The sequence below is a fragment of the Rhodoferax sp. MLSD5-FHT05B10 genome (assembly GCF_058793415.1).
Map to the genome: position 1 here is coordinate 165607 of NZ_JBXAFT010000002.1, position 56164 is coordinate 221770.

At 62.4% G+C, this 56164-nt stretch carries 50 protein-coding genes, 1 tRNA gene, 3 pseudogenes and 1 riboswitch (1 of these 55 cut by a window edge); of the genes and pseudogenes, 19 read left to right on the forward strand and 35 right to left on the reverse strand.

The window, feature by feature from the left end; all coding sequences use genetic code 11:
- Window positions 1–78: 78 nt before the first annotated feature.
- Both apbC and AC1Q5W_RS03445 read left to right on the forward strand, forming a co-directional pair.
- A complete protein-coding gene (apbC, locus tag AC1Q5W_RS03440) occupies window positions 79–1170 on the forward strand; it encodes an iron-sulfur cluster carrier protein ApbC (protein WP_492643843.1) in 1092 nt (363 codons plus the stop codon).
- A 23-nt stretch (window positions 1171–1193) separates the two neighbouring features.
- On the forward strand, window positions 1194–3713 hold the full coding sequence (locus AC1Q5W_RS03445) for an ABC transporter permease (RefSeq protein ID WP_492643842.1): 2520 nt from the start codon (window positions 1194–1196) through the stop codon (window positions 3711–3713).
- A gap of 34 nt (window positions 3714–3747) precedes the next feature.
- Here the strand turns inward: AC1Q5W_RS03445 and AC1Q5W_RS03450 are convergent, their stop codons facing one another.
- The 4 genes and pseudogenes from AC1Q5W_RS03450 to AC1Q5W_RS03465 all read right to left on the reverse strand — a co-directional run bounded on the left by AC1Q5W_RS03450 (window position 3748) and on the right by AC1Q5W_RS03465 (window position 8171).
- Complete coding sequence (locus tag AC1Q5W_RS03450; protein ID WP_492643841.1) at window positions 3748–6330, reverse strand: PAS domain S-box protein; 2583 nt, start codon at window positions 6328–6330, stop codon at window positions 3748–3750.
- A gap of 234 nt (window positions 6331–6564) precedes the next feature.
- A complete protein-coding gene (locus AC1Q5W_RS03455) occupies window positions 6565–7266 on the reverse strand; it encodes a Smr/MutS family protein (RefSeq protein ID WP_492643840.1) in 702 nt (233 codons plus the stop codon).
- A pseudogene (locus tag AC1Q5W_RS03460) lies at window positions 7263–7520 on the reverse strand (JAB domain-containing protein); the annotation flags it as partial. The gene AC1Q5W_RS03455 and the pseudogene AC1Q5W_RS03460, both read right to left, overlap by 4 nt.
- 183 nt (window positions 7521–7703) lie before the next feature.
- Window positions 7704–8171 carry a hypothetical protein gene (locus AC1Q5W_RS03465; RefSeq protein ID WP_492643839.1) on the reverse strand — a complete coding sequence of 156 codons (468 nt, stop codon included), beginning with the start codon at window positions 8169–8171 and terminating at the stop codon, window positions 7704–7706.
- Between the two features lie 195 nt (window positions 8172–8366).
- Window positions 8367–8452: riboswitch (cyclic di-GMP riboswitch) on the reverse strand.
- 579 nt (window positions 8453–9031) lie between these two features.
- On the opposite strand from AC1Q5W_RS03465, the gene AC1Q5W_RS03470 reads away from it, so the two are divergent.
- Window positions 9032–9931 (forward strand): site-specific integrase, encoded by a 900-nt coding sequence (locus AC1Q5W_RS03470; protein WP_492643838.1) that lies wholly within the window; start codon window positions 9032–9034, stop codon window positions 9929–9931.
- A 51-nt stretch (window positions 9932–9982) separates the two neighbouring features.
- On the opposite strand, the gene AC1Q5W_RS03475 is transcribed toward AC1Q5W_RS03470, so the two are convergent.
- From AC1Q5W_RS03475 to AC1Q5W_RS03495, 5 genes are all read right to left on the reverse strand, one after another.
- On the reverse strand, window positions 9983–10693 hold the full coding sequence (locus AC1Q5W_RS03475; protein WP_492643837.1) for a YgjP family zinc-dependent metalloprotease: 711 nt from the start codon (window positions 10691–10693) through the stop codon (window positions 9983–9985).
- Window positions 10694–10695: 2 nt separating this feature from the next.
- Window positions 10696–13980, reverse strand: a complete 3285-nt coding sequence (locus tag AC1Q5W_RS03480) for a type I restriction endonuclease subunit R (protein ID WP_492704046.1) — start codon at window positions 13978–13980, stop codon at window positions 10696–10698.
- Entirely contained in the window at window positions 13977–14870 is an 894-nt protein-coding gene (locus tag AC1Q5W_RS03485; protein WP_492704048.1) for an OST-HTH/LOTUS domain-containing protein, read from the reverse strand. The genes AC1Q5W_RS03480 and AC1Q5W_RS03485 overlap by 4 nt, the downstream gene beginning before the upstream one ends.
- Before the next feature lie 9 nt (window positions 14871–14879).
- The gene (locus AC1Q5W_RS03490) at window positions 14880–15326 is read right to left on the reverse strand and encodes a restriction endonuclease subunit S (RefSeq protein WP_492704050.1); all 447 of its coding nucleotides are present in this window, start codon (window positions 15324–15326) and stop codon (window positions 14880–14882) included.
- 327 nt (window positions 15327–15653) lie between these two features.
- Window positions 15654–17267 carry a type I restriction-modification system subunit M gene (locus AC1Q5W_RS03495; protein WP_492704052.1) on the reverse strand — a complete coding sequence of 538 codons (1614 nt, stop codon included), beginning with the start codon at window positions 17265–17267 and terminating at the stop codon, window positions 15654–15656.
- Between the two features lie 144 nt (window positions 17268–17411).
- On the opposite strand from AC1Q5W_RS03495, the gene AC1Q5W_RS03500 reads away from it, so the two are divergent.
- Both AC1Q5W_RS03500 and AC1Q5W_RS03505 read left to right on the forward strand, forming a co-directional pair.
- Window positions 17412–17678 (forward strand): helix-turn-helix domain-containing protein, encoded by a 267-nt coding sequence (locus tag AC1Q5W_RS03500; RefSeq protein WP_492704054.1) that lies wholly within the window; start codon window positions 17412–17414, stop codon window positions 17676–17678.
- Complete coding sequence (locus AC1Q5W_RS03505) at window positions 17675–18064, forward strand: lecithin retinol acyltransferase family protein (protein WP_492704056.1); 390 nt, start codon at window positions 17675–17677, stop codon at window positions 18062–18064. Before AC1Q5W_RS03500 ends, AC1Q5W_RS03505 begins: the two co-directional genes overlap by 4 nt.
- 90 nt (window positions 18065–18154) lie before the next feature.
- On the opposite strand, the gene AC1Q5W_RS03510 is transcribed toward AC1Q5W_RS03505, so the two are convergent.
- Genes AC1Q5W_RS03510 through AC1Q5W_RS03520 form a run of 3 tightly spaced genes read right to left on the reverse strand, consistent with a single transcriptional unit; the run spans window position 18155 to window position 19814 of the window.
- The gene (locus AC1Q5W_RS03510; RefSeq protein WP_492704058.1) at window positions 18155–18943 is read right to left on the reverse strand and encodes a DinB/UmuC family translesion DNA polymerase; all 789 of its coding nucleotides are present in this window, start codon (window positions 18941–18943) and stop codon (window positions 18155–18157) included.
- A gap of 2 nt (window positions 18944–18945) precedes the next feature.
- A complete protein-coding gene (locus AC1Q5W_RS03515; RefSeq protein ID WP_492704060.1) occupies window positions 18946–19359 on the reverse strand; it encodes a DUF1810 domain-containing protein in 414 nt (137 codons plus the stop codon).
- Between the two features lie 11 nt (window positions 19360–19370).
- Window positions 19371–19814: a LexA family protein gene (locus tag AC1Q5W_RS03520; protein ID WP_492704062.1), complete on the reverse strand. Its 444-nt coding sequence runs from the start codon at window positions 19812–19814 to the stop codon at window positions 19371–19373.
- Window positions 19815–19863: 49 nt separating this feature from the next.
- Here AC1Q5W_RS03520 and AC1Q5W_RS03525 point away from each other — a divergent pair, with 49 nt between their 5' ends.
- Window positions 19864–20394: a S1/P1 nuclease gene (locus tag AC1Q5W_RS03525; protein ID WP_492704064.1), complete on the forward strand. Its 531-nt coding sequence runs from the start codon at window positions 19864–19866 to the stop codon at window positions 20392–20394.
- Between the two features lie 86 nt (window positions 20395–20480).
- On the opposite strand, the gene AC1Q5W_RS03530 is transcribed toward AC1Q5W_RS03525, so the two are convergent.
- The 3 genes and pseudogenes from AC1Q5W_RS03530 to AC1Q5W_RS03540 all read right to left on the reverse strand — a co-directional run.
- Window positions 20481–21899 (reverse strand): UvrD-helicase domain-containing protein, encoded by a 1419-nt coding sequence (locus tag AC1Q5W_RS03530; protein WP_492704066.1) that lies wholly within the window; start codon window positions 21897–21899, stop codon window positions 20481–20483.
- Window positions 21889–24138 carry a recombinase family protein gene (locus AC1Q5W_RS03535; protein ID WP_492643835.1) on the reverse strand — a complete coding sequence of 750 codons (2250 nt, stop codon included), beginning with the start codon at window positions 24136–24138 and terminating at the stop codon, window positions 21889–21891. The genes AC1Q5W_RS03530 and AC1Q5W_RS03535 overlap by 11 nt, the downstream gene beginning before the upstream one ends.
- Window positions 24139–24262: 124 nt before the next feature.
- Window positions 24263–24754 (reverse strand): annotated as a pseudogene (locus tag AC1Q5W_RS03540) (UPF0758 domain-containing protein); the annotation flags it as partial.
- A gap of 64 nt (window positions 24755–24818) precedes the next feature.
- Between AC1Q5W_RS03540 and AC1Q5W_RS03545 the strand changes: the two are divergent.
- The 7 genes and pseudogenes from AC1Q5W_RS03545 (at window position 24819) to AC1Q5W_RS03575 (ending at window position 29179) form a co-directional block, all read left to right on the forward strand.
- Window positions 24819–25274 carry an FKBP-type peptidyl-prolyl cis-trans isomerase gene (locus tag AC1Q5W_RS03545; protein ID WP_492643834.1) on the forward strand — a complete coding sequence of 152 codons (456 nt, stop codon included), beginning with the start codon at window positions 24819–24821 and terminating at the stop codon, window positions 25272–25274.
- The gene (gene ispH / locus AC1Q5W_RS03550) at window positions 25271–26212 is read left to right on the forward strand and encodes a 4-hydroxy-3-methylbut-2-enyl diphosphate reductase (RefSeq protein ID WP_492643833.1); all 942 of its coding nucleotides are present in this window, start codon (window positions 25271–25273) and stop codon (window positions 26210–26212) included. The genes AC1Q5W_RS03545 and ispH overlap by 4 nt, the downstream gene beginning before the upstream one ends.
- Before the next feature lie 90 nt (window positions 26213–26302).
- Window positions 26303–27619 carry a serine--tRNA ligase gene (serS, locus tag AC1Q5W_RS03555; protein WP_492643832.1) on the forward strand — a complete coding sequence of 439 codons (1317 nt, stop codon included), beginning with the start codon at window positions 26303–26305 and terminating at the stop codon, window positions 27617–27619.
- 35 nt (window positions 27620–27654) lie between these two features.
- Window positions 27655–27742: transfer RNA gene (locus tag AC1Q5W_RS03560), tRNA-Ser, on the forward strand.
- Between the two features lie 231 nt (window positions 27743–27973).
- Window positions 27974–28096: pseudogene (locus AC1Q5W_RS03565) on the forward strand (MarR family transcriptional regulator); the annotation flags it as partial.
- A gap of 39 nt (window positions 28097–28135) precedes the next feature.
- On the forward strand, window positions 28136–28672 hold the full coding sequence (locus AC1Q5W_RS03570) for a DUF1697 domain-containing protein (RefSeq protein WP_492643831.1): 537 nt from the start codon (window positions 28136–28138) through the stop codon (window positions 28670–28672).
- 90 nt (window positions 28673–28762) lie between these two features.
- Entirely contained in the window at window positions 28763–29179 is a 417-nt protein-coding gene (locus AC1Q5W_RS03575; protein WP_492643830.1) for a DUF1801 domain-containing protein, read from the forward strand.
- A gap of 99 nt (window positions 29180–29278) precedes the next feature.
- Here AC1Q5W_RS03575 and AC1Q5W_RS03580 read toward each other — a convergent pair whose 3' ends face one another.
- The 10 genes from AC1Q5W_RS03580 to AC1Q5W_RS03625 form a co-directional block, all read right to left on the reverse strand.
- A complete protein-coding gene (locus AC1Q5W_RS03580; RefSeq protein WP_492643829.1) occupies window positions 29279–29503 on the reverse strand; it encodes an HP1242/YdcH family protein in 225 nt (74 codons plus the stop codon).
- Between the two features lie 113 nt (window positions 29504–29616).
- Window positions 29617–30018: a GreA/GreB family elongation factor gene (locus tag AC1Q5W_RS03585; RefSeq protein WP_492643828.1), complete on the reverse strand. Its 402-nt coding sequence runs from the start codon at window positions 30016–30018 to the stop codon at window positions 29617–29619.
- A gap of 122 nt (window positions 30019–30140) precedes the next feature.
- Entirely contained in the window at window positions 30141–30266 is a 126-nt protein-coding gene (locus tag AC1Q5W_RS03590; RefSeq protein ID WP_492643827.1) for a hypothetical protein, read from the reverse strand.
- Between the two features lie 59 nt (window positions 30267–30325).
- Window positions 30326–30634 (reverse strand): c-type cytochrome, encoded by a 309-nt coding sequence (locus tag AC1Q5W_RS03595; RefSeq protein ID WP_492643826.1) that lies wholly within the window; start codon window positions 30632–30634, stop codon window positions 30326–30328.
- Between the two features lie 162 nt (window positions 30635–30796).
- The gene (locus AC1Q5W_RS03600; protein ID WP_492643825.1) at window positions 30797–33493 is read right to left on the reverse strand and encodes a carboxypeptidase-like regulatory domain-containing protein; all 2697 of its coding nucleotides are present in this window, start codon (window positions 33491–33493) and stop codon (window positions 30797–30799) included.
- A 31-nt stretch (window positions 33494–33524) separates the two neighbouring features.
- Complete coding sequence (locus AC1Q5W_RS03605) at window positions 33525–34376, reverse strand: fimbrial biogenesis chaperone (protein WP_492643824.1); 852 nt, start codon at window positions 34374–34376, stop codon at window positions 33525–33527.
- Between the two features lie 41 nt (window positions 34377–34417).
- Window positions 34418–34903 (reverse strand): DUF4402 domain-containing protein, encoded by a 486-nt coding sequence (locus tag AC1Q5W_RS03610; protein ID WP_492643823.1) that lies wholly within the window; start codon window positions 34901–34903, stop codon window positions 34418–34420.
- The gene (locus AC1Q5W_RS03615) at window positions 34900–35391 is read right to left on the reverse strand and encodes a hypothetical protein (protein ID WP_492643822.1); all 492 of its coding nucleotides are present in this window, start codon (window positions 35389–35391) and stop codon (window positions 34900–34902) included. The genes AC1Q5W_RS03610 and AC1Q5W_RS03615 overlap by 4 nt, the downstream gene beginning before the upstream one ends.
- Window positions 35392–35426: 35 nt before the next feature.
- Window positions 35427–35972 carry a DUF4402 domain-containing protein gene (locus tag AC1Q5W_RS03620; protein WP_492643821.1) on the reverse strand — a complete coding sequence of 182 codons (546 nt, stop codon included), beginning with the start codon at window positions 35970–35972 and terminating at the stop codon, window positions 35427–35429.
- A gap of 278 nt (window positions 35973–36250) precedes the next feature.
- The gene (locus tag AC1Q5W_RS03625; protein ID WP_492643820.1) at window positions 36251–36883 is read right to left on the reverse strand and encodes an FABP family protein; all 633 of its coding nucleotides are present in this window, start codon (window positions 36881–36883) and stop codon (window positions 36251–36253) included.
- A gap of 90 nt (window positions 36884–36973) precedes the next feature.
- Here AC1Q5W_RS03625 and AC1Q5W_RS03630 point away from each other — a divergent pair, with 90 nt between their 5' ends.
- Window positions 36974–38131 (forward strand): HD-GYP domain-containing protein, encoded by a 1158-nt coding sequence (locus AC1Q5W_RS03630; protein WP_492643819.1) that lies wholly within the window; start codon window positions 36974–36976, stop codon window positions 38129–38131.
- 15 nt (window positions 38132–38146) lie between these two features.
- On the opposite strand, the gene AC1Q5W_RS03635 is transcribed toward AC1Q5W_RS03630, so the two are convergent.
- The 8 genes from AC1Q5W_RS03635 to AC1Q5W_RS03670 form a co-directional block, all read right to left on the reverse strand.
- Entirely contained in the window at window positions 38147–39439 is a 1293-nt protein-coding gene (locus AC1Q5W_RS03635; protein ID WP_492643818.1) for a tryptophan--tRNA ligase, read from the reverse strand.
- A gap of 38 nt (window positions 39440–39477) precedes the next feature.
- Window positions 39478–40146, reverse strand: a complete 669-nt coding sequence (locus AC1Q5W_RS03640) for a site-2 protease family protein (protein WP_492643817.1) — start codon at window positions 40144–40146, stop codon at window positions 39478–39480.
- A 59-nt stretch (window positions 40147–40205) separates the two neighbouring features.
- Entirely contained in the window at window positions 40206–40829 is a 624-nt protein-coding gene (locus tag AC1Q5W_RS03645; RefSeq protein ID WP_492643816.1) for an L-threonylcarbamoyladenylate synthase, read from the reverse strand.
- 35 nt (window positions 40830–40864) lie between these two features.
- Entirely contained in the window at window positions 40865–41719 is an 855-nt protein-coding gene (locus tag AC1Q5W_RS03650) for a 3',5'-nucleoside bisphosphate phosphatase (protein WP_492643815.1), read from the reverse strand.
- A 61-nt stretch (window positions 41720–41780) separates the two neighbouring features.
- The gene (locus AC1Q5W_RS03655) at window positions 41781–42446 is read right to left on the reverse strand and encodes a pseudouridine synthase (RefSeq protein ID WP_492643814.1); all 666 of its coding nucleotides are present in this window, start codon (window positions 42444–42446) and stop codon (window positions 41781–41783) included.
- Window positions 42436–44643 carry a hybrid sensor histidine kinase/response regulator gene (locus AC1Q5W_RS03660; protein WP_492643813.1) on the reverse strand — a complete coding sequence of 736 codons (2208 nt, stop codon included), beginning with the start codon at window positions 44641–44643 and terminating at the stop codon, window positions 42436–42438. The genes AC1Q5W_RS03655 and AC1Q5W_RS03660 overlap by 11 nt, the downstream gene beginning before the upstream one ends.
- Window positions 44644–44655: 12 nt before the next feature.
- Window positions 44656–46293, reverse strand: coding sequence for a bifunctional UDP-sugar hydrolase/5'-nucleotidase UshA (gene ushA, locus AC1Q5W_RS03665; protein ID WP_492643812.1), 1638 nt, complete (start codon window positions 46291–46293; stop codon window positions 44656–44658).
- Between the two features lie 91 nt (window positions 46294–46384).
- A complete protein-coding gene (locus tag AC1Q5W_RS03670) occupies window positions 46385–48079 on the reverse strand; it encodes an AMP-binding protein (RefSeq protein ID WP_492643811.1) in 1695 nt (564 codons plus the stop codon).
- 183 nt (window positions 48080–48262) lie between these two features.
- On the opposite strand from AC1Q5W_RS03670, the gene AC1Q5W_RS03675 reads away from it, so the two are divergent.
- On the forward strand, window positions 48263–48790 hold the full coding sequence (locus AC1Q5W_RS03675; RefSeq protein WP_492643810.1) for a GNAT family N-acetyltransferase: 528 nt from the start codon (window positions 48263–48265) through the stop codon (window positions 48788–48790).
- A gap of 28 nt (window positions 48791–48818) precedes the next feature.
- Here AC1Q5W_RS03675 and AC1Q5W_RS03680 read toward each other — a convergent pair whose 3' ends face one another.
- Window positions 48819–49937 carry a beta-ketoacyl-ACP synthase III gene (locus AC1Q5W_RS03680; protein WP_492643809.1) on the reverse strand — a complete coding sequence of 373 codons (1119 nt, stop codon included), beginning with the start codon at window positions 49935–49937 and terminating at the stop codon, window positions 48819–48821.
- A gap of 147 nt (window positions 49938–50084) precedes the next feature.
- Between AC1Q5W_RS03680 and ahr the strand changes: the two genes are divergently transcribed.
- Window positions 50085–51101 (forward strand): NADPH-dependent aldehyde reductase Ahr, encoded by a 1017-nt coding sequence (gene ahr, locus AC1Q5W_RS03685; protein ID WP_492643808.1) that lies wholly within the window; start codon window positions 50085–50087, stop codon window positions 51099–51101.
- 5 nt (window positions 51102–51106) lie between these two features.
- On the opposite strand, the gene AC1Q5W_RS03690 is transcribed toward ahr, so the two are convergent.
- Window positions 51107–51577, reverse strand: a complete 471-nt coding sequence (locus AC1Q5W_RS03690) for an SRPBCC family protein (RefSeq protein WP_492643807.1) — start codon at window positions 51575–51577, stop codon at window positions 51107–51109.
- Between the two features lie 102 nt (window positions 51578–51679).
- Between AC1Q5W_RS03690 and AC1Q5W_RS03695 the strand changes: the two genes are divergently transcribed.
- From AC1Q5W_RS03695 to AC1Q5W_RS03705, 3 genes are all read left to right on the forward strand, one after another.
- A complete protein-coding gene (locus tag AC1Q5W_RS03695; RefSeq protein ID WP_492643806.1) occupies window positions 51680–52627 on the forward strand; it encodes a DUF808 domain-containing protein in 948 nt (315 codons plus the stop codon).
- Between the two features lie 2 nt (window positions 52628–52629).
- A complete protein-coding gene (locus AC1Q5W_RS03700; RefSeq protein WP_492643805.1) occupies window positions 52630–53565 on the forward strand; it encodes a DMT family transporter in 936 nt (311 codons plus the stop codon).
- A 171-nt stretch (window positions 53566–53736) separates the two neighbouring features.
- On the forward strand, window positions 53737–56164 hold the 5' portion of the coding sequence (locus AC1Q5W_RS03705) for an RHS repeat-associated core domain-containing protein (RefSeq protein WP_492704068.1). It continues 2381 nt past the right edge of the window; only the first 2428 of its 4809 coding nucleotides appear in the window; it begins with the start codon at window positions 53737–53739; the stop codon falls past the right edge of the window.

A 56164-nucleotide genomic window follows, 5' to 3' on the forward strand; every position in this document is an offset into this window, starting at 1 on the left:
GGGGTTATCCCTTATGGACCCACGGCGACCGCGGGAATACCCGGGTTCGCTAGACTCCCCACTCCACAGGAGTTTTCAATGGCATTGACCAACCAGGCAATCATGGACGCGCTGCAGGGCGTCATCGATCCCAACACCGGCCACGATTTCGTCGGCAGCAAGTGCATCAAGAACCTGTCCATCCAGGGGGCGGACGTCCGCTTTGACCTGGAGCTGGGCTACCCGGCGCAAAGCCAGATGCCGCAATTCGTGCAGGCCCTGACGGCCGCCGCCCAAACCGTGCCCGGCGTGGGCAGCGTGGCCGTGCAGGCGCGCCTGCAGGTGCAGGCGCATGCCGTGCAGCGCGGCGTGCAGCTGTTGCCGGGCGTCAAGAACATCGTGGCCGTGGCCTCGGGCAAGGGCGGCGTGGGCAAGAGCACCACGGCGGCCAACCTGGCGCTGGCGCTGGCCGCCGAAGGCGCCCGGGTGGGCCTGCTCGACGCCGACATCTACGGCCCCAGCATGCCCATGATGATGGGCATCACCGGCCGGCCGGAATCGGCCGACGGCAAGACCATGGAGCCCCTGCAGAACTACGGCGTGCAGGTCATGTCCATCGGCTTTTTGGTGGCGCCCGACGAGGCCACGGTCTGGCGCGGCCCCATGGCTACCCAGGCGCTGGACCAGCTGCTGCGCCAGACGAACTGGAAGGACCTGGACTACCTGGTGGTGGACATGCCCCCGGGCACCGGCGACATCCAGCTCAGCCTGAGCCAGCGCGTGCCCATGACCGGCGCCGTAATTGTCACCACGCCGCAGGACATTGCCCTGCTGGACGCCAGGAAGGGCATCAAGATGTTCGAGAAGGTGGGCGTGCCCATCCTGGGCATCGTCGAGAACATGGCGGTGCATGTGTGCAGCAACTGCGGCCATGTGGAGCACATCTTCGGCGCCGACGGCGGCAAGAAGATGGCTGCCGAGTACGGCATGGACTACCTGGGGGCGCTGCCCCTGGCGCTGCAGATCCGTGTACAGGCCGACGGCGGCAAGCCCACCGTGGTGGCCGACCCCGATGGCGAGGTGGCCGGCATCTACAAGGCGGTGGCGCGCAAGGTGGCCGTGGCCATTGCGGCCAAGAACCGGGATTTTTCCTCCAAGTTTCCGTCCATCACCATCAGCAAGAACACGTGAACCCGGTTGCAAGGGGGCAGGCCATGACGATTTCCTTCTGGCGTTTGGGCTGGCGTACCTTGTGGCGCGATGTGCGTTCGGGCGACCTGCGCCTGCTGATCGTGGCCGTGACGCTGGCCGTGGCGGCGCTCACTGCCGTTGGCTTCTTTGCGGACCGGCTCAAGGGCGGGCTGCAGCGCGACGCGCGCCAGCTGCTGGGTGGCGATGCCGTGGTGTCCAGCGACAACCCCACGCCTGCGGTCTTTGCGGAGAAGGCGCGGGCGCTGGGCCTGTCGGTGGTGAGCACCGCGGGATTCCCCACCATGGCGCGCGCCAGCGACGCGCAGGGCGGCGGCGCCAAGCTGGTGGCGCTGAAAGTGGTGGAGCCCGGCTACCCCCTGCGCGGCGCGCTGCGCATCGCACCGGACCCCGATGCGCCCGATGCAGTCACCCGCGACATTCCCGCCCCCGGCCAGGCCTGGGTGGACGCGGCACTGCTGGAGGCGCTGGGGCTGAAGATGGGCGACCCGCTGCTGCTGGGCGACGCCCAGCTGCGGATTGACCGCATCATCGTGATCGAGCCGGACCGGGGCGCGGGCTTCATGAACTTTGCGCCGCGCGTGATGATCAATACGCAGGACATTGCCGCCACCAAACTCATCCAGCCCGCCAGCCGCCTGACCTACCGCATGGCCGTGGCGGGCGACGACGCCCCGGTGAAGAAGTTCGTGGCCTGGGCCGACACCCAGGTCAAGCAACCCGGGGTGCGCGGCGTGCGCGTGGAGTCGCTGCAGGGCGGGCGCCCCGAGATGAGCCAGACGCTGGACCGGGCCGACAAGTTCCTGAGCCTGGTGGCCCTGCTGGCCGCCTTGCTCAGCGCCGTGGCGGTGGCCCTGTCGGCGCGCGCCTTTGCTGCCAGCCACCTGGACGACTGCGCCATGCTGCGCGTGCTGGGTCTGAGCCAGCGCACCATTGCCGCCAGCTACACCTTCGAGTTCGCCCTGGTGGGGCTGTTTGCCAGCGCGCTGGGCGTGCTGCTGGGCTACGGCGTGCACTACCTGTTTGTGCTGCTGCTTGCCGGCCTGGTGGACGCCGCCCTGCCTGCGGCCACCGTATGGCCGGTGCTGCTGGGCCTGGGCATGGGGTTGACGCTGCTGCTGGCCTTTGGCCTGCCGCCGGTGCTGCAGCTGGCCCAGGTGCCGCCGCTGCGCGTGATCCGCCGCGAGGTGGGCAACCTGCGGCCTGCCTCGCTGGGGGTGCTGGGCGTGGGCGTGACCGGCTTTGCCGCCCTGCTGCTCACCGCCAGCAGCGATGTGACGCTGGGCCTGATTGCCGTGGGCGGCTTTGCCGGCGCGGTGGCGGTGTTTGCCGTCTTCAGCTGGCTGGCCATCAAGCTCCTGCGCAGAAGCGTGAACGAGACCACCGCGCCGCGCTGGCTGGTGCTGGCCACGCGGCAGATGTCGGCGCGGCCTGCCTACACCGTGGTGCAAGTCAGCGCGCTGGCCGTGGGCCTGCTGGCCCTGGTGCTGCTGGTGCTGCTGCGCACCGACCTCATCAGCAGCTGGCGCCGGGCCACGCCGCCGGACGCGCCCAACCGCTTTGTCATCAACGTCATGCCCGAGCAGGCATCGGCCTTCCAGCAGGCGCTGAAGACCGCCGGGGTCGCCCACTTCGACTGGTACCCCATGGTCCGCGGGCGCCTGGTGGCCGTGAACGGCCGCACCGTGACGCCGGATGACTATGCCGAGGAACGCGCCAAGCGCCTGCTGGACCGCGAGTTCAATGTGTCTTTCCGCGCCACCCTGCCGCCGAAGAACGACGTGGTGGCCGGCCGCTGGACCGATGAGGAGCCGGGCGCCATCAGCGTGGAGCAGGGCATTGCCAAGACGCTCAATCTGCAGCTGGGCGACACGCTGCGCTTTGACGTGGCCGGCACCCAGACCGAGTCGCGGGTGACCTCGCTGCGCAAGGTGGACTGGGGTTCCATGCGGGCCAACTTCTTCGTCATCTACCCGGTGAGCCGCCTGGACAATGTGCCCACCACCTACATGAGCGCCTTCAAGGCCCCGGCCCTTAAGGGTTTTGACAACGCCCTGGTGCGCCAGTTTCCCAATGTGACCAATGTGGACATGACGACCACCATCGCACAGGTGCAGCGCGTGCTTGACCAGGTGATCGGCGCGGTGGAGTTCCTGTTCGGCTTCACGCTGGCGGCCGGTCTGGTGGTGCTGTTTGCCGCCGTGACGGCCACGCGCGAGGAGCGCGCGCGCGAGTTCGCCATCATGCGGGCCGTGGGTGCGCGGGGCAGCCTGCTGCGCCAGGTGCAGCGGGCCGAGCTGGCGGGCGTGGGCCTGCTGGCCGGCTTCCTGGCATCCATCGTGGCGGCCGCGGTGGGCTGGGCGCTGGCGCGCTACGTGTTCGAGTTCGAGTGGACGGTGTCGCTGTGGGTGCCGCTGCTGGGCGCCTTGGCCGGCGCCGTGCTGGCGCTGGCGGCCGGCTGGTGGGGGTTGCGCGACGTGTTGCGCCGCCCGGTGGTGGAGACGCTGCGCCGGGCGCCGACCTGAGGCATCCGTCTATTGCTATGTATTTGATAGCTGTCTACGCAGCATTTGCGGGATCAGCGGGTCTAATGGCTGCGTAATCGCACACGCGGTTGCGCCCCCCGTTCTTGGCAACGTACATGGCCTTGTCGGCCCAGCCCAGCAGGGTATCGAGGTTGGTGTCGGCGCGCGTGAGCGTCGCCACGCCGATCGACACGGTGAAACGCAGCGGCAGGCCATGTTCCTGCGCCACCTCGGTGCCGGCCACGGCCTGGCGCAGCCGCTCGGCGGCATCCAGCGCGCGGGTGGAGTCGGTCTGCGGCAGGACGATTGCGAACTCCTCGCCGCCGATGCGGCCAATGATGTCGATGTCGCGCAGCGCCTCCCGGCACACCTGTCCGAGTGCGCGGATGACCATGTCCCCCGTCTGGTGTCCGTGGGTGTCGTTGACGGTCTTGAAGTGGTCGATATCCATCATCAGGACGGAGAGCGGCCCGCCGTACCGCCGGGTGCGCGACAACTCCTGGTTCGCCGTCGTCATGAACTGGCGGCGGTTGAGCAGGCCCGTGAGCGCGTCGGTTTGCGCCAGGCGACGCAGTTCGCGGTCGGCGTTCTTGCGTTGCGTGATGTCGCGCGCAATGATGGAGGCGCCCAAGACCTGGCCCCGGCTGTCGCGCAGGAGTGAAATGGTGGCGCTGACATCGATCTGCACGCCGTCCTTGCGCACCCGCACGGTCTCAAAGCGTGGAACCGTCTGGCCGGTGCGGATCTGCTCCAGGACCTGCATCTCTTCGTGCTGCCGGTCCGCGGGGTAGAGCGCCAGCATGCGCTGGCCGATCATCTCGTGGTCGGTGTAGCCGAACATGGCCGTGGCGCCGGCGTTCCAGCTCGTCACCATGCCGTCGAGGTTCTTGCTGATGATGGCGTCCTGCGACGACTCGATGATGGCCTCGAAATGCTTGAGGGTGTTTTCCAGCGCCTTGCGCTGCGTCACGTCGCGGGTCACGCCCAGCACGGCATACACCTGCCCCTGGGCGTCGTACAGGGGCACGGCGTGGGTGTCCAGCCAGCGCCGGGTGCCCTTGAGGCCGACGATCTCAAACTCCAGCGTGCCTTCTGCACCCCGGGCCACTCGGTCGTGCAGGTCCTTGAAGGCGCGTTGGTGCTCGGACTGCACCAGGTCGACCACCGGCTGGCCCACGACCTGGGCTTCGGAGTCGGCCTCGATCATGGCCAAACCGGCACGGTTCATTTGCAGCAGGGTGCCGTCGAGGGCCAGGATCTTCACGCACTCCGGTTCGGCGGCGATGATGGCCCTGAGTTGCGCTTCGCTCTGGGTGAGCGCGATTTGCGCCTGCTTGAGCGGGTCGATGTCGGAGATGAGGACAAAGAACCCCTTGACCTGCTCGCCGTCCCGGTCCGGAATGTAGTGCGCGTAGGCGTGGCGTGTGCTGCCGTCGGCCTTGACCAGCTTGCGCTCGAAACTCTGGGGCTCGCCCCGCAGCACGGCCTGGATGCGGGGCGCGTACTGCTGGAGCAGCTCAGCGCCCAGCAAGTCGCGCAGGGGCATGTCGCGCATGTCCTGTGCTGTCTTGCCAAACCACTCGCGGTACTGGTTGTTGGCGAACTTGCAGCGCAGGTCCTGACTCCAGTAGCTGATCATCCCGGGCACGCTGTCGGTGATCGTGGCCAGAAACTGCTCGTTGGCCTGCAGCGCCCGGTGGGCGTCGGCTTCCCGCTGCGCCGACTGCGAAGTCTTGCGCTGGAGGTTGTGCAGGCCCAATGCCAGCAGCAGCACGAGGACGCAAAAGTTGATCAATCGTATCCAGGCGTTGTGCCACCAGGGGGCATAGACGGCATCGAGCTTGCGCGTCACCAGAACGCCCAGGGGCTGGTCCATGTGCAAGGCAGCGGGCTGGATGTTCAGCTGGACCCGCATCAGCGGATGCGGGTCGGTACCCGGCATGCTGCCTGAGCGCGCGTCCGCTTCCTTTGGCGCAACCAGGAATATCTGACCTGCGCCGTGAAAGAGGGCGACCTGCATGTCGGGCGCGTGGCGCCCGGAGCTCAGCAAGGGGTAGAAGTACTGCGGGTCCAGCGTGGCCACAATGACGCCGGCAAACTGTCCCCGGGCATTGGTGAGCCGGCGCGAAACGGTGATGGTGTAGATGCCGGCCTTGGTCAGAAACGGAGGCGAGACGAACAGCATGTCGCTGCGGGTGCTTTCCTGGGGCCGTCGGAAATAGTCGCGTTGGGCGAAGTTGTCATGCGGGTTCAAAATCTCCGGCCGGCTGCTGGCCCGGATGGTTCCGCGGGCGTCCAGCAGCGCGATGGTGCGTACCGTTGGCATGGCGTCGGCCAGCGTGCCGAGCCGGGTGTTCAGCAGGGCGCTGGGGGTGGAACCCAAAAGGGGCTCCCGGCTCAGCCCGGTCAGCACGGCGTCAATGGAGAGCAGGTTCTGCTCGATATCGGTCTGGATGACGTGCGTGATTGCCAGCAAGCGGTCGTGCTCGCGCAGCCCGGTGTCGGTGTATTGCTTGTGGGCGTTGAGGCCGCCAAAAAGACCGAGCAGGAGCAGGGTGGCCGCCAGAACCAGCCATTGATCCCGCAAGGACTGCAGAGGGTAGTTGGACCGTTTCATGTCGCAAATTACGGTGTACCCAGGAACGGACCGGCAGGCCCGGTTTCCGGGGTGTCGTGGGGTCGAACTCCCTTGTCAGCGCGTTTTACTTGTTGTTGTCCAAGACCGGCAGGCACACACGTCCGCGCCAAGCTGGCTGGCTGGCACGGCGAAGCATGTAAATGCTATCTTTTTAATAGCTGCATGCGCATATTTTATGGGAATCAGGAGGCTGCTGCATCCAAAAAAATCACACTATTCGCGTCTTTGTCGCGCGCCGGCGGTGGCCGGCTGCAGCAGCACAATCAGTGCGCCGGCGCCGCCCTGCATGGGGGGCGCCTGGACAAAGGCCACCACTTCGTTCTTCTGCACCAGCCAGCGGTGCACCTTGTCCTTGAGCACCGGGGTCTTGCCCGGCGAGCCCAACCCCTTGCCATGCACCACGCGCACGCAGCGCAGGCCCTGGCGGCAGGCCTCGCGGATGAAGGCGCCCAGCGTGTCGCGCGCCTCGTCGCTACGCAGGCCGTGCAGATCCACCTGGCGCTGGATCGCCCATTTGCCGCGGCGCAGGTTCTGAGTGACATCCACGCCGACGCCGGAGCGGCGAAAGCTGAGCTGGTCGTCGGTGTCGAGCAGGCTGCTGACGTCGACCTCGTCACTCAGGGCTTCGCGCAGCGCCGCGGCCTCGTCCAGCTGGCGTTGCTTAGGGGTGGGCGCCGGCGGCGCGGGTTTGAGGCTGGTGGTGCGGGGCTCGGGCAGGCGCTGGACGGCCCCCACGGCCGCCTGGAACAGGTTGTTCTGGGCGGCCAGGCGCCGGGCTTCCTGCGCGCGCTGGGCGGCGGCCTGGGCTTCGCGTTCGGCCTGCGCCGCAATGGCCTTGCGGACCTGCTGGAGGTCGGCCAGGGAGCTGACCTTGAGCGTCCGGGCCTTGGCGGACGGAGGCTTGGCCGCGCTCACAGCAGCCCCTTCTCGGCCATGGACAGGGCCTGGCCGGGGCCGACGATGAGGTGGTCGAGCACACGCACGTCCACCAGGGCCAGCGCGGCCCGGAGGGTTTGTGTCAGCGCCTCGTCGGCGCGCGAGGGCTGCACCGTGCCGCTGGGGTGGTTGTGGGCCAGCACCACGGCGCTGGCCTGGTGGTGCAGGGCGCGCAGCACCACCTCGCGCGGGTAGACGCTGGTTTGGATTGGAGTTGACCAACTGCGAAACAACATTCTGTCACTAATTTCTATGAATTTTGATGAATTCTGCGCCTAACAATACCTCACTACAGCTTGGAAAAGAGTCGTTCGCAGGTTCTGAACCAGCACCGCGCACCATTCCCTTCCTTCCAGTTTAGAACCCGGCCAGGAGTCTGGCTTCTTTTTTGCTATCAATCTAGCTGAGTTGATAGATTAATTGTTCATATCTTGGGCCGTCATGCCCGCGCCTAAACCATATACATCTCTAGGCGTCCATGTGGATGTCTCCGGATACCCGCGCTGTGGGTTTGCTCTCCCATCCCCTTGGAGAGTACGAGGTAGATACGATTGTTGAGGTATGGAACACCGGTCATGGGCTAGCTCACCAGCAAATCTTGCTTTTTGATGTTCAAACTCGATTGCCGAGAGAACGTTCTGGACAGTGTCTGCCAAATCTCCGCCTTTCGCCGCAGCCGAAAGCTGGAGGTAGAGACCTTCGAGTATCGCTTTTCTTGCCGCAATTTGAGACTTTTCACTTACTGCGCGCATGTTGTCAGAAAGCCTCGACATTGCATCTTCATTCGAAGCAAGCTGAGAGAGGCTTAGCAAATTCTTCAGGCCGTCAATTTCGCCTTGGGTGGATTGAGGCGCAGAAATCATTTCGAGAAAAGTCGTCGTCATAGAGTAAGGAGTCCAAGCAAGTAATTGCGTCTAGATGCCACGACCGCATCAGTTGTGCACGTGTATCAGACGTCAGAGACGTTCGTGGTGCGGGTCCGCAGCACGACCGAGCTTGAGCAGCGCCCTTGAAGCCGGACACAAAAAAGCCCTCTTGCCGCATGAAGCGGAGAGGGCAGTGCACCGCATCGAATTGATGCTAGCAACCCCGCTACCACAGTCGAAAGACCTTTAGGCCGGAGGCTTTGCGTCCCTAGCTTTCGCGAGGTTTGCCCGTAACTAATGGGATATTTTACGTTACCGGAGAGCCTGCTTCGGCTTGTACCGCCAATACTTTCAGCTGTGTTTGCGTACTCAAGTGAGTATCGCCACACAACCCAATGCAAACCGAAACAGTCATATCAGTTCATATCCACCAGACATGCAATCAGTCAATTCTGCTGAATCGGTCGGCTCATTGGTCGATTAAGTCGGGTTAGTTTGACCACGCCCTTGAATGCCTCTCATAGGCTGATAACTGAAGTTCACAAACTACGGTTTCGCTAATGCGAGATTCCCTTCAACGAATACCTAGAAAGGCGAAGGGGGCTCAGTCCTGTACAGTCATTCGGAAGGGAGCGGTGGTCCTTTGGAAACGTGGACGTCGCCGGAGAACAAGATGGAGGCTGTGTGGTGTTGAGCTTGGACTTCAAACGTATTCGTGAATTTCGCGGAACTCGGAACGGCGGCTTCGAAGAACTCTGCTGTCAGCTGGCTTCTTACGTTTGCCAATAGAGAAGGGCGGGTACGGTCTTTCAAATTCCAAGGCGCAAACACTTGGATGGTTAGCTGACCCGAGTGCAATTGACGCCTACTTGACATTCATGAAAAGTCGGTCTGATGGACTCATCCATGGCGGGCATAAATCTTTTTCAGCATGGGTCGCATCCTTGACTGACGCGCGGACAGGTTACTTGGCCCAGCAACCATCTTTTGCCGCCCTTATTTCGTCAGTCCAAGCGCCTGGTTGGGAATGGAAAGAATCATGTGTGCAGGCTAGGCAGGTGTCATTGTCGTGGAAGTCTGATGCGAAGGATGTGTCGCGCAATCCAAGTGCACCAATTCAGTTCTTGCTGGACCAAGATGTACCACTTAAGCCGCTATTTGATGCGATGAGACGCTTGCGGGACATTGGTGACCGAGCCGGAAGTGGAACTGTCAATCAAGCTGTTGCCAGAAGAGACGAACTTCTGCTTGGTTTTCTGATTGGTAATCCTTTGCGCAAGACAAACATGGTGACACTGACCTACAAGAGCAATAACACCGGGAAAGTCTATGTAACGGCGAATGGACAGTGGCGAATAAAACTGCAGGGCAGTACGTTCAAAAATCGTAAGAGAGTAGGTGGCGAAGCTTATGACGTACCCATCGCATCCTGGCTTGCCCCATTGCTCAGGGACTACGTACAGATATTTAGGCCAGTACTCTGCGGAAGTCGTGATTCTGGATATTTTTTTGTTACGCAAGATGGGGAGAAATACACGACATTGAGCGGTCACGTCGCAGAACTAACCAAGCGCCACATACCTGGGTGTACAGGCTTCGCAATGCATGCGATTCGTCACTTGATAGCAACCGATTGGCTCACCAAGCATCCCAACGATTTCCTGACGGTCGCTGAATTGTTGAACGACACAATTGAAGTCGTGATGAAGAATTACGCTCACCTAAAAAAAGACGTGGCTTTTAGTCGGTTTGATACGTATGTCAGTTCAATAATGTGAATGAGCCATGCAGCGCAAAAGTGGCTTGGAATGCGGCCAAATCACCTCTGCTCAAATTTCGCCACCAAACTCAGCGCTCTCTAGCGCAGCATGCTGGCGTTGCCAGTTAGGCATATGCCGCGCTACCAGCGACCAGAAAGCCTTGGTGTGGCTCTTCTCGACGGTGTGGCATAGCTCGTGGACGATGACGTAGTCCTGCACGCTGGTCGGAAGCTCCATCACCCGAGGATGGAGTTCCAGCACGTTGTGAGCACTGCAACTAGCCCAACGGCTTTGAAAGACGCGGACGCGTGCACCACGGGACTGTAAGCCGGTTTGGCGCTCCCAGTGGCGTACTCTGACCAATAGCTTCTCATGAGCTCGCTCACGATAGAAGCTCTCCATCAGGGAAGCGAGTACTTCCGGCTGGATGCTTAGACCATCAGGGGACTCGATGATGAAACGCGACGCAGTGAAGGTCAGCTGAGGGCTATCCAGGTTTGGGGAATGCTGGACCTCCGTGAAGTAGCTCCTGCCGCAATAACGCAGCCGGCTTCCGGTGACGACGGCGTCATCGGCCTGCGGCTGATTGACCAGCACCAACTTCTCGCGAATCCAACGAGCGCGGCGACGGACCAGCGCTTCTTGTTCGGTCGTATCCACCACCGGCCCTCGAAGTAACACTGGCTGCCCACGTTCAACGGTCACGTAGTGCCGTTTCAGCTTGGTATCGGGCTGGAACTTCCACTCGATGGTGGTCTGGCCATACTGGAGCGACTGCATCGTCAGTTCTTCAAGAGGATGTCGAAGACGCGCTTAGCGTGCTCCCGCGCCACGGAACGCTCCCAGCCAGCCAGCGGAATCAGCAGCTTGTGCAGCAGTGCCCGTAACTCAGGGTGCAGGTCGGGCATCTGCTTCCAGTTGGCCGCCACCATGGTGCGGCTCAGGTCGGCGTCCTCAAACAGCTTTGTCGTAGCAATGCGGGCCGTCTCCTCGCTGAGCAGCGACGCCAGATAGTGATAGACCGCCGAATGGGCCGGATGCTCGAAGCCGGTCTTGTCTTTGTCCGCGATGCGTTGCCCAAACAGGTCGAGCTGCTCCAAGAACTGAGCCTGACTGATGCGCCCCGCAGCCTCTTCCGCCAACAGCTTTTCAAGCTCCTCAGCCAGCTTGTCAAAGAACGCCGGGTCCTTGTCCCTGCCGGTCGCAATCGTGTGCTTCAACTGGTTCTTCATCACCAGTGCCTGGCTACCGGGACTGGCCAGCTTCTTTAGGCGCGCCATGTCACTGGCATCCAAGATTGAGACCTCTTTGCCCAGCAAGCTCTTGGCCGGACTTGCGTCGATGTACTCATCCAGCAGTTGCTGCAGCAGGGCGGACTCCAATCGCGTGATGCGTTCACGATGGGTCGCGCCTGGCAGTTTGTCGCGCAGCATCAGCCTGATTTCTGCCAACAGCGTGAAGTACGGCTTGAACGGTACGCCGCGTACGTCGGGGAGGATGATGTCGATGCTGCGGTTGAAGCGCTTCACCATCTCCAGAAAGTCCTCGACGGCATCCAGTCGAGTTGCCGGGTCGAGGAAGCGCTCGGCATCGTCCTTGTAGTCCTCGCGTTGACCGACAGGGTTGTGCTTCTTGGGCAGCAGATTAAGGACGCGGTCAAGAGTGGCTTGCAGCTTGGGTAGCTCGCTTTCAACCCCTTCCCACACCTGAGTCGCTTGCACCTCACCACCGTAAATCTTCAGTGCGTGGTCGAGGTGCTCCACGACGCCGTGGTAATCCACGATGTAGCCGGCATTCTTTCCCGCCATGGTCCGGTTCACCCGTGCAATCGCCTGCAGCAGGGTGTGCTCCTTCAGCGGCTTGTCGAGGTACATCGTGCCCACGATGGGGGCATCCCATCCAGTGAGCAGCATGTCGGACACGATGATGAGGCCGACGTTGTTTGCGTGCGGCTGCCCATCCTTGCCATTGGACTCGTCGCCATAGGGCAGTGGGAACAGCTTGGAAACGAAGTTGGAAACCTGCTCGGAAGGCAGTGCGACAGGCTGCTTGCCCGCCTTGATTTCAGCTTTGACGCGCTCTTCGATGGTCTGCACCGCGTCCTTGTCCGCCCCGCGCTCTGCGGCCTCTTCGTGCTCGCTGGCTCCGGAGCGGGATGCCGTAGCGCTGGCCAGTGAGATGACCACGCGACTCTCAAAGGTCGGTAAGCCCTTGGCCTGACGGTCCTTCATAAGGCAATCAAGCAGGTCCTTGTACTTGACGGCCATGTCGCGACCATCACACACCAGCATGGCTTTCAAGCCTTTGGCCTGCACATTGGTGACGAAGTTCTCCACCAGATGCACCGCCACCTGTTCCATGCGGTCACCGGCCTGACGCCATCGAGCCAGCAGCTCTTTCTTGAGAGCTTGCTGTCGGACCTCCTCCTCCTGCGCGAATTCGTCCTTGAAGGCCTGGTCTAGCTTGCTGCTGGGCGCGAGCTTGACCCATGCATCCTGGTATTTGATGGGCAGCGTGGCACCGTCTGCTACGGCTTCGTGTAGGCGATACTCGTCGATGTAGGTATCGCCCCCAAACTCAGCCAACGTGTGCTTGTCGTCGTTCAACAGAGGCGTGCCGGTGAACGCGATGAACTTGGCATTTGGAAGGCTGGCCCGCATGAAGGCAGCCAAGAAGTCGTACTGACTGCGGTGCGCCTCATCCACCAGGACATAGAAGTTAGGCTTGGCACTCAACACCCGGAAGTTGACCTTCTCGCGGCCTACCTCTTCCCACTTCGCGTCCAACAGCACACCGTCTTCATCATGCAGGCCGTAGTTGGCATTGCGCTCCTCGACCATGTAGAAGTCCTTGTCCTCGCGCACCCGTCTATGGCGAGTGGCTTGCAGAAGGTCATTCTCTTCATCTGCGGCGGTGTCGCTGGTGTCGGAAGCCTGTTCGCTCTCTTGGAACTTTTGGACCGTGCTGGTGAACACACTGCCGTAGTCATTGCCCAGCAGCTTGACCAGCCCATCAACCGACACCGCCTGAATGGCCTTGATTCCTACCGCGTGGAAGGTGTCAAAGATTTGCTTATCGAGGTCCTTCCGGTCGGTCAGGACCAGCACGGTTGGGTTGTTCAGGCCGGTGCAGTCCGCCCGCAGCATCCGGGCCAGCAGCGCCATCGTGAGCGACTTGCCACTACCTTGGGTGTGCCAGACCACGCCGCCGATGGGCTGTGCTGCCGTCAGCCGTGCGATGGTCTTGCGCACCGCCCGCCACTGTTGATAGCGCGGGAGCTTCTTGACCGTCCTGCCGTCTCGGGTTTCGAACAGGATGAAATGGGTGATGAGTTCCAGGAACCGGCTCGGCTCGAATAGCGCCCACAGCAGTTGGTCCTGCTCGCTCGGGTCTGCCCCCAGTACACCGGTTACTGCCGCCAGTTCCGCGTCCTGCAGTCGATAGCGTGCATAAAAGGCGGGTTTGGTCAGGATGGCGCCGTACAAGCCTTGCCTGCGATTAAGGCCCACGCAGACCTGGTTGAATACGAACTGTGCCGGGAAGCTGGCTTGGTAGCCATCCAGTTGTGCCAGCGCCTCATCCAGGCGGTGGTGGCTAGCCTTGCATTCGATGATGGCCAGCGGCAGGCCATTGATGAAGAGCAGCAGGTCCGGCCTGAACAGGTCGCCATCGGCGCTCTTGCCGACGTACTGGTCCACCACATGGAAGTCGTTGTGGGCGACCGTGCTCGCGTCGAAGAAGCGCACGCTGCGCGGCTTGCCGTGGTCATCCTTCACCTGGATGTCCGACCGGTGCAACACCTGCTCCCAGAACGCCTTGTTGGCCGGGAGTAGTTCGTCGTTGACGCGCTTGCGCAGCTCAATTAAGGCTGCATCCACGCCACCGGGTGCGGTGGCCAGCCACGGGTTCAGTGCCAGCAGCCGGGGGCGCAGCACGGTCTCAAGCAGCGGGGCGAGGTGTCGGTGTTCCACCTGTACCGCATGGCCAGGCAGATGGGTATAGCCCAGCTTGACCAGCGACTCGATGGCAGGTGTTTCGACGCCAGTCTTTTCCGGTGACTGGCTCATGAGCTTTTCTTCCCTTGCATGCTGGCTTCCTCCTGACGGCTGCGATACCAAACCTCGCCGCAGCCTTGTTCTTTGTTCAACGTCCTGCGAATATCAAACAGTCGGGACTCGTGAATAACGTGCCGCCAACTGCCACAGCCATAGCGCTGGGGCTGCTGGTCGGGGTACTGTGCACGAATCCACGCGGTCGCCGTGTTGACGTGAGTCCAACCTTCTGCCTCGAAGCGGGCCTCGGCTTCGCGCAGGCAGCGCACAGCGCCGCTGGCAGGCCAATCCACCGTGCCATCCGGCGCTATGCCATTGACCAGCAGGTCTTCAAACGCTGCCGTGCTCATGAACGATGCCATCTGCGCTCGGGCTTCATCCATGGCCTGTGCCCACCCGCGCAAGGTCAGGTAGTGGCCGTCGATGGTCTCGTACCTGGCATCCAGATAGGCGTCCGCGTTGATGCAACCTTGCGGCTCCCAGATGTTGAACCGTTGCAGGAAGTGGTGAACCAGCTCATTGCGCAAGTCCACCAACTCCTTCAGTGCGGCCATGGTGGCTTGATGCTGGCTGGCGTCCAAACTCACCTGAAAGCGGAAGCGGAACCACACGCCTCCATCGCCCTGCGGCTCTTCAGCGCTGTCAGCCTCTTCGGCCGAGGTCAGATGGCGCTCGGTCAGCATGCCGACCAAGGTTCCCAAGGTTTTCTTCTGAGCGCAGGCCACCTGAGCATCTCGCACGACCTGCAGCTCAGCCGGTGGCCCGGCAATGTCGCCGTGGGCTACCAATGCCTTGAGCAGGATTTCGTACTGCTGCAGGCGAAGCAGGCACCGCCCCAACTTGCGCTGCACATCGCGCTGTAGTTCAAGCGGGGGTTCTGGTGTGACCAAAGCCTGCGACGCCATTCCTGCCCCTTACGTTCCGATGGCGTTGGCGTCTACGCTGACCCGCCATTCGCCCGTGAGGAGCTTTTGCATCAGGCCCCGCTTCAATGCTTCGTACACAGCGCGCTTCGAATCAAGCACGTGGAGCTTTGCATCAACGCCGTCAAGAATCTGACTAACTTTGCGCTGCTCGTTCAGCGGAGGAAGAGGCACAACGATATCGGCAAGAGCACCCAACCCGAGGGTCTTGTTTCTTCCCGCGCCCCCCGGTGATGCCAACGTCAGCGAAGCGATTCCAGCAGGCGTAGTCAGGTATCTGAACAGAAAATCCGTGTCTGCTTGGGTCGCATCCACGGCGCAAGTGATGTAGCGGTGCGAGCCATAGCGACCATCGTCCTCGGGTTGGGCTACTGCTACTGCGCCTTCCCAAGCAAACACGTTGCCACAAGCGGTCTGGCAAGAACAGATTCGGCTCATCTGCAGTCACATAGCCCGATTCACCCACAAGCGCTGGCGTATTCATGCGACTGATGATGACTCGGTCCGCAACAACGCTTGTTGTCACTCTCCCGACATCCTCAGGCACCACGACTTTGTGCTGCTTAGGGAAGAATTTCCCCCGCAGCACTGCGCTCGTCTTCAGGACACCAACCTCGTCCTGAGCGCAGCCTGTGTCGGTCTCTACGGCATTGACGCTTACGCCAGCTTGCAGCGAGGCCACAAAGTCACCGACAACGCCCATCTCCCAATCTGACGTGACCAGACCGATGGCCGTATCCCTGAGCGAATCGCCAACCGGCCCCCTCATGCCCCGGTCTCCAGTAGGCCCAACTCAGCCAGATAGCCATTCAGACGTTCATCAATCTGCGACTCCTCTTCCGCTATTGCGGCCAGTTGCGACAAAGTGGCCGCCACATCGACCGCATCGTCGGTCTCGCGGTTGTCGATGTAGCGGGCAATGTGAAGGTTGCCTTCGTTGTTGCGGATTTCGTCTAGTGGCACCACCCGACAGTAGTTCTCGACCTCGGTCTGGTGCTCGAAGGCGGCCTTGTGCACGCTGGCAATGCGAGCAATGTCTTCGGGGCGTAGCCGGTTCTGAACCTTGTCATCACCAACGTCTGCACTTGCATCAATGATGATGACCTTGCCCTTGAGTCCAGCGGGCTTGCGCTTGTTAAGAATCAGCACACAGGCTGGGATGGGGGTGTTGTAGAACAACGCAGGGGGCAGGCCGATGATGGCCTCGATGAGGTCGCCGGGCTGGTTGCCGCTGGCAGCGTCGGTGCCGAACAACAGGCCCTCGCGAATCTTGCCTTCCTCGCCGCTGCGGAACAGCACTCCGTGCGGCAGGATGATGCCCATGCGGCCATCGGCCTTGAGGCTGGCCAGCATGTGCTGGGCGAAGGCGAGGTCGGCATAGCCACGCGGCGGGATGCCGTAGACAAAACGACCATACGGGTCGCTCACCTGCTTGTAGTTCGGCGCCTTGGGCTTCTTGTCACCCTCCTGCTCGGCCTCGTTGGCCAGTTCCAGCGGGGACCACCATTGCTTGGCCGAGAACGGCGGGTTGGCAATGACCCGGTCGAAAGTTTTCAGGTAGTCGCCATCGAGATGCTTCGGTTCCACCAAGGTGTCGCCGCGCTCAATCTCAGCCCGCATGTTGTGCAGGTAGAGGTTGAGCTTGGCGATGGCCCATGTGCCAAGGTTCTTTTCCTGCCCGTAGAGCAGCACATTGGGCTTATCGCCAAGCAAGGTACCCCCTGGCAGCTTGGCGATGTGGTGGGCGCTTTCAACTAGCATGCCGCCGCTTCCGCAGGTCGGGTCATACACGCTGTGACCAGGCTGCGGGTCGATGAGTTCCACCACCAGCTGAACAACGGCCTTGGGCGTATAGAACTCGCCGCCCTTCTTGCCAGCGTCGTCAGCGAACTGCTTAATCAGGTACTCGTAAGCGTCGCCCAGCATGTCCGCCTTGTAGAGGTCGGCATTTCCCAGCTTGTATTGGTTGAAGTGGCGTAGCAGACGCTGCAGGGTGGCATCCGACAGCACGCGCTTGTCACCGTACTGGGTGGCCGTCAGTACGTGCTGCAACTCGGGGTTGTTTGCTTCGATGGTGGCGAATGCCTTGTCCAGTGCCTCGCCGATGTTCTCGGTTCGGGCAATCAGTTCCGGCCAACGAGCTGTGCCGGGGAAGTGCCCCCACTTGTCTTCGACCTCTTCCTCTGCCGCCGCCACGCTCAGGCCCTCTACCTGCATCAACTGGGCAACGCGCTCCTCGAACACATCGTTGAATCGCTTTAGGAACAACAGACCAAAGATGTAGTTCTTGAAGTCGGAGGAGTCGATGGAACCGCGCAGGATGTTGGCGGATTCCCAGAGCCATGATTCGAGGGTGTCGAGGGTCAGTTGATTTGCCATATGTAGGAGATTCTAGGGACGGAATTGATTGCGCCCTTCATTGCTGTACTCAAACATAGACGGAAAGCCAGCTTGAATGCCAACATTCCGAAAGATTACTCAAAAGACTAGACTAAAGCTTAGTCATATGTTATGGTTATTTACATGAATAGTCAGCAGATACAAAAGCTCCGCACCGACTTGGGTCTATCTCAATCTGAATTCGCGCAGTTGTTTGGAGCCCATTCCATGACAGTCAGCCGGTGGGAACGGGCCGTAGCTGCGCCGACCCCTTATCAGCTCGCGCTGATGCAGCAGTTTCGCCAGACCGCCGATGCCCGAAAGGTAAAGGTCGACGAAACTGTCAAAAACTTGTTGGTGGGGGCCGGGGTCGTAGCAGCGCTTATCTGGCTGCTTGGAGCCAAGAAATGAAGAAGTCTTCAATTGCCCTGACCATTCACACGGCCGCCGTCATTTCGCGCGAGAAACTGACTGGAGGAGGGCGACACTTTGGTGTGCACTTTCCTGGTGGAGAGGTGGTGGACTTCTCTCCTTCCGGCGTTAGATTCACAACAATCCAAGGATTCTTGGAAGGCCGGAACTGCAAGGTTGAACAGCTAATCCCGGTGGGGGAAGTCAGACAAGCCCACTGGCGCGCCAGAACAGCCCCAGGGCAAGTCCGCTCTTACCATTTGTTCGACTACAACTGCGAGCACTTCGCAAACTACGTAGCGGGTGCAGTAAAGCCAGAGAGCTCTCAGGTCACTGGTCTCGCGGTTCTATGTCTCGCGGGACTTGTTGTTGCTGCATTCAGCTAGTTGAACAGGCCGAATCGTTTTCACTTGATTGCGTTTGGATGTAATCATGCCAAATTGCAATTGTCTGAATGGTCATTCAAATGCTGACCGTCACGCCCTGACTTCGGCAAGTTCTCCCACATGAGTTGTATACCTGGGAGTCCTTCGCTCCTGTTTCATAGTCCACGTCCGCAAATCCCCCTTTGTTCCAGCGCTACCAAGCGTCAACGTTCCACGCCCGTACCGGTCGTTGACAGTATCGAGTGCTGTCATCAACCGGGTACGGTCCCGGCCTTCTGAGACCTCCCCCAGCTCCAGCTCCAGTTGCTCCCGGTCATTGGGCTGTAGGTCCACCAGCATCACCCCGGCTTTGGCGTAGTTGAACCCTTCTCGATAAATGGCCTTAAGGCCCGCCAGAGCCCCTCGGGTGATGGCCGCGCTGTCTGCGGTAGGCCGGCGTAGTGGTACCACGATGGAGCGGCTGCACTGTGGGTCCTTTCGAAACGGGCTGGTGCGGATGAAGACCATGACCTGGCCACAAAGGGAGTTCTGACCTCTGAGCTTCTGTGCAGCACGGCTGGCGAACTCGGTGAGGGCTTCTTCAAGACCAGCGCGTTGGGTCACGGGGCTTCCAAAGGAACGTGTGCACGCAATCTGCTGTTTGGGCTGAGGGCTGTGGTCCAGCTCGATGCAGGGCAGGCCCCGCAGTTCCCGTACCGTACGCTCCAGCATGACTGACCAGCCACGCTTGAGGGTGCCCAAGGCCTTGGCTTCATTGCTTCTGGCGATGGCACAGCCATCATTGTTGGAAAGGACGACCACGGGACGACCCTGCAGGCTGGGACGGAAGACCCGTTCGCAGCTTACGTAGAAGTTGTTGCCGTCGATAAGGGCATACACAGTCAGTGCTCCAAAGCCTGCAGAGTCATCGTGTCGGGCTCCCCACCATAGAACTGCTGCAGCACTGCAGCAAAGACTGGTACGCTTGGGTCCGCCTCGGCAAACAGAGTCATGCAGGAACGCAACTTGAGGTCATCGGGTGAGTGCAGGATGTCATGGGCGGTGCGATTCTTGTGGGTCAGCAGAATGGCTGCGCATTCCTTCAATCGGGCACCCAGCATCGGATGGCTAAGGTAGGCCTTGGCATGGTCCAGGTTCTCAATGCCGTAGAAGCGGGCCGTGCCACTGCGTCCCAGCGCGGTAAGTTGGGGGAAGACGAACCACATCCAGTGGCTGGTCTTGTCACCCTGGCGCAGCTCCTGCAGCACATCGGCATAAACCGGAGCCTGGGCCTTGAGAAATCGTTCCAAATCCATGGCGGTGTCCCTCATTGCACAAAGCGCTTGATGGTGGCCACGACCACGCCCCAGGTCTCAATAGTCTGGCCTTCCTTAGGGATGATGTCTGGGTAGGTGGGATTGCCTGCTTTGAGGCGCACGCGCCCGGCACGCTGGTAGAGCTGCTTGACGGTGAACTCGCCATCCACGATGGCCACGACGATGTGGTTGTGGCGTGGGCGCAGCGCCTTGTTGACGACCAAGATGTCGCCATCAAAGATGCCGTGCCCTTCCATTGAGCTGCCCCGGGCCTGGACATAGAAGGTGGCCTGAGGGTGGGTGATGAGCAGGTCGGTGAGGTTGATGCGCTGGGCACCGAGGTCCTCGGCAGGCGAGGGAAAGCCTGCATGGACCGGGCAAGGAAGCAATTGGCCCAGCATGGGGGCTGGCGCCAGGGGAATGGGGGGAGCGCAATTGCTCAACTCGCAGGACATGGACTACCGGCACTAAAATACTGTTAATGCATCCAGTATATTGATTTCCATGAAATTTGCCAGAAAGCGCATGGTCGCCCTAGTCCTTTTGCTTGTAACAACCCGATTGGCTTTTGCTTGGGGCAACGAAGGTCATCGACTTATTGCAAGCGTGGCTGATGCTCAGCTCACCCCTTCAGCGCGTGCTCACGTGGGCCAGTTGCTGGCATTGGAACCAGGAGCTACGTTCGTCAGCATTTCGACTTGGGCCGACGAGCACCGCAACCCAGCCACCGCGCGCTGGCACTACGTCAATTTTCCTCGAGGTGATTGCCAATACCTCAAGGAACGAGACTGCCCAGATGGTCGTTGCGTGGTGGAGGCGATTGAGCGTCAAGTGCAGCTTCTAACAACCTCCAGCGACGCGCAGCAGCAGTTGATGGCCTTGAAATATCTCGTGCATTTGGTGGGAGATGTGCACCAGCCATTGCATGCCGGTTGGGGAGATGACATCATTGATGATGTGCTCCCAAGAACGCTTTTTGGCTCGCTCCACGCCGAACTCACACCGGCAATAAACGCATCTCAGGTCACGCTTTGAAACAGCGTCTTCGACCTCATATGGGATTCCCCATTGATTCGCCATCACATTCCTTTTGAACTGTTTGGCGGTCACCAAATCTTTGCTTACTTCGCCTTAAGGGGAGTTAGCTCCGACTTCGGCGAACACACCAGAACCTTCCTTGCCCCACGTGTAAGCGCAACATAAAGGTGTGTTGCCGTCATTTTTTCGGGGTGCATAACCACCGCGACATCTGCCTCAAGTCCCTTGAGGAGCAATGTGCTTCCCACAGCGCGCTTTGGCAATACTCGCACCTTATGGCGTTGGAGTTCGCGTATGGATATTGCGGCTTCGATAAATGACCCTCCCGAATCAACCACGTTCGAGAGTGCATCGAGAGCGCCATAGTAGATGGCCGGACGGTATGCACGAGCACCTGGATTCTTGCCTAGCGCTCGAAGCAGTGCGTTGGCAGCCTCAAGGGAGGGCTGCGCAACGTAGGCTTGAGCCGCTCGCTCAGCGACGGTCGCTTCCTTTTTCGTTCGCGTGCCGCTGAGTGCTTTCAGTCTCTTGCGCAATCCATCGGCGTCAACCTGTGTCATGACGGATGCTCCGAATTCAAGCAACTGGTCCAGACAGCCGGCAGACCCGGGCTTGTAGTTCGTCGCGAATTCAGTCAGGTCTTTCAGGTCGACTGCTTCAACGGTGGAAGCACCGGGTGTCCGTTTGGCGAAGTTCTGCTGGCCCACCTTATCGCTACCTTCCGCGATGATAAGTAACGAGCCATCACCATCGGGGTGCTTGTATGCCGCCGCCTTCATTCTTCCCTGCACATCTTTCTCGCCCTTCACCCTGACCCAATCAACTCCTGGATGGCCTTTGAGCAAGTCAACGGGACCACCGACCCTCAAGTTCCTGCGTATTTCAATGAGCCACTCACCGAGCGGCTCAGCACCTGCATTTATCCAGCGCCATGGTTTTTCGAGCTGTCCGGCGGCCGGAAAGGCAGTCTCTACGTCACTCCAATCAACCAAGACGTTGCCGTTGAACCCGAAGATAGCTTGCAACGGGTCCCCCAGGACCACGGTCGGCAGGGTCTTGCTGATACCCAGGACAACGGCGTGCTGTTCGATGCTGCAATCTTGGTACTCGTCGACGATTAGCCTTGAGTACGTTGCTGCTAAAAGTGGGGCGATGTTTCCGCTAGCAAGTAAGTTTGCCGCGCCCAATCGAATCGCTGGATAGTCCAACGACAACCCGCCTGTTTGCAACTGATACCCGCTCCCGGAAGGAAACGCCGCAACCATACGCATGGCCCAGCCGTCGATGGTGAAGAGGCGATACCCAGTAGGCGGTACCTTACGCTTCACAAGCCGCTGCTGCAGCGAGTTAGCACCGGCGTTGGTGTGGGTGAGGACCAAAACTGGCTTGTCTGCCAATTTGCATCTGCCAAGCGCAGATGCGATGAGCTCCGTCTTACCGCATCCTGCGGGAGCTTCGACGCTTCCGAGCCGCACTTCAAGAAGGTCAGGTTCAGTGGTCAACTTTCGTCCACCTGAAGATGTCCAATACAACCTGAGTCAGAGGCGTCTTATCCGAGAGCATAGTTTGCCCGACAAGTTCGCGACCGACACGTTCCATGCGGTCAATACTTTTAAACCAGCCGGACTTCTTCTCGACCTCACCGCTCTTGCTCTTCTTCTTAGTTCTTGAAGCCAGACCAAGATTTTTGCGCACGGTGGCCGTGTAACCGGCAAGTTTCGCGCTCTCTAGGATGTTTGAGACACTGACCTCCGACCCGAACTGCTCTTTAATCTTCTCATCTACTAAACTGCGGCCCACATTCTCCAATGCGAACTCGAGCAACCTGTCTATGTTTTCACATGGCAGATGGACAAACAACGCGTCCTCTAAAGCAAAGCCGTCTTCCCAAGTAAATACGCGTCCGCCTAAATTGGTGAGCTGGTCGAGAACCTTCGAATCGACGGCCACATCGTTGTCAATGAAGGCGGCCACCTCGTAGCCAAGCTTGGCAAACAGCACGGCTTTCTCGATGCAAGTCTTTGGTGAGCCGCCGCGTGCATCGAGAAGCGAAACCCCTCGTGCAAGCAGAGAGTCTTGCCCTCTTGCTACGTTCCAATCATCCACGCCGCGCAAGAGCCCTTGTTCGCTGGCTCCCTCGCACACTATTACCTTCTTGGCCAAGAACGAACTCGGAGAACTCCGAAGTGTGCCCTGAACGTCGTCACCATTACCGGCGGCCTCGACGGCGTGCCCGTCCTTGCCTTTGCGGACGATATGCAGATGCTCAGCTTTGAGTTGCTGCAACGCCACTGGGGAGTGCGTCGTAATGAACACCTGTGCTACAGGCTTTTCAAGCTTTGAGCCAAGGGCATTTAACAACCGCGTGAGCCGATGCGGCTCCAGACCGAACTCGACCTCATCGACCAATACGACGGCCGCAGCCTGGGACGCGTCGCGCTGCAAACCTGCAACCAAGAGCCTAGCGGAGCCTGTTCCCAAGCATCGCAACGGCACGCCATCACTACCGTGGACCGCTATGGCCCCCTCTTTGAGCCAGAACCCCTGTGTGTCCAGTGAGGCCTTGACGGAGCCACCAGTCGGCACGCCCAAGCTTACGGCAGTCTTTTCTACAATGGCGAGCGCATCCATGAGTTGGTCGTTCGCCTCCTCGCCAAATGCAAATTTGGCGCTACGCGCGATATCAATCAACACTGAGTCGACGTCGAGTTGTTCCTCAGTGAGTCGTGTCAGCACTGAGCCTTTATGCCCCTTGCTTTCATTTTTGCGGTGAATAGGAGCGCCACAGTGGCCACAGTACATCAGGCCTGAAAAGATGTTGTAGTAGTGACTGTCACGCCTTTTCATGACTCTGCGACTACGAATTGATGCCCGAGTCAGATTCCATAGGTCGTCATCAATAATCCTTGGGTAGTAGTCCTTAATTGGCTCGCCAACCAGCAGGCCTTCCCAATGTTGGGCATGTGCTTCGTACGTTCGAATTCGATGCTGGTGCTCGCCAAGGACCGCGCGGTTGTTCAGAATCCGTCCGGGCATCTGGCCGTGCCATCGTCCGTTTGTCTGGTTGAGTCGTGTTGGAACCGGCCAGCCCTCTGAATTTGCACGTGCAGCAATTGCTTTTGAGCCAAAGCCAGCCGCGGATAGCTCGAAAACCTTTCGAACTACTGCGGCCTTTTTCTTGTCAACTATCCAGGGGGCATTTTTGGACGCTCGTGATAACCATCCTGGTGCGCTGCCGAATGCAATCTGCGACCCAATTTCTCGATGCTTTTTATATGTTTTTCGAAGGCGCATCGACTTGTATTCGGACTCTTGATGTCCTCGGTACAACGTGACGACACTCATCATGAACGACCCAAGGTCATCCATGGTTTTTGTGTCCCAGACTTTGTTGTCGCTAAGCGTGACGACTGTCAATCCACTGTGAACCAGGTTCATGAGCAAGGTAATCGCCTTGCTGAGTGCCTGCCGGGTAATTCGGTCAAGAGCTTCAACAATCAGAATTGTTCCTTTGGCAATCTCACCAGAGTGAAGCTTTTCCTGAAGTTCAGCTAACGCGCCTGTAGCTGAATTTGCACCCGAATATCCGGAAACCCCCAAGTCCTTGAAAATATCACTCTCATCTAGGGTGTGCCCGTTTTCCTCGCACCAGTGGCGAGCTGATTCCAGCTGACGGACGTAGCCAAGACCGCGTGTTTGTTTTCGACTGCTAAGTCGTGCGTAGGAAATTACCCGCTGCATCACTGCCACCCTTTAGGTGGCCGCGCAAGCGAACGCCCCAAGTCGAGAGCGGGGGGTGTCGCGAATGTGAAAACTGGCATAAGTGCTTGTTCTGCTTAGAGTTTTTTCTATTTCGCAGATAGTCTACTTTAGTCTGCGTGAGCGTGCCGCGAAACAGTTCTTCCATGGCCAGCAGCCGGTTCTGGACATCCAGAAACAGCACGGCAAACACCTCGTGGCCGCGCCCGGCCAGGTGCAGCTTCAGGTAGTGCTTGATGGTGTCGGGGTTGGCAAACACGGTGCGCTCCTGCAGTTGCTGGGCCATGGCGCGGCGGGCCAGTTCCAGCACCGCCACCAATTCGGCCCGCTTGGCCGGGCCCAGGCCCTTGACGTGCTTGAGGTCATCGGCCGTGGCGTGCAGCAGGCCGGCCAGGCCGTCAAAGCCGCCGTCCGGGCTGCCGTGGGGGTGGTTTTTCTTGAGGTGCAGCAGCTCATCGGCCATCTGCAGCACGCCTTTGCCTGGAATGCCGGTGCGCAACAGCAGGGCCAGCAGTTCGGCGTCGCTCAGGGCTTGCGCGCCCCGGGCCAGCAGCTTTTCCCGCGGACGGGCGTCGGGGGGCAGGTCTTTGAGGGGCATGGCAGGCGGGGCGACCGGGCGGACGCGCAGGTTTCTACAATAGAGGCAGTTTATAGGGACTTATATGACCGCGACGCCCCCCACCATCCAGCCCGGCTCTTTTCTGACGCTGCATTACCGCCTGAGCGGCCCTGCCGGGGAGGTGATCAACACCTTTGAAGGCAAGCCTTCCACACTGACCCTCGGAACGGGTGAGCTGTCACCCGCCCTGGACGCCTGCCTGCTGGGCCTGCAGGAGGGTGCGCGCCAGGTTTTCGAGTTGCCGGCCGGCGCTGCCTTTGGCGAGCGCAACCCCGACATGCAGCAGTGGCTCTCCCGCAAGGAGCTCAACTCACTGGGCGACCCCGACGAGGAGTACCAGGTGGGCGAAGCGGTGCAATTCCCCACGCCCGACGGCCAGGGCCAGTTTGCTGGCGTGGTGTTGCAGGTGCTGGAGGGCAAGGGCGTGCTGTTCGACTTCAACCACCCGCTGGCCGGCCAGCCGGTGACGTTTGAAGTGCAGGTGATCGGCATCCTATGAGCACCACGCAGGAAATCCTGCTGGCCGAGCCCCGTGGTTTCTGTGCCGGGGTAGACCGGGCCATTGAAATCGTGGAGCGCGCACTGCAGAAGTTCGGCCGCCCCATCTACGTGCGCCACGAGATCGTGCACAACACCTATGTGGTCAACGACCTCAAGGCCAAGGGCGCCATCTTCATTGAAGAGCTCGATGACGTGCCCCCCGGCGCCACGCTGGTGTTCTCGGCGCACGGCGTGAGCCTGGCCATCCAGCAGGAAGCGCAGCGCCGCGGGTTCCAGATTTTTGACGCCACCTGCCCGCTGGTGAGCAAGGTCCACGTCGAAGTGGCCAAGCTGCACAAGGAAGGCTTTGAGTTCATCATGATCGGCCACAAGGGGCACCCGGAAGTGGAAGGCACCATGGGCCAGCTCGACAGCGGCATCCACCTGGTGGAAGACGTGGCCGACGTGGCCCGCATCCAGCCCCGCCAGACCGAGAAGCTGGCGCTGGTGACCCAGACCACGCTGAGCGTGGACGACGCCGCCGACATTGCGGCGGCGGTGCGCGCGCGCTTTCCCAGCGTGCAGGTGCCCAAGCAGCAGGACATCTGCTACGCCACGCAGAACCGCCAGGACGCCATCAAGATCCTGTCGCCGCAGGTGGACATCATGATCGTGGTGGGCAGCCCCACCAGCTCCAACAGCAACCGCCTGGCCGAGCTGGCGCGCAAGCTGGGTGTGACCAGCTACATGGTGGACAACGCCGCCGAGTTGCAGACCGCCTGGTTCGATGGAAAGAGCCGCGTCGGCCTGACCGCCGGTGCCTCGGCCCCCGAGATTCTGGTGCGCCAAGTGATTGACCGCATCCGGGCGCTGGGCGCGGTCTCGGTGCGCAAGATGGACGGCATTGAGGAGACGGTGAAGTTTCCGCTGCCCAAGGGCCTGAAGATCGACGGCTGAGCGTACCGGCGTCTGCTATCGTTTGCATAGCTATTCACGCAATAAAATAGCGGGCTAGAGCCCAATTTGATACAGAAATACGAGAATGCCATGTTAGATATCACCCTGCTGCGCAAAGACCTGGATTCGGTCGTCGCCCGCCTGGAAACCCGCAAACAGCCGCAGGCGTTTCTGGATGTGGACGCGTTCAAGGCGCTGGAGGCCGAGCGCAAGACCCTGCAGATGCGCACCGAAGAGCTGCAGAGCAAGCGCAACACTTCGGCCAAGCAGATCGGCATGCTCAAGGGCAAGGGCCTGCACGCCGAGGCCGAGACGGCCATGGCCGAGGTGGCCGGCCTGAAGACCGAGCTCGACGCCTCCGCCACCCGGCTGGATGCCATTCAGGCCGAGATGCAGACCCTGCTGCTGGCCGTGCCCAACTTGCCGCACGAGAGCGTGCCGCGCGGTGCGGACGAACATGGCAACGTGGAAGTGCGCCGCTGGGGCAACCCCGCGCCCATGGCGTTTGAGATCAAGGACCACGTGGACGTTGGCACGCCGCTGGGGCTGGACTTCGAGATGGGCGTCAAGCTCTCGGGTTCGCGCTTTACTGTCATGAAAGGCCCGGTGGCCCGCCTGCACCGCGCCTTGAGCCAGTTCATGCTGGACGTGCAGACACAGGAGCACGGCTACACCGAGTGCTACGTGCCCTACGCCGTCAACGGCGAGTCGCTCCGGGGCACCGGCCAGTTGCCCAAGTTCGAGGGCGACCTGTTCGCCGCCAAGAAGGGTGGCCAAGAGGGCGAAGTCCAGCCCGACCACACCGCGCTGTACCTCATTCCCACCAGCGAGGTGCCGCTGACCAATTTCGTGCGCGATGTGGTCCTGCCCGAAGCCGACCTGCCCATCAAGCTCACCGCCCACACGCCGTGCTTCCGCTCCGAGGCCGGCAGCGCCGGACGCGACACGCGTGGCCTGATCCGCCAGCACCAGTTCGACAAGGTGGAAATGGTGCAGATCGTGCACCCCGAGAAGAGCTACGAGACGCTGGAAGAAATGACCCGCCACGCCGAGGCCATCCTGCAAAAGCTGGGCCTGCCCTACCGTGTGATGAACCTGTGCACCGGCGACATGGGCTTTGGTGCCAGCAAGACCTACGACCTGGAGGTGTGGCTGCCGGCGCAGAACACCTACCGCGAGATCAGCTCGGTCTCCAACTGCGAGGCCTTCCAGGCCCGTCGCCTGCAGGCCCGCTATAAGAACGCCCAGGGCAAGAATGAACTGGTGCACACCCTCAACGGCTCCGGCCTGGCCGTGGGGCGCACCCTGGTGGCCGTGCTGGAGAACTACCAGAACGCCGACGGTTCGGTCACCGTGCCCGAAGCCCTGCGCCCGTACCTGGGCGGCATGGTGACCCTGCGACCCTGATAGAATACGCGCATCGTCCAATCGAAGCGATTTCAGGAGAGATGGCAGAGTGGTCGAATGTACTTGACTCGAAATCAAGCGTACCGCAAGGTACCGTGGGTTCGAATCCCACTCTCTCCGCCAAGAAATAAAAATAGCCCATGTCAACCATGGGCTATTTTTTTTGTCTGCATGATTGACGACCTGGAGCCACAAGCAACCTGTCGACCCCAGCGTCCCCAGGCGGCCATTGCTATAGTGCAGATTGGGAGGATTGGATGATCGGCTCAAACCTCAGTTGCCCGATGGAACCGCGGGGTCCGCGGCAGGCATTGCCTTGGACTCGTCAAGCTCCGCCACACCACTTGCCTGTGAACCTTTGCAGGTCTGGACGCGGCAAGGCACCTCTACGAGTTGCATCATTTCCGTCTCGTCCACGAGCATCCTGGAAACCAATGGAGAACGGTTGTCCATGAGCAGCGGTTCGAACGCACTTGAATCCTGGGTGCTCGTGACCGGCACCCGGGCCGTGGCGGTATGAATACCTACGTTGTGCTGCTTCGCGGCATCAATGTGGGCGGCGACGGCACCCTTCCGATGCAGGAGCTTGTCGCTACGCTGGAAGCAATGGGGACACGGAAGGTGAGGACCTATATTCAAAGCGGAAATGCCGTATTCGAGAGCGCCGAAAAGAATGCAGCGCGTCTGGCCCAGCAACTTTCCGCAGAGATCAAGACGCGCCGTGGCTTCGAGCCGCATGTGCAAATTCTCACCCGCGAAGCCCTTGCCAAAGCGATTGCGGCAAACCCCTTTCCAGAGGCTGTGCTCGACCCCGTTAGCTTGCACCTCGGCTTTCTCGCCGCATGCCCCAAGAACCCGGATCTGGAGAAACTCTCCGATCTCCGGAAGGACAGCGAACGGTTTCACTTGTCCGAAAGGGTGTTTTATCTGCACGCGCCCGAGGGGGTTGGCAGATCAAAACTCGCCGCCAGCGCCGAGAGACTGCTGGGTGTTCCCATGACGGATCGCAACTGGAGAACGGTCTGCAAAATCATGGAAATGGCCGAATTGTGAGCGGGGCCCACGCCCTGCGGGCGATCAAATTTCGCGTAAAAAACCGTGTGAGTCCGCGCACCCCGAATGTTGGTCTACCAGGACAACACCATGAATCAAAACGTTTCTAACGATAGCCAATCGGCATCGGAGTTCATTGACGGAAAGCTCGCTGCGCTTGGAGACTGGCGCGGGAGTGCTCTTGGCACCGTGCGCGGGCTGATCAAAGAGGCTGCCCCCGATGTCATTGAAGAAGTGAAATGGATGGGAACGCCCGTCTGGTCCCTGAACGGCATCATCTGTACGGGCGAAATTTACAAGGCCAAAGTGAAGCTCACCTTTGCCAAGGGGGCTGCCCTCAGCGATCCCGCAAAGCTGTTCAACTCGGGTCTTGATGGCAACGTAAGGCGCGCTATCGACATCCATGAGGGTGAGCACGTCAATGCGGTTGCCTTCAAGGAACTTATCCGTGCTGCTGTGGCGCACAATGCGGCTGCCAAAAAACACAAACCGACACGCGCCACATGAGCGACCCGTCGGGGCCCCAAATGGCCACCGACGGTCACGGCCACACACTTCGCCACGAACCCCGCGTTTGCGGGGTTTTTGTTGCTGCCGTGTCGTGCGTCAGGCCTTGCCGGCCTCAATCTTCCGAAGGATGTCGTACAGCTCGTCCTTGAGGTGCAATTTCTTCTTTTTCAGGTTTTCGATTTCCTCATGGGTCCCCTGCGGGATGCTGGACTCCATATTCTTGATCTGTTGGTCTAGCTGGTTGTGCTGATCGAACAGACGGGTGAAATGGTGGTTGCTCGTCTTGAGCTGTGTGATCAGGTCGCGGTACTCTGGAAACATGGGAATTCCTCAAAAAAATGGGCTGTTTCGGGATGACACAGGCTGTGTGGTGACGGGTCTGGGTGCGGGCCTCCTTTCGTTACCCCGGCGCAACCGCCGGGGGTGTGCATGTCCTAGGTTGTGTAGTGGCCGGCAGCTTCCGGCTGGAACAAGATCGCGGCCACCTCTGCTGCCTGGGGCTCTCCGCCGGGCATGGCCCACTGTGCTCGCGCGCCAACGCGCAGGCCCAGCAAGGCCGAACCCATGGGGGCGAGCGCGGACACCCGGCCGAGGCCGGGTTCGGCATCGGAGGGATAGCACAGGGTCATCTTCTGACGCAGGCCGGTGGCGGGAAACACAATCTCCACCTGGGAGTTCATGGTGACGACGTCCGGCGGGATCTCCCGGGACGGCAGCAGGTCCACCAGACCCTGGCTGTCCGACAGTTCGCCAGGCAGGTTGCCGCCGGTCAGTTTTTTCAGGCGAATGAAGTCCAGCTCGGTCAACAGTCGCAGGCTTTCTTGGTTTGCGTGCATGGTGCACTCCGTGTAGTGCGGCCGACCCGTGAGGGGCGAGAGACGGCCGCGATCGCGCGGGGTGGAGGCCCGGCGATGGTGGATTGCGCAAAAAGAAAAGGGGGAAGGAGGTATCGCCGGGCTCAGGAATGTGCGACCGGACGGCGCAGACCGGCGGTACCCGTCACGGTGCGCGACCACACCGCCGCACCTGCCATGAAGGGCAGGGCTGCAACCGAGTGGAGCCGGGGGCAAACAGAACGCGCCATGGTTGGATTGTAGGAAAACCACGGCTTGCGGACAAGCCCGAACCCCATGCCCCATGGGACTACTGGGCCAAAATCCATTTGACCAGCGTGCGGGCTTCCGCTTCGCTGACCTGCGGGTTGGCAGGCATGGGAACCTGGCCCCACACGCCGTAGCCGCCGATGAGCACTTTTTTGGTCAGTTTGTCTTCGGCATTTTTCTGGTCTTCGTACCGTGCCGCGATGCTGTTGAACGCGGGACCGACCAGCTTGCTGGTCATGGCATGGCAAACCATGCAGTTTTTCGCCTTCGCCAGCTCGGCATTGGCCAGGGCCGCACTGGAGGTGAAAGCCATGGCCACCAGGCCCGTCCACAAGTAGATGCGTTTCATGGGTCTCTCCCAAAAAATGGAACCGCCTTCGTCCACCGTGTACCGCCCGTTGCTTCAGGGCTTGCGGATCACACGCCCCATCGGATTGCGGTGGTGCTTCAAGCGTAATGGCAAATGGCGATCGTTGCAATCGCGCCGGGAGAATGCGGCGCGGGCGCCGGTTCACGGTGTTGGCAGCTGCAACTCCAGATCCAGGCCGTTGAGGAAGTCGCCATCGGGCTGCACCTCCACCCGGCGCGCCTTGCTGGCCACCAGCCGGAGTTTTTGGACCTGCTCCGGCGAGACCCGCAGCGTGTAGCGCCCCGGCATGACCTGGTGCAGGGTGTAGAACCCGTCGGATGCGCTGCGGGCGCGCATGGTGACGGCACCGCTGCTGTCCACCAGTTCGAGCAGCACGTCACCAATGCCACGGCGGCTGCCCTTTTCCACCAGATAGGTGGTGCCGTCAATGTCGGTCGTGGAGACCACGGGAAATTCGACGGTCTGCACCAGCCCCGGGCGCGGCAGCACGCGTACCCCTTCGGTGACGGGCTTCCACTGCGGATCTTCCAGCGTGGTCGTGTCGATGCCGATGTCGGCGTAGCGCCCGGCCGGCAGCCGGTTGAGTAGGGCCTCGCCGGTGTCGTCGGTGCGGTTGGGGTGGCGGCCACCCCGGTTGACGATGAACCCGGCATTGGGAACCCACTCTTCCCCCGGGTCATGTATGCCGTTGAGGTTGCGGTCCACGAAGGCCTGCGCGGATACCGCCCCGGTGCCGGCCATGGGCACACCGTCGGCAAACCACTTGCCGCTGCGGGCGTCGCGGCCCAGGGCCATGAACAGCTGGAGTGCAATGGCGTACTCATGCTTGTCGGAGTAGCTGCCGCTCACGGCAAGGGCAATGGGGCCCAGGTTCTTGCTCAGGCCGCCGGATATCAGCGTGCTGTTGCCGGTGAAATCGCGCAGCAGACCGGCGTTGACCCGGTACCCCGATGCCAGATTGCGGTCGGCCACGACGGAGAGGGTGTCAAAGCGGCTCTCCGGGTTCAGGGAGTAGCCGAGCTGTCCGGACAGCCCCATGTCGGCCACCCGGCGGCTCAGTTGCAGTGTGCCGGTCGTGGTGGTGGTGGTGGGCAGGCCGGCGCCGCTGGAGGTGAGCCAGCTCAGCCCGTTGGTGTACGACGTTCCAGCCGCCAGAAACGACAGCCGGCCGGAGACCTGGTCGTTGGTGACGCCGGACTGCAACTGCTCGCGCTGCACCTCCAGTGCCACGGGCATGCGCGGCAGGCCGCTGGGCACCAGCGTGCCCACGGCCCGCACCTTGTCGCGCTGGCGGATGGGGTTGTTGCTGGCACTGAACACGTCGCTGTCATAGCCATCTTGCAGCTGGGTGTGCAGCAGGTCCACGGCATAGGTTCCCAACTGCGTCTTCAGACCCAGTTCGCCCAGCAGGCCGCCGTTCTGGGCGAGGATCAGATCCGAAGTGATGATGGCCGACGGCAGGTAGCCCCGCAGCCCGAACTGGGAGTAGGCACGCTGTTCGCTGGTGCTCTGGCCCGTGACGGGGCGTGGCAGGCGCACAAAGGTGGCGGTGGCGGCCAGCTCCTTGAACAGGCCCATGTCGAACTTGGCCACGCTGCGGTTGCTGCCGTTGTCTGCCGTGTGCTGTGTCAGCGTGTACAGGAATTCTCCGGGCTGCACGGCGGACTGGTCCAGCAGAAAACTCTTGCGCTCGGTGCGCATTTGCCCCAGCGGGCCATTGAAGACCAGCTGGAAGTCGTTGCGACCGTAGGACAGGGGCAGATCGTCGAAGGCATACAGCCCGTCGCCCCGCGATTGCTGGAAGCCCAGCACCGCGTCGTTGTAGTACAGGGTGACATCCCAGCCCGGCGGCAGGTCGCCGCGCAGGCTCTGGCGGTCAAAGCTGGTGGGCTGGTCGAGTCGGCGGTTGCTCACGGTGCCGCCGCTGCCGGTCGGGTTGGTGGACAGGATGTTGGGCACACTGGGCGCCTGGATGTTGCCCAGCATGAAGCTGCGTGCCTGTGCGGGGCCGAGCAAGCCGGCGTCGGGGTCGTTGCGGCCCAGGGTGACCCGTGAGTCCGGTGTCGACTTGTCGCGCGTGGCACTGATGTAGGCCGCTCCCTCCATGCCCAGTACATCGGCGGTCAGGTAGGCGGTATAGGCGGTGTTGTACTGCCTGGAGCCATTGCCAAAGCGCGCGTCGGCACCGAAGGTCTGGTCAATGAAAGGCCGGTCAATCAGCTGGTAGGGCGCCAGCTGGCGGGGGTAGCCCGGGTCGCTGTCGTCGACGGTTGCTGTAGTGCGCAGGTGCGCTGCGGTGCGCTCGCGCTCCAGGCGCGCTTGCAGGGGCAGTTTTTCCCGCGGTTTGATACGCAGCTGCAGCGATAGCAGGTCAATTTCGAAGTCGATGGGCAGCCAGCGCGACAGCAACTGGCTGGAGATGTAGATGTCGTCGCCAATGACCCGCGCGCGGCGCGCCTCGTAGCTGGTCTCGCGCCCGGCGATGCTGGCAATGGCCTGTTCCACGTTCAGGCCGAACGGGTTGTCTTCCCGCAGGATGTAGCCGCTGGCGCTACCGGTCTCGGGTTGTACGGTGATGGCCAGGGTGAGCAGGCGCGCCAGTTCACCCAGGGGCAGCAGAATCTGCGGACCATCCTGGTAGGCGGTCAGGCTGTCGGACAGCACGGTGCCGTCGAGTCGAACGTCCAGCAGGAGCAGGTTGGCCTCGGCGGCGGCGCGGCCTTTGGGCGCGACCGATGGCGGCGTGCCCGCGGGAAGGGGCTGGGCCATGGCTGCCGTTGCCGCGAGAGCCGCAAGCAGGCAGGGGAGAGCCCCCAAGGGCTGTTTCAGGGTTCGCATGGCGGGGTGCGCGCGTGTGGCTGCCCCGCACTCAAGGCAGGTTCAGGGTTGCCTCGGCCAGCAGGTGTGCGCCTGCCTCCGGGCGCTCTCGGTAGGTCAGGTGCAGGCTGCCACCCGCCAGCCGGGTTCCCGGTGGCAGTTGCAGCGGCATGCGGGCGCGGCGCAGCGCATTGGGCACATACACCGCCACGCCACCGGCCTTGGCAACCTCCAGCGGCGCGCCGCCCTGGGGTGTGAAGGTGACCGCCAGGTCGCCGTACACCGAGCGGTTGCCACTACGCGCCATCTGCAGGGTCAGTGCCGGGCCCTCCGTGGCGGTGGCCGGTTGCAGGGCCAGGTTCTGCAACGCAACGCTGGCTTGCGTGTCACCATGGCGCACGATGACTGGAATGGAGGCGCCGACCAGCGCCTTGATGACCACGCCAATCTCCTTGTTGCCCGCCTGGCCTGCCGACTCCACACTGCTGGTGCCCGCGGCCTCGGCCACCCGGTCAAACTGCAGGTGCGAGCGATATTCGCCCGGTGGCAGGTCCGTGGGTTTGCGCAGCAGAATGCGCACGGTCTGCGAAGTGCCAGGCTGCACCGTCACTTGCCGTGGCGAGTAGCGCAGCAGCGGGTCGGCAAAGTGCTCGCCCGGTCCGGGGGTGTCAATGGCGATGAATTCACCGGTCTCGCCCATGCGCCGGTTGACCAGGTTGATGCGGTAGGTCTCGGGCTCGGTGCCGTTGTTCATCAGTTCCACCTGCGCGGCGCGCTGGTTCTTTTCCAGCACGATACGGGTGGGATACAGCGCCAGGTCCGCCAGGGCGGTGCGTGCCAGAACCAGCAGTGTCAGCGCCGCCAGCCAGTGGACAGCGGTGCGTCCGGGGGGCAATAGATGCATGGTGGGCCTTTCACAGAGGTTGAACAGGGCAGCGCGGCCGCTCAGTTGTATTGCACGGATACATTGAAGGACCCGGTGTAGCTGCCGGGCGTCTGGGCGTTGCCGGCTGTCAGGGTAGCCCCGACCCGCAACACCTGCGAGCCGCCAGTCAGCGTTCCGGTTCCACTCGGGGTGCTGGTGAAGTTGTTGACAGCCATGGTGTGGCTGCCGTCCGACAGGGTCACCGTATCGTTGGCCGGCAGTGTGATGGCGTAGGTGGCATCGGCCGTGCCGGTTACGGTGAACTGCGCCGCTGCGCCAGAAGCGCCCTGTGTCACCAGCAGCACGCTGCCGCTCTTGCTGCGCCCGCCGTTAGGGGCCACGGTTACCGTGCCCCCGCTGCTGGCCACAAAGCCGCCAAATATCAGGTCCGCGGATTTGCTCAGGCTGATTTGCGCCCACGCCGGAGCGATTGCAGCCAGGCCGGCCACGAGCAGTACGCTGCGCCATGCCTCTGTACGCGGGGTGGTGACGATGGGGTGTTTCAATTGAAGGCCACGGTGACGTTGTAGCTGCCCGACGTGCCCCCTGCGGGAGGCGGCGCCGATGACAGGGAGGCGGCCATGCCCGAGCCCAACGTGCCATCCCCGGAACCGGGTCCCGAACCGGGGCGGCCGTTGGAGGATGCACCGGGCGTGCCGGCAGTGGCCGCTGCGGTGGCTGCCGTGGAGCCCGCGCCGGAACCGGAACCGGAGCCCGTGGCTGTTACGGGTGGCGGCGGACTCGCCGGCGGCAGCAACACCGTGACCCAACCCGTGGAGGTGCTGACCGTGGCGGGTATCCCGCCCAATGTTTCCTGCACGGTGACAGGAACCGGCGCGATGATGGTCGCGCTGGCGCTGCCCGTTGCCGTGGCCGCCAGGGCGGGGCCCGGCGGCAGGGCTCCCAGGTAGATCCAGATTGCCACCGACGTCAGCAACACCCCGGCCGTGTCCCAGCCGGGTTGGCGGCAACGTTCTGGTGCATGGCGGGACATGGCGGTATGGGGTGTTCGCTGCCGGGAACGCACGGTCAGTTGTAGGCTACCGTGATCTTGAGGTTACCGGTGTAGGCACCCGCAACCTGCGCCGCACCCACGGTCAGCAGGCCGCCGCCGTAAATGGTCGCGGTGCCGGAAGCGAGTGTGCCGGTCGTCGAGTTGTTGCCCGCGCTGGTGATACCGCTTGCCGCCGTGGTGCCCGATTGGGCTTCGACCAGCCAGGTGATGGCCATCGTGTTGGAAGAGCCGTCCGTAAGAGTGGAGTCACTGCCCGTGGTGTCGATCGAGAAGGTATTGGCACCCGTACCGGTCACGGTGAATTTGGCCGCCGCGGGCGAGGTGCCGCTGGTTGGCAGGGCGGTTGTCCCGGCCTTGGTCCGGGCGCCCGCCGTACTCAGCGTCACCAGGCCGTTGCCGATCACCAGGCTGCCGAAGGCCATGTCCGTGTTCTTCGCAATTGAAATGGGTGTCAACACGTCCGCAGATGCGGACGCGGTTGCGTTGTCGGCCGCCCAGGCGCCCCCGGCCATCACCACCGTACCCATTGCCACTACCAGCTTGTGCATTGTCGTGTTCATCGTGAACTCCTTTGTGAATAAACGGAGCAAGGGGGCTCCATCCCATGCGGCGCCTGTGGCCCTACGGTTTTTTGGTGGGGTTGTCACCAGCGTCTTACAAAATATTACACAATATTTGACGATAAGTGTCAATTAATACCGATTTTTGTAGAAATTTAATGAAACACGCGAACAGCGGCGCCATGCCGGTCTCAGGGCTGCTGGGGGTGTTGGCAGGAAAAAAGGGGACGGTTCGCCCCGGCCGGCCGGCCGGTTGGGCGGAGGCGTCGGACGCGGGCCTAGCGACGGGCCAGCGGATTGGGTTCGGGCTCGCCGATCTTGTGCAGGGTGTTGCGGTCGGTGTGGTGAAAGGGCTCGGTCTGGCCGCGAATCACCATGACCGTGTCTTCGTCGTAGGACCAGGTGCCGTCGGGGTGGAACGTGACCTGGATGCGGTATTCCACTGTCTTGAATGCATGCTCCAGAAACGGGTTGGAGCAGATGCCGTAGGTGGTGGACTCGCGCTGCGCCACCAGTTCAAACTGCGTGGCATCGGCGGCGGCATGGCCGACGGCCATGGCGATCTGTCCCCGGGGGATGGCCAGGGTCTGGATCACCGTGCCGGTGGCGGGTTCCCACAGCCAGTAGCCCACCTGATCGTGGTAGGTCTTGCTCTGCTCGGGCTTGGTGATGTGGGTGTGGTAGCGCAAACCGTAGAACAGCTGGGGACCATTGGTTTGCGGGTCGATGGGCTGCAGCTCGAAGCGTTCGACGAACGCCTGTTTTTTCGGGCCTTCGGCCTTGGGTTTGACGTCCAGGCCGCGCACGCCTTGCCAGATGCCTGCCATGGCACGCAGTGGCCCCAGGTTGCGCAGGGTGTCGGCGTCGACGTTGGCGGGCTCGGTGTAGATGTCGTTGGGGTAGTGGCTCATGTGGGCTCCATGTATCAGCTTCCAGCATAACGTCCCCGCCCGATGCCGTTCGGCGGCACAATTCGACTTTGCGTGTCCAAAGGACTGTTCATGAAACTGTTGCGCCTGCCGCGTTTCAAGGTGCATGTGGGAAAGCCCCTGCCCTGGAATGTTCGCGACGAACAGAGCAACCTGCTGCTGTTGCGCGGGCACGTGATCGACAGCGAGCACCAGCTGGAGCTGTTGCTGCTGCGCGGTGCCTTTGTGGATGCGCAGGAGGCCCGGGCCGTTGAATTGCATGAGGCACCCTTGCCCGAGCGTAGCATCCCGCGTGTGCTGAATCTGTTTGGTCTGTGGGACCGCAGTGGTGATGAAATGCGCAAGCTCATGCTCAAGGTGCCACACACGCCCGGTCTGGTGGAGCGGGTGGAGGTGTTTGCCGCGGACTTGATTGCGCGGGTGGACCAGGATGTGGATATCGCCCTTTACCACGCCATCCGCCAGGAGTCCGAGGACCCTTTTCTCTACGGTTACAACCATGCGGTGCATACCGCCATCCTGTGTCTTCTGATGGCCCGGCGGCTGCAGTGGCCCGAGGCGCGCGCCGCAAGCCTGGTCAAGGCGGCCATCACCATGAACATGGCGGTGCTGGATCTGCAGGGGCAGTTGTCCAACCAGGACGTTGCGCCCTGGGAAAGCCAGAAAGCGCTGCTGCGCCGCCATCCGCAGGAGGCTGCCGACTGGCTGGTGCAGGCGGGTGTGGACGACGGGGACTGGCTGCGTGCGGTCGCCCAGCACCATGAGCGCCCGGATAGCACAGGCTATCCGCAGGGTTTGAGCGACGTGTCGGAGGTGGCGCTTGCGTTGCGCACGGCGGATGTGTTCATGGCCCGGATCACGGTGCGCAAGCTGCGCTCGGCGATGACGCTCCAGGACGCCGCCAAGCAGATGTTCCGGGAGGACCAGGGGGGAGCCCTGTCGAGCGCCGTCATCAAGGAGTTGGGAATTTTTCCGCCCGGTGACGTGGTCCGGCTCGTCAGCGGGGAAATAGGGGTGGTCATGCGGCGCACGGACAAGGTCAAATGCCCGATCGTGGCGGCCATTACCGATGTGGCGGGCCGCCCCACGGTGCACACGGAGCATCGCGATACTGCCTTGCCCGCGTTCGCCATTGTCGAGGCCGTGGCAGACCGGACTCTGGTGGCGCGCCTGCCGCCCGAGCGGGTGTATGGCTTTGCCAGCGCGGCGCCCCACGCCGCGCCGTCCTGAATTACCGAGCGGGGACTATCCGGCTGCAGCTAACTGCGTCAATGCGGCGGTTACGTCAGCCATGTCCACGTCCAGCGCTTCCAGCTGGCTGGTCAGTTCTGGCAAGGCGCTGGCGCCCTGTTTTTGCAGCAGGCCAATGGCTTGTGCAGCCTGCCGGGGGGATTCAAATCCCAGGCTCTGCAGCAGCAGGCGTCCCTGGGCGTCCACCAGCTTGAAGCGGAACTGGCCGTCCGCCTCGCGGTATTGCTTGAAACTGGGCAGGGCGGTCTTGGTGGCCTTTTGCGCCGCGGTCTTGGTCTGCTCACCGAGTTTGCGCAAGCCCACGGCGTGGCGCAGCTCGGCCATGAAGGGCGTGGCGCGTTGGCGCGCCTTGGCAGCGCCGGCCAGCAGGATGGCTTCAATTTTTGCCGGATGGTTGATCAGGTCTTCATATGCCTCGCGCATGGGGGCAATTTCGCGGTCAATGCGTTCGAAGAGGATTTGCTTGGCATCGCCCCAGGCGATGCCATTGGCGTAGGCGCTACGCAGGGCCTGCGCTTCCTCGTCGCTGGCAAAGGCCTGGTAAATCTGGAACAGGGCCGAGCCTTCCGTGTCTTTGGGTTCGCCGGGGGCGCGGGAATCGGTCTTGATGCCGGCAATCAGTTTCTTGAGCTGCTCACGCGGGGCGAACAGCGGAATGGTGTTGTCGTAGCTCTTGCTCATCTTGCGACCATCCAGCCCGGGCAGCGTGGCCACCGATTCCTCGATCACCGCTTGCGGAGGCACGAAGTGCTCGCCATAGCGGTGGTTGAAGCTGTTGGCCATGTCGCGCGCCATCTCGATGTGCTGGATCTGGTCGCGACCCACCGGCACCAGGTGGGCGTTGAACATCAGGATGTCGGCCCCCATTAGCACCGGGTACATGAACAGCCCGGCACTCACGTCCATGTCGGGGTCCTGGCCGGACGCGCCGTTCTTGTCGACGGCGGCCTTGTAGGCATGGGCCCGGTTGAGCACGCCCTTGCCGGTCACGCAGGTGAGCAGCCAGGTGAGTTCCGGAATCTCGGGGATGTCGGACTGGCGGTAAAAAGTGACACGCTCGGGGTTCAGCCCCGCGGCCAGCCAGCTGGCAGCAATCTCCAGCGTGGAGCGCTGGATGCGTGAGGGTTCGTCGATCTTGATGAGCGCGTGGTAGTCGGCCAGGAAGTAGTAGCTTTCCACATGGTCGGCCTGGCTGGCCCGCACAGAGGGCCGGATGGAGCCGACGTAGTTGCCCAGGTGGGGGGTGCCTGAGGTGGTGATGCCGGTCAGAAAACGTGTGGAACTCATGGGGAAGACAGTAAGTAGGTGAAGCGGGGTGGGGGTGCTTACCGGATCAGGGCCGCGAAAGGGGTGAGCAGGAAATCCAGCAGGCCAAAGGTGAGCGCCATCACGGGCTGCATCCACAGCGTGCTGATCACCCCCATGATGACCAGTGCCATGACGATGAAGAATCCCCACGGCTCCAGGCGTGACACCAGCAGGGCCTGGCGGTGGGGCAGCAGTCCGACCAGGATGCGGCCACCGTCCAGTGGCGGCAGGGGAAACAGGTTGAAGGCAAACATCACCACGTTGACCAGCACGCCGCCTTGGCACATCTTGAGAAAGAAGGGCTCCGAGACGCCAGCGCCCTGCAGCACGTACAGCGCAATGCCCCACAGCAGGGCCTGCACCAGGTTGGCGCCAGGCCCGGCCAGCGCGACCCACACCATGTCGCGCTTGGGGTTGCGCAAATTGCCAAAGCGCACGGGAACCGGTTTGGCATAGCCGAACAGGAAGGCCCCGGAGGTGGCAAAGTACAGCAACAACGGCATCACGATGGTGCCCATGGGGTCGACGTGGCGCATGGGGTTCAGCGTGACCCGGCCCATTTTCCAGGCAGTGTTGTCACCGAAATGCCGCGCCGCATAGCCGTGTGCGGCTTCGTGCAGGGTGATCGAAAAGAGCACCGGCAGGGCATACAGGGCTACGGTTTGGATGAGGTTTGCAAGGGCCACGTGTCGGAAATCCTGGGGTGGTTTGGGGCTGAAGTATGGGGCGAAAGCCGTGGGCCAGCCTAGAGTCCCAGGCGGGCCAGGTCGCCCCGTCCCTGGCGCAGCACCTCGGGTTCGCTGCCGGTCAGGTCGATCACGGTGGTGGGCTCCTGTGCGCACGCGCCCGCATCCACGATTCCCGCCAGGAGCTTTTCAAAGCGGTCACGGATGTCGGCGGCGTCGTTCAAGGGCTCGGTTTCACCGGGTGCAATCAGGGTTGTGGCCAGCAGCGCGCCTTCGTGCAGGGCCAGCAGGGCCTGGAGCACGGCATGTTCGGGCACGCGCAGGCCAATGGTCTTGCGCGAGGGGTGGCTGACCCGGCGCGGCACTTCCTTGCTGGCTTCCAGAATGAAGGTAAACGGTCCCGGCGTGACCGACTTGAGCAGGCGGTACTGTGTGTTGTCGACCTTGGCGTAGCTGGCCAGTTCGCTCAGGTCGCGGCACAGCAGGGTGAGGTGGTGTTTGTCGTCAACCCCCCGAATGCGCCGCATGGTGTCGACGGCGGCTTTGTCATCCAGGTGGCAGACCAGCGCGTAGCTGGAGTCGGTGGGTACGGCCAGAATGCCGCCCTTTTCCAGCAGGGCAACGGCCTGCTTCAGCAAGCGGGGTTGGGGGTTTTCGGGGTGAACTTCGAAGTACTGGGCCATGCCGTTGGGACGATCTCAGGTGGAGTCGGAAAGGTTTATTGGATGCGTGCCGCCAGCGATTCCCACACCGGAGTGAGGTTGCCTGGCAGCAGGGGCAGGGTGCCCAGCTCGGTGTGGCTTTCGTCTGGGCTGTGGAAGTCGCTGCCGCGGGACGCGGCCAGGCCGAATTCGCGGGCGGTTTCGGCGTAGGTCACGTACTCGGCTGCACTGTGGCTGCCGGTGACCACTTCAACGCCCTGGCCTCCATGATTCTTGAATTCGGTGAACAGCGCAAACTCTTCGGTGGGGGTGAACTTGTAACGCGCCGGATGGGCAATAACGGCCATGCCACCCGCGCCGGTAATCCAGCTGACGGCATCCTTGAGCGAAGCCCAGCGGTGGGGCACATAGCCGGGCTTGCCTTCGGTCAGGTACTTGCGGAATACCTCGTTGGTTTCCTTGCACACGCCGCTTTCCACTAGAAAGCGGGCGAAGTGGGTGCGCGAAATCAGCTCCGGATTGCCCACGAACTTGAGTGCGCCCTCGTACGCGTGCTTGATGCCCACCTTGGCCAGCCCTTCGGCCATTTCCATGGCCCGCAGTTCCCGTCCGCCCCGTGTGCGGTGGAGTCCGCGCACCAGCTCTTCATTGAGGGGGTCGAACCCCAGCCCCACGATGTGGACGGTCTGGCCGATGAAGGTGACCGAGATTTCGGTTCCCGTCAGGTAGCGCATGCCCTGTGCATGGGCGGCGTCCAGGGCGCGGTGCTGGCCGGCTACCTCGTCATGGTCGGTCAAGGCCCACAGCTCGACGCCGTTGGCGCTGGCGCGCGCTGCCAGCTCTTCTGGCGTGAGCGTACCGTCAGAAACAACAGAGTGGCAATGGAGGTCGGCGTTCAGTAGGTGGGTCACTATGCCATTTTAGGCGCAGGGCGGCCGGCTTGCCGGGCGCCGGCTTTACCCGGAGGCTGGCTCAGAAATCGGCAGGGCAGCAGAACTGCAGGGCGCGCCCGTCTACGGGGTGGGCAAATGCCAGCGCGCAGGCGTGCAGCAATAGGCGTTGCGCCTGGGCGAGCACCGCAGGTGGCGCGTACAGTGCGTCGCCCAGGATGGGGTGGCCGATCGCCTGCAGGTGCACGCGCAACTGGTGGGTGCGCCCGGTCACGGGCTCCAGTTCGACGCGGGTGGTGTGGTGCTCCGGGTCGAACTGCATCACTTGCCAACGGGTGACGCTGGCCTTGCCTTGCTGCCAGTCGATCATGCGACGGGGGCGGTTGGGCCAGTCCACCAGGATGGGCAGATCAATGGTCTGCCATCCGCCTGCGGTGGGTGCCAGCTGGCCGCTGACGACGGCCACATAGCGCTTGTGCACCTGCCGTTGGGCAAAAGCCTCGCTCAGCAGCCGTTGCGCGGGGGCACCACGGGCCATCACGACCAGGCCGGAGGTTGCCATGTCCAGCCGGTGCACGACCAATGCATCGGGGTAGAGGCTCTGCACCCGCGCGCTCAGGCAGTCCTGCTTGTCGGCGCCGCGGCCCGGCACGGCCAGCAGCCCGGTCGGCTTGTTCAATACGACGAGGGCTTCGTCCGCGTACAGGACGTGGACGCCGCCTTCGTGCGGCGGCAGATCAGGCTGCATCCTGTCCGGTGATCAGGCGTTGCACGGTTTCGCAGAACTCGTTGACATCGTTGGGCTTGTAGATGAGCGCGTTGGCGCCCTCGCGGATGGCGCTTTGCTCCAGCTCGGGCGTGACGTACCCCGACGCCAGCGCCACCGGCAAATCCGGACGAATCCGCTTGGCCTGGCGCAGCAGGTCGACGCCGCTGTAGCCTGGCATGTTGTAGTCGGTCACCAGCAGGTCGAACGCTTGCGGGTCGGCCTGCAGGGCGGCTTGGGCTTCGTGGGGGTCGGTGAACATCGTGACGGCGAATCCTTTGCGGGTCAGCACCCGCGAGATCAGGAAGACCAGCGCCTGGTCGTCGTCCACGTACATGACATGGCGGCCCTTGCCTTGCACCTGGGGGACGTTGGGCACCTCGGGGGAGGTGGCGGCTGCGTCACCCTGGGTAGCGGGAAAGTACAGGGTAAACACGCTGCCCTTGCCGGGCTCGCTCTGTACATCGATGGCGCCCTGGTGGGTCTGCATGATGCCGTGGACCACGGACAGGCCCAGGCCCGTTCCCTGACCCACCACGCGGGTGGTGAAAAAAGGCTCAAACACCCGCTGCAGGGTTTCCGGTGACATGCCCTTGCCGGTGTCCCGCACCGTGAGAGTGACGTAGCGCCCGGGGGGCAAGCCCATGTTGCCCGTTGGCGCGTGGTCGAGCACGCAATTGGCCAGCTCGATGGTGACCGATCCTTTTTCGTCGCCGATGGCGAGAATCGCGTTGGTGCACAGGTTCAAAAGGGCCTGCTGTACCTGGGTCGCGTCGGCCAGGACCGGTGCGCTGTCGGGTGCCACGATGACCCGCAACTCCACGGACGGCGGCAGGGTCACTTTGGCCAGGCGGACCGTCTCGTCCACCACTTCCGCCAGATGGATGGGGATGCGCTTGGGGAGTTCATTGCGGCTGAAGGTCAGGATCTGGCGAACCAGATCGCGGGCGCGCCGTCCGGCCTTCTCGATTTCCTTCAGGCTGGGAAAGGCCGGCGAGTCTGATGCCGTGTCTTGCTTGGCAAGGTCCACGTTGCCCAGAATCGCGCTCAGGATGTTGTTGAAGTCGTGCGCAATGCCTCCGGCCATGGTGCCCATGGCCTGCATTTTCTGTGACTCGCGCAATTGGGTCTCGAGCGCCAGGCGCTGGGTCTCGGCCCGCTTGCGGGACGTCAGGTCACGCGCAAAAATGGTGGTGATTGCGCCATGCCCGGGCTGGCGTTCCCGCTGGGCAATATCGGTGCTGCGGGCCGGGGTCAGCGGGTTGCGGGCGCGCAGACGCCGTTCCAGCGAAATGCTGATTTCGACAAAGATCTCGCGCCCCTTCAGGGTGGTGGCCTGGAATTCGCCCAGCGTGCTTTGTGCCGGCACCTTGCCGGACTCCAGCGCCTTTTCCACATCGGGCAGGAAGCGGCCGAGCTTGCTGCCGAAGGCCATTTCTGCCGAGCATTCGAACAGGGTCGTGGCGGCCGGGTTGAACACGGTGATGCACTGGTTCTCATCAATGCACAAAATGGCGTCCAGTGACGAGTTGATGATGGCTGCCATGCGGTTTTCGCTGAGCAGCAGGTCTTCGTTGCGCTGGCGCAGGATGTCGGCGCTGACCTGCAGGGCGCGCCGCTGGGCCAGCAGCGGCCCCTGGTCGATGATGGCGCAGATGAAGTGGGCCAGGTCGTCCTGCGGATTTTCGATGCGTGCAATGTGCAGGTCGCCGGTGAAGGTTCCCTGCGAGCCGGCGAGGAAGGCAATTTCGTTGACCTCGGCGGTCCCCGTCATCTTGGCGTTGAGGAAGGCGACAGCCACGACATCGGTGTGGTCCGGGCCGACAAACGGCAATAGGAAGTTCAGCGGCGGATCGCTTTCCAGCGGCTGGAAAAGGCGCAGGGCCATGGCGTTGCTGGCCATGACCAGCCCCTCTTCGTCCACCACCATCAGAGCCAGTGGCACGCTGGAAAACAGGGTGGCAAAGCGCTCCGATGCTCCTTCCGCTTCCTGCTGGCTGTACCGCAGGGCCTTGTTCTGCACTTCCAGTTCGGACTGGTACTTGCGCAGGTCCTCGATCATCTGGGTGGGGGCATAGCCGTCCAGGATCAGGTCCTGCGGGCCGTGCCTGGTCTTGCCCGACAGGGAGGCGGGGCGCGGAATGAAGCGGAACTTTTTGCGGCGGGCAGGGCTGTTCATGGCGTCAGGGTATCAGTTGCGGACCACGCTGTCGCCCGGCGTAAAGCGCGCGGCCTGGAGCGGACTGTGGGCTGCAATGTAGCCACGCAGCACATCGGCGTCCACAAAACCTGTGTTGACATAGCTGGGGTGTCCGGTCATGGCAGGGTAGCCGTCGCCACCCACGGCCATGAACTGGTGGATGGCCATGCGGTAGGTCTTTGCGGGATCAATGGGAGCGCCCTGGATGGTGGCCTCCCGGACAGCGCCGGCAGCAATGCGCAGGCGGATACCCGCGAAATGGGGGAAGCCACCGGAGCCGGGGCTGATCTGCACCACGTGGGCGAGGTAGTCCAGCACCTCCTGCCCGGTCAGGTCCAGTGTGACCAGCGTGTTGCCAAAGGGATGGACCTTCAGGATGTCCTTGTAGCTGATGGTGCCCGCCGGCAGCGAGTCACGGATGCCGCCGGCGTTCACCACCGCGAAATCGGCCCGGGTTTTCTCCCGCATGGCCTCGCCGATCAGAACGCCCAGATCGGTGGGCTGGCGGCGCACCAGGGCACGGGTGCCCTCCAGCCGCGTGTCGCTGCGGCCCACATCCACCAGCAGCTTTTGCTGGCCGAAGTCCTGGTAGGGCTGCAGCAGTTGCAGCATCTCCCGATTTTCGGCAATGGCCGGGGCGTAGCGCTCCAGTTGGGTCTGGCCATCGGCGCTGGTCACGGCATGTTTGAGGTTGATGGGGATCAGCGCGTAGCGCACCAGCGTGAAGGTGCCGTTGCGGTACTGGAAGTCAGCACGACCCACGTATTTGCCCCACTCATGGGCCTGCACGATCCAGGTGCCGTTCTGCCGGTCGGGCTGGCACGGCGTGCCCGGCACATAGGCCCTGTCGAGCACGTTCTCGGCCCGCATGCAGGCCGGGTTCTGCGTGTGCCCGCCCACCACCAGATCGATGCCCGCAACGGCGCGCGCCATCTCCACGTCTCCCGGCGCCTGGGTGCCGTGGTTGCCGTTTTCGTAGTGTCCCATGTGCGTGGCGGCAATCACGATGTCGGCCTGCGCGCGTGCCTCGGGGACCACCTGCGCGGCTTCCTGCAGGGGGCTGCGAAACTCAAGACCTCGGATGTTTTCCGGGTTGGCCATTTTCCGGGTGTCGTCGGTGGTCATCCCGATAATCGCCACGCGCACGCCACCCAGATTGAAAATTTTGTAGGGTTCAAACAGGCGCCGCCCCCCGGCGTAGATGTTGGCGGACAGCAGCGGAAACTGTGCGAGCTGGCGCTGCATGGCCAGCACGGCGGGGCTTTTGTCGAATTCGTGGTTGCCCACCGCCATGGCGTCGTAGCCCAGCAGGTTCATGCCCTTGAAGTCGGGCACGGCGTCCTGGAGGTCGGACTCGGGTACGCCGGTGTTCACGTCCCCGCCGTCGAGTAGCAGGCTGTAGCCCCCGGCGGCGGCTACTTCGGACCGGATGGCGTCCACCACGGTCTTGCGGGCCGCCATGCCGTACTCGCCGTCGCGGTTGTGCCAGAACCGGCCGTGGTGGTCGTTGGTGTGCAACACGGTGATGGCGTAAGTCTTGTCCTTTTCCGGTCCTTGCGGTGGCAGGCTGGAACAGCCGGCCAGGGTCAGGATGACCCAGGTGGCGAAGAAGCGGGTGTGGAGTGGCATGGCGTGGGGTTGGCGGTGCTGGAGCGCAGCGCCTTGGTTTATATCAAACTCCTCTGCGGCCCGGCCGGTGGGCGCAACCGGAGCACGCCATTCAGGGGCCGGCCCACACCACCGGTTGGCCCTGGCGGAGCCACTCGGCATAGCGGGTCGCATAGGCGTCTTCAATGCGCGGACGCTTGACTTTGAGGGTGGGCGTCACCATGCCGTTTTCTGGCGTCCATTGAGTGGTGACGACGGCCAGGCAAGCGAGCTTCTCATGCGGCTCCAGGCGCGCGTTGACGGTATTCAGGTGCTGCTGAAGGGAGGCGGTCAGGGTCTCCCGGTAGTCCCGGGAGGTGCTTCTTGCGGTGGCGTCCTGTGACAGCATGACCAGCCCGATGGGCTGGTCCAATGCGGCGCCGGTCACGGCGCAGGCTTCAATGTCGGGGTGCAGCACCAGCAGGTCCTCGATGGGCGCGGGGGCCACGTACTTGCCCTTGCTGGTCTTGAAGATGTCCTTGACGCGCCCGGTGATGCGCAGGAAGCCGCCGGCATCGATGCTGCCTTTGTCCCCGGTGCGCAGCCAGCCGTCGGCCGTCAGGGCCGCGGTGGTCTGCTCGGGCTCCCGGTAGTAGCCTTGCATCAGTGCAGGGCTGCGCATCAGGATTTCGCCGGTTTCGGGGTCGATGCGGCTTTCCACTCCGGTGTAGGGCAGGCCGACGGAACCGGTCTGGTGCGAACCCGGCAAGGTGGAGTGGGAGGCGCCGCAGTTTTCGGTCATGCCGTAGACCTCGATCAGGTCCAGGCCAAGGTTGCGGTACCACTGCAGCACGTCGGGCGGCATGGGGGCTGCACCCCCGGCGGCCAGGCGGCAGTGGTCCAGGCCCAGGCCTCTGAGGATTTTGCGGCGCACCAGCGAGCCGATGAGCGGCAGGCGCAGCAGGGTCTGGAGTTTGTGCGCGGGCATCTTGGCGTATATGCCCTGTTGGAACTTGACCCACAGGCGGGGCACCGAAAAAAAGATGGTGGGGCGGGCGCGCTGCAGATCCTGCAGGAAGGTGTCGAGCGACTCGGCAAAGAAGATGTGGCTGCCATAGCGCAGGGAGCCCTGTTCGATCAGCATGCGTTCGGCCACATGGGCCAGCGGCAGGTAGGAGATGAAGCGGTCGCCGCTGTCCATGCGCACCCGCTGGGTGCCGCTGGTGACCGCCCATGCCATGGCCCGGAACGTGTGCACCACGCCCTTGGGTTTGCCGGTGGTGCCCGAGGTGTAGATGATGGTGCCGACGTCGTCCGGGTCGCGCACGGGCATGCCTGGAACGGGTGGGGTTTGCGCCAGCAGCGTATTCCACTGCAGCGCCGCGATGGCGGCGGGCGCCAGGGGCAGGGCCACCAGGGGGACACCTGCCGGCACGCCGGCCTGCAACTGGCTGCTGTCGTCCATCTTGCCGACAAAGCAGGCCCGGCTCTCGCTGTGCTGCAGGATGTAGGACAGCGCCTCGGCGTTGAAGGTGGGGTAGATCGGCACGGATACATGGCCCGCCATCCAGATGGCCAGGTCCGCCAGGACCCAGTGGGCGCTGTTCTTGCCGATGATGGCCACCCGGCTGCCGGCAGGCCAGCCCTGGGCCTGCAGCCAGCCGGCCATGCGTCGCACCTGGTCGGCGGCCTGGCGCCAGGAAAGGTCCTGCACGGCCCCGCCGCCCATGGGCTGGGTCAGGTAGATCCGGTCGCCGCGCTCGCGTTCCCAGCGGTAAAGGCATTGCAGGGGCAGGTCGTCCGGGGTAACCGTGAGGGGTGCAGTCATTGTCGATCTGGAGAATGGTTTCTTGCATTCTCCAGCCCGCCTTGGCGCGCCGGCAATGGTGTTGACCCTAGGTCTGGTTGGCGGACATGTCCCGTTGGCGGCGGCCTTGTCAGAGGCCTGCAAGGCGTTTGCGGCGACAATTGCAGACTTTTCCCAATTTCTGTTTTAAGTTGACGCTCAGACATGTCCAGTACGACAACCTACAAGGTACGCCCCGCCACTTTGCGCGATGCCAAAGCCATCGCTGAATTGCACAACGCCACGGTACGCGAGGCTTTCCAATCTGCGGTGATGGACACCCCCATTCCCCTGATGCCCCTGGACAAGCGCCAGGCCTACTGGCGCGAAGCCATTGAGTACGCCGAGCCGCAGGTGCAGGTGGCGCTGGATGACGACAAGATCGTGGGATTTGTCGGTTTTGACCGCTCCCGTGACAAGGGCACGCCCCCCACCATGGGCGAAATCTGGGCCATCTACGTGGCGCAGCCCTACTGGGGCAAAGGTGTGGGGCTGGCGCTGTGGGATGCCGCCCGTGAGGGACTGCAGGAGGAAGGGTGCACCCACGTTTCCATCTGGGTGCCCATTGCCAACGACCGGGCGCTGCGCTTTCACGACCTGGCCGGCTTCAAGCGCGAACTCAACTCCGCCAAGACCGTTGCCATCGGCCCGGTGAAGGTGGAAGAAATTCGCCTGAAGCGCGCGCTGGCCTGAGTGGCCGGGCCCCAGTGGGGCCCTCTCCCTACAGTTTCTTGACGATCGCGCTGCCGATGGAGTAACCCGCTCCGAACGAGCAGATGACCCCCACATCACCCGGCTGGATGTCGGCGTGGTGGCGGTGGAAGGCGATGATGGAGCCTGCCGACGCGGTGTTGGCAAATTCGTCCAGGATCACCGGCGCGTCGTCCAGGGTGGCGTCGCGCCCCAGTAGCTTGCGGCTGATGAGCTGGTTCATGGACAGGTTGGCCTGGTGCAGCCAGAAACGGCGCACCTGCGTGGGTTGCAGATCCAGCGACGCCAGGTGGCCGGCAATGTGCTCGGCGGCCATGGGGCACACCTCTTTGAACACCTTGCGCCCTTCCTGGCGGAAGAGCTGGTCGCGGTCTTCCGGGTCGCGGTCTTCGGCGCGCGACATGAAACCGGCGTTGTTGCGGATGGCGTTGGAGAAGGTGCTGAGCAGGCGCGTACCCAGAATTTCAAAGGAACCCGCAGGCGCCAGGTCCAGCCGCTGCACGAGCACGGCCGTGCACACGTCGCCGAAGATGAAGTGGCAGTCGCGGTCTTTCCAGGCCAGGTGGGCCGACGGCAGCTCCGGGCTGACCACCAGCACGGCACGTGCCGAGCCGGTGCGCACGGCGTTGGTGGCCATCTCGATGCCAAAGGTGGCCGACGAGCAGGCCACGTTCATGTCAAACGCGTAGCCCTGGACGCCCAGCGCGGTCTGGATCTCCACGCCCATGGCGGGATAGGGGCGCTGCATGTTGGCGGCGGCGCAGATGACGGCGTCCACGTCGGCAGCAGTCTTGCCGGCCTTGGCCAGCGCGTCCTGGGCGGCCTTGACGCCCATCTCGGCCATCAGCGACAGCTCGGAGTCGGGACGGGCCGTGAAGACCGGGCGCATGCGCCGGGGGTCGAGCACGCCGCTTTTCTCCATCACATAGCGGCGCTTGATGCCGGACGCTTTCTCAATGAACTCAACGTTCGACTCGGTCAGCGCGGCGCGGGTGCCGGCGGCGATCTCGGCGGCGTATTTCGCGTTTTCCAGGTGGACGTACTGGTTGAAGGCTGCGACCAGCTCTTCATTGGTGATGACTTCGGGCGGCGTGAAAAGGCCGGTGCTGCTGATGGCGACACGATGCATGGTGATGGGCTTTTTGGTAAATCCGCATTGGCTAGGTCCAATGCCGGGCTGATTATGCGCCGGGTTTCTGCCGTCGCGGGTGTTACAGGTACGCCCGGCATTTTCGGAGCAAAAGCATTAATCTTGGTCTTTTATAGGAGACTGACCATGGCTTTGTTTCGCGGATGGGCTGCCACGCAGGCGGGGAGCGCACTGGAGCGGCTGGATTTTGACCCGGGTCCGATGCACCCCGAAGATGTGGAAATTGCCGTGGAGTACTGTGGCGTGTGCCATTCCGACCTGGCCATGGTGGACAGCGAATGGTTCCCCGCCACCTACCCCCTGGTGCCCGGCCATGAGGTGATCGGCACCGTGGTGGCGGTGGGCGACCAGGCCAAGGGCCGCGTGCTGGGCCAGCGCGTGGGCCTGGGCTGGCACAGCCACAGCTGCTGCCACTGCAACTTCTGTATGGGGGGCGAGCAGAACCTGTGTACCAAGCGCCAGCCCACCATCATCGGCCGCCATGGCGGCTTTGCTGACCGCGTGCGTGCGCACTGGAGTTGGAGCCTGCCCATTCCACAGGGACTGGAGCCCTCCAGCGCCGGGCCGCTCATGTGCGGTGGCGGCACGGCCTTCCTTCCGTTTGTGATCCATGACATCAAGCCCACCGACAAGGTGGGCGTGGTCGGCATTGGCGGGCTGGGCCACCTGGCGGTGAAGTTCGCCCGGGCCTGGGGCTGCGAGGTCACGGCCTTTACCTCTACGCCGTCCAAGCGCGAAGAGGCCTTGCTGCTGGGCGCGCACCACACCGTGAGCAGCGTGGACGTGAAGGCGCTGAAGGCGATTGCCGGCAGCCTGGACTTCCTGCTGGTCACCGCCGGTGCCAGCCTGGAGTGGGACGCACTGCTGTCCACCCTGGCCCCCAAGGGGCGGCTGCACATGGTGGGCGTGGTGACCGAGGCCATGAAGGTGAAGACGGGTGGCCTGTTGTCGTGGCAGCGCAGCATTTCGGCCTCGCCGACGCCATCGCCGACCGTGCTGACCAGGATGCTGGAGTTCTGCGCCCGCCACGGCATTGCGCCCCAGGTGGAGCACTTCCCCATGAACCGCATGAATGATGCGCTGGACCACCTGCGCTCGGGCAAGGCCCGCTACCGCGTGGTGCTGGACGCGGACTTCAGCTGAGCGGTTCAGGCCTCGCCGCCGAACCGCTTGGTGAGGTTGGCGATGTACTGCTCGGTCAGCTTCTCGAACTCGGCCTCCACCACGGGGGCGATGATCATCTTCATGAGGCCAGGCAGGGGAATGGTCAGCTCGCCTTCAATGGTGAGCACCAGTTGGGTGGACTTCTTGTTGTCGGTGATCTTCCAGCTACCCGACACCAGGGCGTTGCCTTCGCCCTTGACCGGGGTCCACACCACCGTGCCCTTGGCCTTGTTGGACACGTATTTGGACGCGTACACGGTCTGCAGGTTCACCTGCGCCAGGCCGATCTTTTCCATTTCCCAGCGGTAGGCACCGCCGCCCAGGTCCACCAGCTTGTCGACCTTGGGGTAGAAACTGGCCGACGTGGGCACGTCGGACAGCACGTCGAACACGTCCTTGGCGGACGCCTTGACAGCAAATTCATAGCCCAGTTCGACCTTGACAGTGACAGCCATGGTTGCTCCTTGATGGTGGTTGTAGAAAGGTGCAGGCATGTTACTGCACGCCAGCGGGCGCTGCGGCGACAATGGGTGCCTGTTCACTCCTGATTTACCCCCATGGCCAGCAGCCTTCTTGCCCTGATTGACGACATTGCCACTATCCTGGACGACGTCGCCGTGCTCTCCAAGGTGGCGGCCCAGAAAACGGCGGGCGTGCTGGGTGACGACCTGGCGCTCAACGCCCAGCAGGTGGCCGGCGTCACGGCAGATCGGGAGCTGCCGGTGGTGTGGGCGGTGTGCAAGGGCTCACTGGTCAACAAGCTCATTCTGGTGCCCTCGGCACTGCTCATCAGCATCGTCCTGCCCTGGGCGGTGACGCCCCTGCTCATGGTGGGCGGCGCCTACCTGTGCCTGGAAGGCTTCGAGAAGCTGGCACACAAGTTCTTCCACAGCGACGCCGAGGACCAGGCCCATGCGGACGAACTGCTGCAGGCCCTGGCCGACCCGGCGGTGGACCTGCTGGCCCTGGAGCGCGACAAGGTCAAGGGCGCCATCCGCACTGACTTCATCCTGTCGGCCGAGATCATTGCCATCACCCTGGGCACGGTGCAGGCCAGCCCCTGGATGACGCAGCTGGTGGTGCTGGCGGGCGTGGCGGTGGTGATGACCCTGGGCGTGTACGGCATTGTGGGCGGCATCGTGAAGATTGACGACGTGGGCCTCTATCTCAGCAAGAAACCGGGTTCGGGCGCGTGGGCCGGGGCGCGGCAGGCGCTGGGCCGGGGGCTGCTGCGGTCGGCGCCCTGGCTCATGAAGACGCTGGCGGTGGTGGGTACGGCCGCCATGTTCCTGGTGGGCGGCGGCATTCTGGTCCATGGGCTGGGGCCTTTGCACCACGGGGTGCTGGCGCTGGTGGCGCAGGCGGTGGCGGCATCGGGCGCGCTGGGCGGCGCCGTGCAGGCCCTGCTGCCCGTGTGCCTGAATGCGCTGGTGGGCGTGGCCGCCGGGGCGCTGGCGTTGCTGGGGCTCACAGCCAGCCAGCGTGTAGCAGCAAAATTCAGATAAAAATGCCTGTAACCCCCGTGTCTTCTGCGCAAATAGCTCCTAAATCCATAGCAACCGGTTTGCTGCTGGCCACGCTTGGCGCCATTGCCTTCAGCGGCAAGGCCATCATCGTCAAGCTGGCCTACCGCTATGGTGTGGATGCGGTCACCCTCATCATGCTGCGCATGCTGTTTGCGCTGCCGTTCTTTGTGGCCATGAGCTGGTGGGCCAGCCGCCCCCGGGCCGGCAAACCGGTGGCGCCCCTGACGTGCAAGGACGTGCTGGGCGTGGTCTGGCTGGGCGTGACCGGCTACTACCTGGCGAGTTTTCTCGACTTCGCCGGGTTGGCCTACATTACCGCGTCGCTGGAGCGGCTCATCCTGTACCTCAACCCCACGCTGGTGCTGCTGCTGGGGCTGGTGCTGGCCGGGCGGCACATTGGCCGGCGGCAGATGGCGGGTATGGCCATCAGCTATGCCGGTGTGCTGCTGGTGTTTGGCCACGAGGTCACGCTGCAGGGCGCCGACGTGGCGCTGGGCGCGGTGCTGGTGTTCCTGAGCGCCGTGAGTTACGCGCTGTACCTGTTCTACAGCGGCGAGATGGTGCAGCGCCTGGGCTCCCTGCGCCTGGTGGGGCTGGCCACCTCGGTGGCCTGTGTGTTGTGCATTGCGCAGTTTGTGGTCCTGCGGCCGCTGGACAGCGTGCTGGCGGTGGCGCCGCAGGTGGTCTGGCTCTCCGTGCTCAATGCCACGCTGTGCACCGTGGTGCCCGTGATGATGGTCATGATGGCCATCGAGCGCATCGGCTCCGGCCTGGCCGCCCAGGTCGGCATGGTGGGCCCCATGTCCACCATGATCATGGGTGTGCTGGTGCTGGGCGAGCCGTTCACGGCCTGGCTGGTGGCCGGCACCGCGCTGGTGATTGCAGGGGTGTTTGTGTGCAGCCGGGCGCGAGTCTGAATTTTCGCGGTTGCCATAACCCGTGCTCCTGGCGGCTGACCGTCCCTGTTCACAGGGGGCCGCGGTTTGTGTTGTTTTTGCGCCGATACAGCGGGCAGTCGGCGAACCTCCTGCGATCGTTGGCGCGACTTGATGGTTATAGTGGCGCAAAAAAAAGGGAGGATCTTACAAATGCGTTTCTTGCTTCAAGTATTTTTATTTGTTGGCTTGAGTAGCTTCTATGCAGGTGTGGCCAACAGTGCCGAATCAGATTGCGCCGGTATAAGTCCTGACGGCAAGGCGATCTGTGTATCGCCGGATTACAAACCGACCATATACAGCACGTGCGTGGAAACTGGCTTTCTGTATCCAGAAAATACCCTCCAAGCCTGCAAAGTAAAACTTGGATACGCCAATGGATATCCAAGTGAAGGTGCGGTTTCCGCGGCTATTAGCTGTGCCTTTAGTGGCGGCGGTGCAATTAGCTGGCTACCTGTTGGACAAACGCACTATGACTACAACCTGTGCTGGACCCGCACTGTCGCGCAAGTCAATGGAGTGGAAGTTCGAGGATGGGGACACTCCGTAGATGCCAATTGGGGCGTTGCGGTTTTAAGAGACACAGTGCCGTATTGCAAGGAAGGATTCACTGCGGTATATAAAAACCTTGCAGGTGTGAACGAGCTCGTCGCCTGTAAATCCACTTGCCCTACTGGGCAAGACCGAGTCAATGGCGTATGCCAAGTGCCAATTTCGGTAGTTATTCCAACCAAATATCCCGAACCAGAACGCACGGGTCCGCAAATATGCAGTGCCCAATCACAGTCCGGTTTCTCAACCAAAGCACCCATCATCCCCGCTACTGGTGAGAAGTACTACACCCACACCGACTACGCAGACCCGGGTGCCCACCCCATCAACCTTGAGCGCAGCTACCGCAGCCGTTGGTCCATCAACGGTGCCCCCGGCTTTGCGACCAACCCCGGTTTGGGACAAAGCTGGGCGCACAACCATAGCCTCAGCCTACAAACTGTCAGCGTAGACCTGCTGCGCCTTAAGGAGCCGTCAGGTAGCAATAGTGATTTCGCTAAAACTGCCAACACCAACGAGTGGCGCCCCGCCAGCGGCACTAGCCGTATCGTAACCAACACAATTCCTGGTACCAACCAAACTGGTTACCTCCTCACCCGTGCAGAAGACGACGCCACTCTACAGTTCAATATTGGCGGCATGCTCCTGAATATCACCGAACGCAACGGCTGGACTACCAGCTACACCTACAACAGTGCCAATCAGCTTAGCCAAATAACCAATGCCTTTGGCCGCAGCATCACCTTCAGCTACAACAGCGCGGGCCAGCTCGCCAGCGTCACCACACCCGATGGTCAAACCATAAGCTATACCTTTGATAGCGCACTGCGCCTGATTGGTGTTGTCTACCCCGGCAACGTATCTAAAACTTATTTGTATGAAGACAGTCGCTGGCCCCAATCGGTGACCGGCGTTGTAGACGAACGCGGAACCCGTCTGGCCACCGTGGTCTATGACGTTCAGGGCCGAGCAACCCAGAGCGGCTATGCTTTGGGCGCCGACCAATACAGCGTGGTCTACCCCGCCAGCACAGACGCTCCCACCCAGGTCACCGACCCCCTGGGCACCACCCGCAGCTACACCTACGGCACCACCCAAGGCAAACTGGCCGTTACCGCAGCCACCTTGCCCAGCGGCTCTGGTGGTGGCGACGCCGCCAGTCGTGTGCAAAACGCCAGCGGCCTGATCGACCTGGAAACCGACTTCACCGGAGTGCAAACCCTCTACACCTGGGACCTTGATCGCCGCCTGCCGCTGAGCACCACGCAAGCCGCCGGCCGGCCCGAGGCGATTACCACCAGCATTCAGTGGCACCCCACCTGGCGTCTGCCCGTGCAGGTAACCGAACCCGGCCGCACCACCCGTTACACCTACGACAACCGCGGCAATGCCCTGAGTGAAACGGTGACCGACACCACCAGCGGACCCAGCAATGGCGCCAGCCGCACCTGGGCCTGGACCTACACCGCCGCCAATCTCATCGACACCCAGACCAATCCCTTGGGTCAAGTCTGGCGTTTTGATTACGACAGTGCAGGTAACCGCACCAGCGTGCAAGACTCCCTGGGCCAGACCACCCGCTACAGCTACGACACTGCCGGACGGGTGATCACCCAGAGCGAGCCCGGCGGTTTGTTGACCACCTACAGCTACGACCTGCGTGGCCACCTGGTACAGCAAACCGCGGACACGGAATCAACCCACTTTACTTATACCCCCAGCGGCCAGCTCGCCAGCGTGACGTTGCCCAATGGCTATGCCATTGGCTACCAGTACGACGCAGCCCAACGCCTGGTGGCTGCCAGTGACAATCGGGGCAATGCCATTGTCTACACGCTGGATGCCATGGGCAACCGCGTGCGAGAAGATCTCAAAGACCCCAGCGGCAACATAGCGTTCACCACCAGCCGCGTGGTCAGCAACTTGAACCGCATCAGTGCTGTGGCTGGCAGCCAAGGCCAAAGTACCCAGTTTGGTTTTGATGCCAATGGCGAACCCGTGGCCCAGACCGATCCGCTGAACCACACCA

Excerpts from the sequence above, each read along its gene's own strand:
- apbC (WP_492643843.1), top strand. The coding sequence starts at position 79 with ATGGCATTGACCAACCAGGCAATCATGGACGCGCTGCAGGGCGTCATC.
- AC1Q5W_RS03445 (WP_492643842.1), top strand. The coding sequence starts at position 1,194 with ATGACGATTTCCTTCTGGCGTTTGGGCTGGCGTACCTTGTGGCGCGAT.
- AC1Q5W_RS03450 (WP_492643841.1), bottom strand. The coding sequence starts at position 6,330 with ATGAAACGGTCCAACTACCCTCTGCAGTCCTTGCGGGATCAATGGCTG.
- AC1Q5W_RS03465 (WP_492643839.1), bottom strand. The coding sequence starts at position 8,171 with ATGACGACGACTTTTCTCGAAATGATTTCTGCGCCTCAATCCACCCAA.
- AC1Q5W_RS03470 (WP_492643838.1), top strand. The coding sequence starts at position 9,032 with ATGAAAAGTCGGTCTGATGGACTCATCCATGGCGGGCATAAATCTTTT.
- AC1Q5W_RS03475 (WP_492643837.1), bottom strand. The coding sequence starts at position 10,693 with ATGCAGTCGCTCCAGTATGGCCAGACCACCATCGAGTGGAAGTTCCAG.
- AC1Q5W_RS03480 (WP_492704046.1), bottom strand. The coding sequence starts at position 13,980 with ATGAGCCAGTCACCGGAAAAGACTGGCGTCGAAACACCTGCCATCGAG.
- AC1Q5W_RS03485 (WP_492704048.1), bottom strand. The coding sequence starts at position 14,870 with ATGGCGTCGCAGGCTTTGGTCACACCAGAACCCCCGCTTGAACTACAG.
- AC1Q5W_RS03490 (WP_492704050.1), bottom strand. The coding sequence starts at position 15,326 with ATGAGCCGAATCTGTTCTTGCCAGACCGCTTGTGGCAACGTGTTTGCT.
- AC1Q5W_RS03495 (WP_492704052.1), bottom strand. The coding sequence starts at position 17,267 with ATGGCAAATCAACTGACCCTCGACACCCTCGAATCATGGCTCTGGGAA.
- AC1Q5W_RS03500 (WP_492704054.1), top strand. The coding sequence starts at position 17,412 with ATGAATAGTCAGCAGATACAAAAGCTCCGCACCGACTTGGGTCTATCT.
- AC1Q5W_RS03505 (WP_492704056.1), top strand. The coding sequence starts at position 17,675 with ATGAAGAAGTCTTCAATTGCCCTGACCATTCACACGGCCGCCGTCATT.
- AC1Q5W_RS03515 (WP_492704060.1), bottom strand. The coding sequence starts at position 19,359 with ATGGATTTGGAACGATTTCTCAAGGCCCAGGCTCCGGTTTATGCCGAT.
- AC1Q5W_RS03520 (WP_492704062.1), bottom strand. The coding sequence starts at position 19,814 with ATGTCCTGCGAGTTGAGCAATTGCGCTCCCCCCATTCCCCTGGCGCCA.
- AC1Q5W_RS03525 (WP_492704064.1), top strand. The coding sequence starts at position 19,864 with ATGAAATTTGCCAGAAAGCGCATGGTCGCCCTAGTCCTTTTGCTTGTA.
- AC1Q5W_RS03535 (WP_492643835.1), bottom strand. The coding sequence starts at position 24,138 with ATGCAGCGGGTAATTTCCTACGCACGACTTAGCAGTCGAAAACAAACA.
- AC1Q5W_RS03545 (WP_492643834.1), top strand. The coding sequence starts at position 24,819 with ATGACCGCGACGCCCCCCACCATCCAGCCCGGCTCTTTTCTGACGCTG.
- ispH (WP_492643833.1), top strand. The coding sequence starts at position 25,271 with ATGAGCACCACGCAGGAAATCCTGCTGGCCGAGCCCCGTGGTTTCTGT.
- serS (WP_492643832.1), top strand. The coding sequence starts at position 26,303 with ATGTTAGATATCACCCTGCTGCGCAAAGACCTGGATTCGGTCGTCGCC.
- AC1Q5W_RS03570 (WP_492643831.1), top strand. The coding sequence starts at position 28,136 with ATGAATACCTACGTTGTGCTGCTTCGCGGCATCAATGTGGGCGGCGAC.
- AC1Q5W_RS03575 (WP_492643830.1), top strand. The coding sequence starts at position 28,763 with ATGAATCAAAACGTTTCTAACGATAGCCAATCGGCATCGGAGTTCATT.
- AC1Q5W_RS03580 (WP_492643829.1), bottom strand. The coding sequence starts at position 29,503 with ATGTTTCCAGAGTACCGCGACCTGATCACACAGCTCAAGACGAGCAAC.
- AC1Q5W_RS03585 (WP_492643828.1), bottom strand. The coding sequence starts at position 30,018 with ATGCACGCAAACCAAGAAAGCCTGCGACTGTTGACCGAGCTGGACTTC.
- AC1Q5W_RS03590 (WP_492643827.1), bottom strand. The coding sequence starts at position 30,266 with ATGGCGCGTTCTGTTTGCCCCCGGCTCCACTCGGTTGCAGCCCTGCCC.
- AC1Q5W_RS03595 (WP_492643826.1), bottom strand. The coding sequence starts at position 30,634 with ATGAAACGCATCTACTTGTGGACGGGCCTGGTGGCCATGGCTTTCACC.
- AC1Q5W_RS03600 (WP_492643825.1), bottom strand. The coding sequence starts at position 33,493 with ATGCGAACCCTGAAACAGCCCTTGGGGGCTCTCCCCTGCCTGCTTGCG.
- AC1Q5W_RS03605 (WP_492643824.1), bottom strand. The coding sequence starts at position 34,376 with ATGCATCTATTGCCCCCCGGACGCACCGCTGTCCACTGGCTGGCGGCG.
- AC1Q5W_RS03615 (WP_492643822.1), bottom strand. The coding sequence starts at position 35,391 with ATGTCCCGCCATGCACCAGAACGTTGCCGCCAACCCGGCTGGGACACG.
- AC1Q5W_RS03620 (WP_492643821.1), bottom strand. The coding sequence starts at position 35,972 with ATGAACACGACAATGCACAAGCTGGTAGTGGCAATGGGTACGGTGGTG.
- AC1Q5W_RS03625 (WP_492643820.1), bottom strand. The coding sequence starts at position 36,883 with ATGAGCCACTACCCCAACGACATCTACACCGAGCCCGCCAACGTCGAC.
- AC1Q5W_RS03630 (WP_492643819.1), top strand. The coding sequence starts at position 36,974 with ATGAAACTGTTGCGCCTGCCGCGTTTCAAGGTGCATGTGGGAAAGCCC.
- AC1Q5W_RS03635 (WP_492643818.1), bottom strand. The coding sequence starts at position 39,439 with ATGAGTTCCACACGTTTTCTGACCGGCATCACCACCTCAGGCACCCCC.
- AC1Q5W_RS03645 (WP_492643816.1), bottom strand. The coding sequence starts at position 40,829 with ATGGCCCAGTACTTCGAAGTTCACCCCGAAAACCCCCAACCCCGCTTG.
- AC1Q5W_RS03655 (WP_492643814.1), bottom strand. The coding sequence starts at position 42,446 with ATGCAGCCTGATCTGCCGCCGCACGAAGGCGGCGTCCACGTCCTGTAC.
- AC1Q5W_RS03660 (WP_492643813.1), bottom strand. The coding sequence starts at position 44,643 with ATGAACAGCCCTGCCCGCCGCAAAAAGTTCCGCTTCATTCCGCGCCCC.
- ushA (WP_492643812.1), bottom strand. The coding sequence starts at position 46,293 with ATGCCACTCCACACCCGCTTCTTCGCCACCTGGGTCATCCTGACCCTG.
- AC1Q5W_RS03670 (WP_492643811.1), bottom strand. The coding sequence starts at position 48,079 with ATGACTGCACCCCTCACGGTTACCCCGGACGACCTGCCCCTGCAATGC.
- AC1Q5W_RS03675 (WP_492643810.1), top strand. The coding sequence starts at position 48,263 with ATGTCCAGTACGACAACCTACAAGGTACGCCCCGCCACTTTGCGCGAT.
- AC1Q5W_RS03680 (WP_492643809.1), bottom strand. The coding sequence starts at position 49,937 with ATGCATCGTGTCGCCATCAGCAGCACCGGCCTTTTCACGCCGCCCGAA.
- ahr (WP_492643808.1), top strand. The coding sequence starts at position 50,085 with ATGGCTTTGTTTCGCGGATGGGCTGCCACGCAGGCGGGGAGCGCACTG.
- AC1Q5W_RS03690 (WP_492643807.1), bottom strand. The coding sequence starts at position 51,577 with ATGGCTGTCACTGTCAAGGTCGAACTGGGCTATGAATTTGCTGTCAAG.
- AC1Q5W_RS03695 (WP_492643806.1), top strand. The coding sequence starts at position 51,680 with ATGGCCAGCAGCCTTCTTGCCCTGATTGACGACATTGCCACTATCCTG.
- AC1Q5W_RS03700 (WP_492643805.1), top strand. The coding sequence starts at position 52,630 with ATGCCTGTAACCCCCGTGTCTTCTGCGCAAATAGCTCCTAAATCCATA.